The organism is Motiliproteus coralliicola (assembly GCF_003345655.1).
Taxonomy (GTDB): Bacteria; Pseudomonadota; Gammaproteobacteria; order Pseudomonadales; family Balneatricaceae; genus Motiliproteus; species Motiliproteus coralliicola.
Window position 1 is genome coordinate 458,103 of the sequence record NZ_QQOH01000003.1, and the last position, 57,671, is coordinate 515,773.

Genomic DNA, 57,671 nt, shown 5'->3' on the forward strand with positions numbered 1-57,671 from the left:
CAAGGGTCTGGGATATCTCCCCCAGGAAGCATCGATCTTCCGCAAGCTCAGCGTCCATGACAACCTGATGGCGATCTTGGAAACCCGCAAAGACCTGGACAAGACGACGCGTCGCCAGGCACTGGAGCAGCTGCTGAGCGAATTCAATATCCAGCATATTCGCGACAGCCTGGGCATGAGCCTGTCCGGTGGTGAACGGCGCCGGGTCGAGATCGCCCGGGCCCTGGCCACCGATCCGGCCTTCATTCTGCTGGACGAACCCTTTGCCGGGGTTGACCCCATCTCGGTCAACGATATCAAGCAGATCGTCACTCATCTGAAAGACCGTGGTATCGGCGTGTTGATCACCGATCACAATGTGCGCGAGACGCTGGATATCTGCGAGCACGCCTATATCGTCAACGACGGTTATCTGCTCGCCGAAGGTACGCCGGAAGAGATTCTGGCCAACGAGCAGGTCAAAGCGGTCTATCTGGGCGATCAGTTCCAACTGTGATCCCCATCAAGACGGATCATAAGTTTCGGTTGTCACCCGCCAATCGCTTTTTTATCATGCCAGAAACATGCCCAGCTAGACGGGCTGTTACCAACCCTGGTCGCCCGATTGTATTTCTAGGCGCGGATTAAGGCCTTTAACCGTTTAATGAAACCCTCGCTTCAGTTAAAAATCAGCCAACAGCTGACAATGACGCCGCAACTTCAGCAGGCGATTCGGCTGTTGCAGCTCTCTACTCTGGATCTGCAGCAAGAGATTCAGGAGACCCTCGAGTCCAATCCCATGCTCGAGAACGTGGAGGAGTCGACCCCTGCCGCCGATGCTGGCAATGAGGCTGCTCCCGAACCGAAGAGCAGCGAGACGGTCAGCAACGCTGACGAAGCCCAGACCCCGGATCAGACCGAACTCAATCACGACGAGTGGTACGAACATATCCCGGTGGAGCTGGCCACCGACAGCAACTGGGATGACACCTATCAATCGGCAACCCTGAGCAGCGGTGCCGGTAGCAACGATTTTGAAGGGATGGAGTTCGAGTCCGCCGACCGCTCCAATGAAACCCTCAACGACCACCTGCTGTGGCAACTCAACCTGACCCCGATGACCGACCTGGACCGCCTGATCGCTGAAGCGCTGATCGACGGTGTCGCGCCGGACGGCTACCTCAAGGTCAGTGTTGAAGATGTACTTGCCAGCCTGGAGCTGGAGTCATTGGAACTCGACGAGGAGCAGCAGCCGGAGATCGAGGAGGTCGAGGCTGTACTGCGCCGGATCCAGCAGTTCGACCCCCCCGGCGTCGCAGCCCGCGACCTGCGCGAGTGCCTGCTGGTGCAACTCGACCAGCTGCCCGAAGCCGAGGACCTGCTGGGACGCACCCGCCAGAAGCAGGCGCGCCAACTGGTCAACCAACACCTGGCGCTACTCGGCAACCGCGACTTCAAACAGTTGATGCGCCGGATGAAACTCAAGGAGGGCGACCTGCTTGAGGTGGTGCAGTTGATCCAATCGCTGACGCCCCGCCCCGGCAGCCTGATCGATTTCGGCGATCCGGAATACGTGATCCCCGATGTCAGCGTGAAGAAAGAACACGGTAGCTGGGTCGTCAGCCTCAACAACGACGCCATGCCCAAGGTGCGGATCAACGACAACTATGCTGGCCTGGTCAAACGGGCCGACAACAGTGCCGACAACGCTTATCTGCGTAACCACCTGCAGGAGGCACGCTGGTTTATCAAGAGCCTGCAGAGCCGGAACGAAACCCTGCTCAAGGTGGCCTGCAAGATCGTTGAGCACCAACAGGACTTTCTCGACCATGGTGACGAGGCAATGAAGCCTCTGGTGCTGGCCGATATTGCCGAAGCGGTCGAAATGCACGAATCCACCATCTCGCGGGTCACGACCCAAAAATATATGCACACCCCCCGCGGGATTTTTGAACTGAAATACTTTTTCTCCAGCCACGTCAGTACCGTCAGCGGCGGCGAATGTTCCTCCACGGCGATCCGAGCGATCATCAAAAAGCTGGTGGCGGCCGAAAATCCGGCCAAGCCCCTCAGCGATAGCAAGATCGCCGCTCTGCTCGAAGAGCAAGGCATCAAGGTCGCCCGCCGAACCATCGCTAAATATCGCGAAGCGCTGCAGATACCGCCGTCAAATGAGAGAAAACGTCTGGTATGATGCCGTTAAACAGGGTCTAATCCCTTAGTAGATGCATCTTTTTCCCAAGTCGCATTAAGGAGACAGATAATGCAACTGAACATCACTGGTCATCATGTCGATCTAACCGACGCAATCCGCGACTACGTTAACGAAAAATTCGAAAAGCTCGAGCGTCACTTCGACCACATCACCAACGTTCAGGTAACCCTGACGGTTCAAAACCAACGCCAGGAAGCCGAAGCCACCGTCAAAGTATCCGGCGGAGAACTGTTCGCTAAAGACGAACATGCCGATATGTACGCCGCCATCGACGGCCTGATCGACAAGCTCGATCGCCAGGTCATCAAGCACAAAGAAAAACTGCAAAGCCACAAGTAAGCTTTTCCACCCACCACTTGGACCGGCCTTATGTTGATCCATGAGACCCTGGTACGGGAACGCTGCTTCCACGGCGTTCCCGGTAACAGCAAAAAGCGCGTTCTGGAGCGGGTCAGCGAGATGATCGCTGAACAGACCCCCGACCTGGACGCCGAGGATATCTTCAGCGGACTGATAGGCCGTGAGCGCCTGGGCAGCACCGGTATCGGTGAAGGCATCGCCATCCCCCACTGCCGACTGGAAAACTGTCGCGACAGCGTCGGCGCTCTGGTTCGACTGCAGGAAGCGGTGGATTTCGATGCGATCGACGGCCAAGCGGTCGATATGCTGTTCGTGCTGCTGGTACCCGAAGAAGCCACCGAGGCCCACCTTCAGATATTGGCAGCCCTGGCTGAAATGTTCAGCCAGGCCGATGTCCGTGAACGCCTGCGCCTAACCGAGTCTGCCGACCAGCTCTACCAGGCGGCGATCGATTACGATATGGAGCAGATTTGATGCAGCCTGGCGTGGTTGGAACTCGCCACCATCCCAACGGGAGCAACCTGTGCGACTGGTGATTCTCAGCGGTCGCTCCGGATCGGGCAAATCCACCGCGCTCCAGGCCCTCGAAGACCTGGGCTTCTACTGCATCGACAATCTCCCGGTTGGACTGTTGCCGTCGCTGACCGAGCAACTGCAACAGCAGCCGATTGAAGATAAAAGTGGCGTCGCCATCAGTATCGATGCCCGCAATACCATCCGGGGACTGGAACAGTTCCCCAGTATGTATCAACAACAGATCAAAGACCGGATCGACTGTGACATCCTCTACCTGGATGCCACTCCGACCACTCTACTCAAACGCTTCAGCTCCACCCGCCGACGTCACCCGCTGTCCGATGGCGAGAAAGGGCTTAAGCAGGCGATTGAGCTGGAAAAACAGCTACTCGAACCGATCGCTGATCTGGCCGACCTGACCATCGATACGACCCGTCTGAGCCTCTACGAGCTGCGCGATCAGATCAAGATACGGGTCGTCGGAAGAGCCAGTCAGGAGCTGTCGCTGCTGTTCCAGTCATTCGGTTTCAAACACGGTGTACCGATGGATGCCGACCTGGTGTTCGATGCCCGCTGCCTGCCCAATCCCTACTGGGACCCGCAGCTGCGCCAGTACACCGGCCGCGATCAGGCGGTCTGCGACTACCTCGACAACCAACCGATGGTCGCCGAAATGCAGGCCGATATCGCCCGCTTTATCGAGCGATGGCTGCCAGAGTTTCAACACAACAACCGGAGCTACCTGACGGTCTGTATCGGCTGCACCGGCGGACAGCACCGCTCGGTATTTCTAGCCGAGCGTCTGGCTGGCCATTTCCAACGAACCATGCATAATGTACTGGTTCAGCATCGGGAACTTCCAACAACGGGGTAAATGGATGATCGAAAAGCAGTTAACCATCATCAATAAGTTGGGACTGCACGCCCGAGCAACTGCAAAACTGATCGGTGTTACCAGCAACTATTCCAGTCGTATTCAATTGATTCGTGACGGCCGCGCGGTCGACGGTAAGAGCATCATGTCGGTAATGATGCTAGCCGCTTCCCAAGGCACGGTCTTGACCGTCACCACCGAGGGTGAGGACGAGAACGAGGCCATGAACGCTATCGAAGCGCTGATCAACGACTATTTCGGTGAAGGCGAATAAGCCCTTCCCGTCTGTCCTATAATTCCGCCAAACCCCGAGCCCACTCCAGCAAAACTGCGGTGATCATCTAGCTGATCGTCGTGGCGATCCATGAACAAGAGGCCAGCATGAGCAACAGCTTCGACGACATCGAACAGTTTGACGAAGACTTTAAGAGTAAGACCCAACTCAAGCGAGAGATGGAAGCGCTGCAGAAACTCGGCGCCAAACTGCTCGACCAGAAGCCGGATTTCCTGGCCAAGCTGCCGTTGAGCGACAAATTGCTAGCCGCGCTGGAGGAATCCAAACGGATCAAACAGCGCGAAGCCAAGCGTCGGCATCTACAGTTTATCGGCAAGCTGATGCGCGATGTCGATGCCGAACAGATCCAGCAAGCCCTAGACCGTCAAGAGGCGGGAACCCAGGCCTATATCCAGCACTTCCATAAGCTCGAACGCTGGCGTGACCAGTTGATCGACGATGAGGCCCAGATCACCCCCTTTATGGCGGAGTACCCCGAAGCCGACCGTCAGCACCTGCGCCAACTGATCCGTAATGCTCGCAGAGAAGCCACCCAAAACAAACCGCCGGCCAGCTCACGCAAACTGTTTAAATACATTCGCGATCTGGACGAGAACGGCTGAGCCTGCGAGCCTTAACTTGAGTGTTTCGGATGCCATCAGCAACCACCAGCAAGGACGGTTGCTGTTCAGTGGTTCCGATCTCGGGATGCCGATCCAGGTCCGCCAATGGCAGCAGTTGCGCTGGCTACATTTCGATCAGCATTCGATCGAAGCCTGTATCGATCTTGATAGCCCTGCCAGCCTAACCATTCCTTATACAGAGGCGATGGTGCTGGCAGCAGCACTCAAACCCGACGCCCAGCAAATGCTCAACTTAGGTTGCGGAGTTGGCTCATTTGAGCGTTATTTCAATCACCAGCTCCCACAGCTATCCATCACCTCCGTTGAAGCCAGCGCCTTGATCATTGATCTGGCCAAGCGTTGGTTTTTATTGCCTGAGAACCTCCGGCTGTATAACTGTGCTGCCGAGGAATTCCTTAAGCAGGAGCGGCAGCGCTATGACTTGATCTTTTGCGATATCCATATTGCGGATGGCCACCCCAACTGCCTGGATACGCTGCAGTTCTATCGTCATCTGAAACAGGCGCTACAGCCCTCTGGGCTGTTGGTCATCAACGTACTGCCCCGAGATAACGATCAACTGTTGCGCTGGCTTCTGTTGATTCGCGACCCTTTTACTCACTTGATGCTACTGCCCATCGACAATAAGCAAAACTGCCTGATCTTCTGTTTTGACCAGTCCCCGCCCGATGATCTTGAAATCATTGAGCGCGCAAGTCAGTGGGATAGCCGCTACGGCAGCAACCTGCTTCACCACTGTGATTCACTCGTGCGCTTGCCGGTACCGCCTTAGTTGAACCGTTTTCCGAACCGTTTAGCCACAGCGATGAGGGGCCGTATGGATCAGTTGGTCCTCAACGCTACCACGCCAATCGCTCAATTGACCGCCCACACCACGCTTTAGGATCACCCTATGTGCATTCATGCACAGTGAGTTTGCACAGATATGCTTTATCTTCAGATTTGAATTGGTAAAACTGGCCCCAACTTCCACGGCACCCGCAAGCTATCGCCAAGGCTCAAGCAATACCTTGGGGTTAACTGTGCTCCAGTAGCTACCCTTGGAAGTGTCAAGGTTTGTAAAGATGGGAACCTTTTAAATCTCAATCGCTCACAAACCGAGACTCGGCACCCTTTGGGTGGCAGAACTATACTTCAAATCCGAATATCAGCCCCTTAACCAACCAGGGAAGACAACATGAAAAAAATCCTGATTGCAGCCGCACTGACAGCCAGCACCGGTTTAGTCCAAGCCGCCGACTATAAACTTGACCCGACCCACAGCTTTATCAACTTCAAGACTGGCCACCTTGGTGTGAGCTGGCTCCAGGGTCGCTTTAACGATATCAGCGGTAATTTCAGCTGGGATGCCGACAAGCCAAACGATGCGATGATCGATATCACCATCAACACCGCCAGTGTCGACAGTAATCACGCCGAGCGTGACAAGCACCTGCGCAGTGATGACTTCCTTGATGTAGAAAAATACCCGACCGCCAGCTTCAAGAGTACCGGCTTTGACGGTAAGACCCTGAGCGGTGATCTGACCCTGCATGGTGTTACCAAGCCTATCAGCTTCGAAGTCAGCAAGGTCGGCGAAGGCAAAGATCCCTGGGGCGGTTACCGTGCCGGTTTTGTTGGCACCTATGACCTCAAACGTTCCGAGTTCGGTATCGACAAAAACCTGGGCCCAGCCGCTGAAGTGATTAAGCTGGAACTGAATGTCGAAGGTATCCGCAAGTAAGCACTAGCGGTAAGTCTGTTTAATAACAAGGATCGACCATGGGCTGGAAAAACAGCACAAACCAATTCGGCTGGATAACGCGACTGCTTCACTGGCTGGTCGCCGCCCACATCCTCGGTCTGATAGGGCTGGGTTGGTACATGGTCGATCTGAGTTATTACGACCCCAACTACCACGACGCGCTGGAATACCATAAAGCGTTCGGGGTAGTGGCTCTATTTCTGGGCGGCCTGAAGGTGCTCTGGTACCTGCTCAATCAGCAACCGCTACCTCCCGCCCCTCTCCCCGCCTGGCAGCATTGGGCGGCCAACACCGTTCATTACCTATTGTTGCTGCTGATGGTGGCCATCCCCGTTTCCGGCTACCTGATCTCCACCTCTGCCGGCGATGGAATCAATCTGTTCGATCTATTCGAGCTTCCGGCCTTGCTAACCATCAGCGATGACACCCGCGATCTGGCGACACTGATTCACGAGTGGCTGGCCTACGGCAGCCTCGGCTTGGTCGGCCTGCATGCTGCGGCCGCGTTTAAGCACCAGTTTATCGACCGTGACGGCACCCTGAAACGGATGCTTTGGTAACTGACACTCGAGGCTTAGACACTCCCTCTGCCCCTGCTCAAGGGGGTATACCCCTCTCCATACCGCCTGCGCTTCATTCGGTGTAGCCAGCTTGCACCAATTCGACCACTGTCTGCAGTACAGCCCCTCTATATCGGCATCAAGCTATTGTTTTGTCAGTAAAATTTACAACCAAGTCCACCACTTACAACACCTAATACATAAGCAACTGATAATAAACAACTATTCCTCCAAGGCCTAAATATTGCACAGCAGCAAACCGTCTAATTGTTTGATAAATAGAAGGATCTATACAAATGAGCAAGAGAGCGCCTCGATCGACACAATTGGCCCAAGTCGGCTTGATGATGACGCTGGCTGCCGGCAGTGCCCAAGCGGTCGTGTTTCAGCAGTATAACGACCTGGATCCTGCCGGTTTTCTCGGTGATGGTTCAGAACTCGCAACAGCCTTAGTTACACCGGATAGCGGGATTAGCATCGTCGGTGGCTCCTCCCAATATCAGGGTAACTTCGACAACGCCGGCGGCTTTGATGGCGAATTTGATGGCGAATTTGTCGTAGAACCGCTACCCGTCACACCCAGCTACGGTTCCGCCTCCTTCTTTCAGGATCTCAATTTCGGCACCATTGATGGAGTCGAATTCAGCCTACCCGACGGTATTTTGCTGACCAGTGGCAACGCTGCCCCGGCAGAAATGAACACCGAGTCCGGCTTTACCGGCCTGGCCAGTGGGATGGGAGATTCAGGCCTGGATCAGCTGCTGGCCAGCCAGGGCATCAACGAGTTCAGCGCTGATGCCACCGTGCTGTCATTCGACTTTACCGTCGATAGCGGCGTTAATGCGGTCAGCCTGGACTTTATCTTCGGTTCGGAAGAGTTCCCGGAATTTGTCGACTCCTTTCCGGAGATCGCCGCCGTCTTTGTGGACGGGGTGAATTACGCGGGCTTTGCCGATGGCGGGCTCTTGACCGTCACCAGCGATGCCGTCGGAGGCGGCAACTTTTTCGACAATAACATTCATGATGACGGTACCCTGACTCCAAGTGACTCTCCGCTGGCGATCGAATATGACGGCGTTAGCCGACCGTTAAACCTGCTGGGGCTGCTGGACAGTACACGCGACACCCACACCATCAAGATTGCGGTGTCAGACACCAGTGACACCGCACTGGATACTGGCATCTTTGTCGGCAACCTGCAGGGTTTGATGCTGGATGAAGGCGGAATAACCGCAGACGATCCGATTCTGCCAGATCCGGATGGTCCGACCCCAGGCTTTGACTTTGTCGTTGACGTCGGCGATACCGGCTTTGGTATCGACCCGACACTGCCGATCTTCTTCGATCCTTTTGTTGCCACCGGTTACACCTACGAGGCTAACGGTTCCAACTTTGCCACCGTGATCATCCCGAACAGCTACGGTGACGGCCAATACAATCTCTACTACTGGGATGGAACCAGTTTTGTCTTTGCCGACGTGATCGGCGTCAACGATCAATTCGACTTCCTGTCGATCGATCCTAACGGCGTCTCGATGTTTATGATCGATGGAATCGAAATCGGTGCAGCCCTTGACCCCGACGATCCCAATGCCTTCGTCACCGGTCTGACCTTCACCAACGGCGGTACCATCCAGGTAACCCAGACCGCCATCCAAACCTGCGACGGCAGTGCTGACTGTGCCTCAGCTCAGATTCCCGAGCCCGGTACCCTGGTGCTGCTACTGGGAGGGCTGCTGGGCATGAGCCGGATCACGCGACGTCGCTAGCGATAGCAGCCTTCGCACCCTGAACACCTTGGGGACAGCCCGTCTCCAAGGTGTACTTATGATCGGCTTTAGCTACCATGGACGGACGATTTCCAATGATGGAGACGCCACCGATAAGAAAGGAATCCAGACTTGAACCTTAGAAACAGAGCCTCAACCCTGCTGTTGCTGCTTGGCTTTTTTAGCTCAACCCTCGCGACTGCCGCCGACTCCCAAGGGCGCTTTGCGGTCAGAAATGCCGGGATGGTCAGCTGCGAGAAGTTTATCGAGGAAAAGAGCAAAAACTCCCCAACCTTCAACCTCTACATGGGCTGGATCGACGGTTACCTGTCGGCCGCCAACCAGTTCACAGACGAGACCTTCGACCTGGTGCCTTGGGGCAACACCCCCTTCCTGGCTGCCCTGCTGGAGAATCACTGCAACAAGAATCTGAATCAGCGATTTTATATCGCCGTCAATATGCTGGCCGGAACGCTGCTGGAACAGCGCCTGACCGAGCACTCCGACCTTGTCGTTGCGGCTAATGAGAATCAGAAGACCTATATCTACAAACAGGTGCTGAAACAGGTCCAACAACAGCTCAAGCAGAGCCAACTGTACAGGGGATCGATTGATGGGATATTCGGCAACACCACCGTTGCCGCGCTGGAGGATTATCAGCGAGCCCAAGGAATCAAGGTAACCGGCCTTCCCGATCAGGTCACGCTGTACAAACTGCTCCGATCCCGCTCAGCAAAATAAGCCGAGTCAGCGACACTGGCCCGGCGCACCCGACCGATCAGCCACGCTCGTCTCGAAACAGTTCCGGACGCTGGTGGCTGATCACCGGCATCTGTTGGCGTAACTGTCGCTGGCGCTCTAAATCCAGCTCGGCCAGTACCATGCCCTCACCTTTTTCCAGGCAGTCGAGCCGCGTTCCCCAAGGATCGATGATCATCGAGTGACCATAGGTTTCGCGTTTGGCGTTATGCACACCGCCCTGGTTGGAGGCGATCACGAAACACTGGTTTTCGATCGCCCGGGCACGCAACAGCACCTCCCAGTGGGCCTCACCGGTCACCTGGGTAAAGGCTGCCGGCACACTGACTAGGTCGGCGCCCGCGGCGCGTAACGCCTGGTAGAGTTCGGGAAAGCGCAGATCGTAGCAGATCGTCAGCCCCAGGCGGCCAACCGGGGTATCCACCAGCACCAGCTTATCACCGGGTTCAATCTCATCGGACTCGCGGTAACTGCCCTGGTTATCGCTGACATCCACATCGAACAGATGCAGTTTGTCATATCGAGCTCGCTCCTGGCCCTGGTCATCGACCACCAGGCAGGCGGCTCGGACCCGGTCACCGGATCGGTTCAAGATCGGCAACGAACCGGCCACCAACCAGATGCCGTGCTGCTTGGCCTGCTGGCTTAAGAACTGCCGAATCGGCCCCTCTGGGCTGAGTTCCTCTGCACCGCGCTCGATCAGCATCGAGGTGTTGAATACGGCAAAGTTCTCCGGCAGTAACACCAGCTCGGCCCCCTGGGCCGCGGCTTCGGCGATCCAGTGGGCCGCCCGCTCCAGGTTGTGGCGCCAGTCGGCACCGCTGATCAGTTGAACCGCGGCAACCGTCGCCGGCCGTTGGCGACGCTCAGGGGTTTGAGTATCAAGCACGGATCACCATATTCTGTTCACGCTCCTCACCGATGGTCGTGTCCGGCCCATGGCCTGTGACTACCACCGCCTGCTCATCCAGGGTGTAGAGCCGCTCTTTAATCGATTTTTCGATCTGGCCGTAATCCCCGCCCCATAGGTCGGTACGACCGATCGAGCGACGGAACAACGTATCACCGGCGATCAGCAACTTGGCCTCTTCGAACCAGAAACTGGTCGAGCCCGGCGTGTGACCGGGCGTATGGATCGCAACGCCACCACAACACCCCAGGTCCTGGTCATCCTTAATGACCTCGTCCGGATCCGGCTGCGGAACGTAGGGTACCCCGAACATCTGGCACTGCTGCTCGATCATGTCCCACAAGAAATTATCCTGATCATGGAGATAGATCGGGGCCCCGGTCTTCTCTTTCAGCGCTCCGGCTGCCAGCACGTGATCCAGATGCGCATGGGTATGAAAGATCGCCACCAGCTGCAAGCCATTGGCGTTCAATTCATTGAGAATCTTGTCGGCATCACCGCCGGGATCGACCACGATGGCTCGACCGCTCTCAGTATCCCCGATCAGGGTACAGTTGCACTGCAACGGCCCCACCGGGAAGGTACGGCGAAACAGCTTGGTGGACTTATCCGGTTCGGTCGACACGGCCTACTCCTCATTCTCATCGTTACACTAGTGCGGCAATCAGCGGGAATCATTTTTCCGTTACGGGGATTGCGCTCTTTTGATGCTGCTGGATCAGCTCCATCTTCGGATTATTCCAGCCACCCTCGATACGGTACTTCACCGACGTGAACTTACTCAACTTCTTGCCGAAGAGTTTCTGAAACAGGAACACGGCACCGGCGACCTGCGGTGTTGCCATAAAGGCTGCCGCTACCGGCAGGTTCTCGCTTACCGGCAGGGTCACCTGCATGGTCTTATTGACCGTTTCCCGATACAGATCGAGCGACCCCTCCAAGGTCAGGTCGAAGGTCGGGCCGATCAGCTCCAATGGCTTCAAGTTCATAGCGTTACCGTCGGTGATACGGTAGCGACCGGTAATGTGATCGAAGCTGATCCCCTTCTTGGTCAGATCGGAGAAGTCCAGCGTCAGGCGTCGGAAGATCGTCTTGCTGTTAAACAGACTGAACAGTTTCAGCACCTGGGCACCTTCGCCGGTATCCAGTATCCGCCCCTGACCCGCACCGATCTCGGCTTCACCGTCCAAGGTCTGCCAGTTGAACGCCAGCGGCGAACCATCCCATGCCAACTGGCTCTCGATCACCGCCGACTTGGTTTCGATCCCCGGATCCGACCCCCAGGCCTGCATCACCTTGCCCAGATCGCTGGTGGTAAACATCAGCTGGACATCGGTGTTATGGACCCCGGCCTGATAGCGCCAGTCGATAGCTCCGGTCAGGGTCAAGGTTCCCATCCGGGCATTCAGGTCTCGCACCTTCAGACCATCGGCATACGGCTCAAACTGGAAGCGCCAACGTCCCAACTCCTGCTCGCCACGGCGAAGTTGCGCCAATTTCACTTTCAACGCCGGTAAGGTTGACGGATTCAGCCCGAACAGCGGGTCCTGCTCGGCAACAAAGGGTTTCGGCGGTGTCGGCTTATCCGCACTTCTGTTGGCATCATCGGCGGCGGGCAACTGCAGATAATCCAGCTCCAACTGCGGTACCCCGGTTTTCGGTAACAGCAACTGGCCGCGCACCAATGGGCTGTCCAACGCCAGCTGCCAATGCCCGGTCGCGGGACGTAAGCGAGCGTAAAGCTGATCCAAGCTGAAGTCGCCAATCTTGAACTGATCGACCCGAAGCTCGACCTGCCGCAACAGCGTTTCAAGCGCGTTGACTTCATAGGTGGTCGTGTTTTTCGTAGTCCGATTCGAGGGAGTAGTTTCGGCGAAGGTCCGTTCGAAGAACGCCTGCCAGGGCTCCAGCTCCACCGTCGGCAGATGCCCCCGGATCCAGAGACCGTCACGGCGCCTGCTGGGGGCTGTCTGATCCCTGCCCAGCACCAGTTCCGCACCACTGAACTCTTTGCTCAGCGGCAGCAACAGATCAAACTGACGATCATAGCGTACGCGCATCCAGGGGGTATCATCCAGGCTGACATCCAGCCCCAGCTCCCGCTCGCTGCCGGCCTGCTTGCCAAAGGGTGGCGGTAGTTCGATGGCGACCCCTTTGAGCTGCGAGTCGATCCGCAAATTGGAGCAAGGACTGGCACCTGCACAGATCTCCAACCTCGCGGCGTATTGGGTGGTGCCGCTCAACGGCTCCAGCAACGGTTGTTTAAGCCAGTCCTGCAGTACCTGCATGCTGGTGGTTCCGCGACCGCTGATAATGGTACGGTCGCCGTCCGCACGCTTACGGGTCTGGATACTGGCCTGTAGCGGGAAGCCGAACAACTGGGCCTCCAGGTTCGGCGACGACAAACCCTTGTGCTCGTGATAGCTCAGCTCTCCCCCAAGCTGATCAAAGCGCAATCCCAGTTCGGTATTTTCCAGCACCGCGTTCTCAAGTCGGCTGCTGACCCGGATCAATGAGCGCTCCGGTTCATTCAGATCGACACCCAGATTCAGGTGCGATGCGCTGTTACCCTCAAGCGCCCAGGGCGTCAGGGGCTTGGCCAGCACCTTGGCTGTCGGCCCTTCGATCAGAGTCTGGCGGATATCAGCCGCCGGGCCGTTGAGCTGGCCGTCGATCTGCAACACCGGACTGTGCGGCGGTAGATAGATCCGTCCGCCCGTCAGCTCGGTCTGCAGCAGCTGCCCGGCCGGCAAGTCGATCAACAGCTCGGTCCCCTTGATCAGCACAAAGGGGTTGGCGTGACGGATAGCGGGCCAGTCGGGCTGATACTGCACCTCGGCCTCGGCCACATCGTAGAACATCTGCAGGGTAGCGGCTTGCTGCAGTTCATTAGGACGATCGATCGGCAGGTCGTAGATCAATCCACCTTTGTGTAATTGCCCCGCGTTGATCGCGCCCTGCAACCAGTTGAACAGATTCGGATCGATCACCTTATCCGGGACAAACAATGGCGTCAGCCCGGCGTCGGCGTCGTGCATCCCGATCATCAGGACCAGCCGTCCATCCTGCTGCCGGTCTTTGGGAAGGTCGAGACTGAAGCGCCCATCGGCATTAACCGTGTCGCTGCGCAACTGCAGGTGCTCGCTGTCGACCCTTACCCCCTGATCCGAAATCTGCCAGCTGACCACTCCCTGGGCCTGATCAAAGCGCCAGCCCTGGCTGAAGATCTGGGGGAATTCCATCTCGAACCCGTCGGAATGAAAGTCGACCCGGCCACCCTCGCCGGTCGCCACCAGTAGACCATCGACCCCTTTCAATGCGGGTGCGCCCTCTGCCCACGCAAAAGTGCCAACCCCGACCTGATTCAGATCGGCACTGAAACGAAACTGCGGAGATTGCTGCGGTTCAGCGCTGAACCACTCAAAGCGGGGGTTATCCAGTACCCCCTCCGGGTTCAAGCCTTGCAGCTTCTGTTTGGTGGTCGGATCGATCCAGGGCAGGGTTTCAACCAGCCGCCATAACGGCTCCAATGCCAAGCGCTGCGCCGAAAGCTCCCAATCCGAACCCTGCTTACGACCAGACAATCGTTGCAACGGCAGTTCGATACCATCGATGCTGCCCTGAATGTCGGTCAGCGCCAGCTCGCCCTGGTCCAGCCCCTGCAGCGCCAGCTGCAGCTGCCATCTCAGATCCTGCACCTGAAGCTGTTGCTCATTGCGGCTCAGGGTTAATGCAGGCACCTCAAACTGCCCCTGCAACTGGTGCTGACCATCGGCGCTCCAGCGTCCCCAGAGCTGCGCCCCGAGCTGATAATGCGGCAGTTCCTCGGGCGGGTTGGCGATAAACTGATTCCAAAATTTCTCCGCCAGCACCGGCGCATTAAACGCAAACCGCGCCTTGAACTCGCTGTCACCGGGCCAGCCCTCGGTCACGGCCTTCAGTTCAATCGCCTGTTCAGCCCCCAGCACCAGATCGGCCAGCAGTGCATGGTGATCCCCCTGATTGCGCAGCTGCAGATTAACCAGCTGTGGCGGCAGCGGTGCCTGACCTTCAAACTGGACCCGCACCAGGCCATTGCGTATCTCAATCTGATCGTGCAGAAACAGTGAACGTCCCAGCGCCCGCATATTGCCCTGGCCGTCGCCCGGCAAGCTGTCGGGGCTACCGTTCAGATCGCCGGCCAGATCCCAGCCGCCCTGCTGATCACGGAACAGCGACAGATCCACCTGATCGATCAAGATCTGGTTGAACACCGGCTCCAGGTGCCACAGGGATCGCAACGAATCTAGCTGCAGCTCCATGCGGCCGATGTCGACACGGCGGCCACCCGACAGATACAAACTGACCCGGGAGGCTTCAAGCCGGGGAGAAAAGCGTGCCCAGCGGCCGGTAAGCTGATCAAACTCGATCCGATAGGCGGGTTCATCACTGATCAGTTCGGCCAGCTCGACCCGATAGTCGGGCAATACCTGCATCGCCCAGCGACCCAGGCTCAGAACCCCGGCCAGCAGAAAGATAAGCACGACGCAGCTGAAAACGACCCAGCGTCGCAGATGGTGGATATGGCGCCTGACCATTTTCCGTTACCGCAGCACCACGTCGAACTGTTCCGGCGTGTAGAGGGTTTCAACCTGGAATTGGATCGTCTTACCGATAAAGGCTTCCAACTCGGCAACATTATCCGAATCTTCGTCCATCAGTCGGTCGACCACTGACTGCGACGCGATCACCAGGTAGGTATCGGTATCGTAGGCCCGGGCTTCGCGAAGAATCTCGCGGAAAATCTCGTAGCAGACTGTCTCCGGCGTCTTGATCGAGCCGCGACCCTGGCACTGGCTGCAGGGTTCACACAACAGCTGCTCCAGGCTCTCACGGGTACGCTTGCGGGTCATCTCAACCAGCCCCAACTCCGAGACGCCGGTCAGTTTGCTCTTGACGTGGTCCTTCTCCAGCACCCGTTCAAGCGTGCGCAACACCTGCCGCCGATGCTCAGGCTCTTCCATATCGATAAAGTCGATAATGATGATGCCACCCAGGTTTCGCAGCCGTAGCTGGCGACCGATGGCCGTAGCAGCTTCCAGGTTGGTCTTGAAGATGGTCTCTTCGAGATTCCGGTGACCGACATAGGCGCCGGTGTTAACGTCGACGGTGGTCATCGCTTCGGTCTGATCGAAGATCAGGTAACCGCCGGATTTGAGTTCCACCTTGCGCCCCAGCGCTTTCTGGATCTCCTCCTCGACATTGTAGAGATCGAAGATCGGACGCTCGCCGGGATAGTACTCTAAGCGGTCGCTGATCTCCGGAACCAGCGACGAGACAAATTCGTTGGCCTTCTGGAAGGTTTCACGGGAATCGATCCGAATCCGCTCCACCATCGGTATCGCCACATCGCGCAGGGTCCGCATATGCAGCGGCAGATCTTCGTAGACCACCCTGGGAACATCTTTATCGGCCATCCGCTCGCGAACCTTACGCCACAGACGACGCAGATAGGCCACATCGGTCTGGATGTCCTCGTCGCGGGCGCCTTCGGCTGCGGTGCGCAGGATAAACCCACCGCTCTCACCATCACTGTCCTCGGCCAGGGCCTCGGTGATCAGCTGCTTGAGGCGGCTGCGCTCCTCTTCGTTCTCGATCCGCTGGGATACCCCGATATGCTCGCGCCCCGGCATAAAGACCAGATAGCGGGACGGCACCGATAGCCGCGTTGTCAGTCGGGCGCCCTTGGTACCGATCGGATCCTTAGTCACTTGAACCACCAGCGACTGCCCCTCGCGTAACAGCGAACTGATCGGCGGTTCGGGTTGCTTCTCCTCCTGATGACCATTGTTCGGGGTCAATTCGGCCACATGGATAAAGGCGGCCCGCTCCAGCCCGATATCGACAAAGGCGGCCTGCATGCCCGGTAGTACCCGTACCACCTTACCCTTGTAGATATTACCGACGATCCCCTTCCGCTCGGCCCGTTCGATATAGACCTCCTGCAGCATGCCGTTTTCGATCACGGCAACCCGGGTTTCCATCGGTGTGAAATTGATCAGTATCTCTTCGCCCATGCCCTGCGTTTCTCCTTCATCAGGTACTGCCCGGATCAGATAACGCCTCCGGCTGGTGAATCTGTCGCGTCCAAACAGTGTTTAACCTAACACTGCGGGTCTGAATTGTGGCAGCGCTAGCTGCTATCTTAAGTGCTAACTGCTGTCTTAATAGTGGCTGAGATTGATCCGATTTGCGTATCGCCCAACCCGATTCGAGCCAGATTCGATCAGCTCTCGGGCCGTTGCCAGGCCGGGATCCCAAACTCCGCCAGCAGCGCCGCCGTTTCGCTCAGAGGCAGCCCGACCACAGCGGAATAACTCCCTTCGATACGCTCGACAAACACCGCTCCCATCCCCTGGATACCATAGCCGCCGGCCTTATCGGCGGGCTCGCCGGTTTGCCAGTATCGACGGCACTCCTCAGCACTCAGCGATCTGAACCGCACATCGGTTGTGACCCGGATCACCCGCTGGCGTTCCCCTGCCACCAACGCAACGGCGGTAATCACCTGATGGCTGCGACCGGAAAGCCGCAATAACATCTCGACACCCTGCTGCTGGTCAGCGGGTTTACCGAGAATTACACCGTCGCAGATAACCGACGTATCGCTGCCCAGCACCACGATCCCGGGGTGACGGACGGCGACGGCCTGCGCCTTCTGCAGCGCCAACCGTTCGACGTAATCAGCAGCCTGCTCGTCGGCCAACGGGGTTTCATCGATATCGGCACTATCGGTGCCAAACCGCACCCCGATCTGGGTCAACAGCTCACGCCGGCGGGGCGAGCCTGAAGCCAGGATCAAGCGGGGCTTGGAATTCATCTTAACTGACCTTCAGTGCCCGACGGATACTGCGTAACAGAACAAAGATCCAGGGCCAGAAAAAGGCACTGACCAGAGACGGCAGCAGGAATAACAGCGAGTCAGACTTGGCACCGCCCAGTGCCTGTCCCCAGTTGAGCAGGAGCTGGTACAGCCCCACCAGCACCATGACCAACAGCGCCTGCTGCCAGACCGGATACATCCGGAAACGCTGATGCAACGACTTCATCAGTGCCGCCACCAGTGCCAACGACAGCGCATGGATGCCTAACAGGCTGCCCTGCAGAATATCCAGCAGCAGCCCCACGATCCAGGCATACCAAGGGCCGACCCGGTGCGGCAGAGCCGCCACCCAGTAAATCAGTACCAACACCGTCCATTGGGGTCGCCCCCACTCCATCGGCTCCGGCATCGGAATCTCGGTCAGCATCAGGGCCAGCATAAAGCTGAGCAGAATCACCCAACTGCCACGGGCAGGAGGTGCAACCATCAGGAATCCTCCTCGGAAACGGCCGGAACTTCAGCCTCGGGATCTGGTGTCGTTGAAGACGGGGCTTGGGACGCTGTCGGCTTGGGCACCACGGCTTCCTCAACCGGCGGCACCGGTTGCTGCTGCGGCGTAAAGACCAGCAACAGATGGCGACTGGTATCCAGCCGCGCCGCAGGCTCGGCCCGCACGGTGGCGAAGGCCTGGCCGGGATCGTGAATCACTTCGGTGACGGTGGCAACCGGATAGCCGAACGGGAAGCGGGATCCCAGCGACGAGCTGATCAGCAGATCGCCAGCCTGGATATCGGCGGTATCGGGCACATGGTTGAGCAGCAGCTCACGTCCCTTACCACGTCCGATCAACAACGAACGAAAGCCGCTACGGTTATCCTGCACCGGAATCGCATGCTGAACATCGGTGATCAACAGAACCCTTGATGTGTAGGGCCCCACTTCGACCACCTGCCCCATCACCCCGTTCTCATCCAGCACCGGTTGACCCAGGTAAACCTGATCGTTAAGACCTTTATTGATCACCAACTGATTGGAGAAGGGGTCGGCACTGACCCCGATCAGCTCGGCCAACAGCACCCGCTGATCCAGTCGCTCACTGGAATTGAGCAGCTCGCGCAGATGGGCATTCTCGGTGGTCAGCGAATCCAGCCGCTGCAGCTTACGGGCCATCAACAGCAGGTCGGAGCGAAGCTTTTCGTTGTCGAGCTGGAGTTGATCCCGGTCACTGAGAGACTGGTCCAGCCCGGTCAACATCCGGGTCGGAACATCCATCAGCCAGCGTAGCGGTGTCACCGCCAGGGTCAGGTAGCCACGGTAATAGGCCATCGGCGACCACAGCAGATCGGTCGCCATCAACGAAAACGACAGCACTACGATCAGCGACAGTCGGGTACGGGAGGACTGGCCTTTGAAGATCGGTTTAATGACCCACCTCCAACGACGACAACGCCCACAAGCGGTTCAGCCTGTGGGCGGTGGTATATGCAAGCGGGGTTGGCATCGGGCACGCCATCACAGCGCCCCTCTTATTCGGCAGCCAGCAGCTCGAATGCGTGCTTGTCGATCATCTCCAACGCCTTTCCGCCTCCGCGAGCTACACAGGTCAGCGGATCTTCGGCGACGATTACCGACAGGCCGGTTTCTTCGGCCAGCAACTGGTCCAGATCACGCAATAGCGCGCCACCGCCGGTCAACACGATGCCACTCTCGGCGATATCGGAAGCCAGCTCGGGCGGGCACTGTTCCAGCGCGCTCTTAACTGCCTGCACGATCGACTTCAACGGTTCTTCCAGGGCTTCCTGGATTTCACGGCTGTTGAGGGTGAAGCTGCGTGGAATACCTTCGGCCAGGTTACGACCGCGAACATCGATCTCGCGCATCTCACCGCCGGGATAGGCGGTACCGATCTCCTGTTTGATCCGCTCAGCGGTCGCATCACCGATCAGCGAGCCGTAGTTGCGGCGTACGTAGGAGGTGATCGATTCATCAAAGCGGTCACCACCGACCCGGACCGATTCGGCATAGACGATACCGTTGAGCGAGATGATCGCGATCTCGGTAGTACCACCACCGATATCGACCACCATCGAACCACTGGCCTCTTCGACCGGCAGTCCGGCACCGATCGCCGCCGCCATCGGCTCGTCGATCAGATAGACTTCGCGCGCTCCGGCACCCATGGCCGATTCTTTGATCGCCCGGCGTTCGACCTGCGTCGATTTGCAGGGTACGCAGACCAGCACCCGAGGACTGGGGGTCAGGAAAGAATTTTCGTGCACTTTGTTAATAAAGTGCTGCAGCATTTTCTCAGTCACATGGAAGTCGGCGATCACACCGTCCTTCAGCGGCCGGATCGCGGAGATGTTGCTGGGGGTACGACCCAGCATCCGCTTGGCGTCTGTACCGACCGCTACCACCGACTTGTGGTTACCGAGTTGACGGATCGCCACCACCGACGGTTCATTCAATACCACGTCCTTGTCACGGACATAGATCAGGGTATTGGCCGTGCCCAGGTCGATGGACAGGTCGCTGGAAAAAACTCCACGTAATTTTTTAAACATTGACCGACTTCGCTAGAAAAATGATTGTGGCCAGAGCACCTATATCGATGACACAGAAGGGTGCGGGTGGCGGCTCTATCAAATAAACGGCTAACTCTAGCAATGGCGCACCCGTTGAGCAAGGTTCAAGCCAGTTATTACGGCGTTATCGGATTGCCCTGACCGGGTCGGCCCATTATCATTGGCGATCATCTTTTAGAACATCTTTCGAACCCCATTACCCAGTCAGGAAAACGCCATGTCTCTGGACCGCTCCGAAGTGGAGAAAATCGCCCATCTGGCCCGCTTGCAGATCAACGAATCCGACATTCCTGAATACGCCGACAACCTCAATAACATCCTCGCACTGGTCGACCAGATGCAGCAGGTCGACACCAGCGCCGTCGAACCGATGGCCAACCCGCTGGATGCGGTTCAGCGCCTGCGCCCCGACGCAGTGACCGAAACCGATCAACGTGAGAATCTGCAAGCCAACGCACCGGCCACCGAAGACGGTCTGTTCCTAGTACCGAAGGTAATTGAATAGCACCGAAGGCCATTGAATAACGATCGACTGTGATTGAGTGATCGTCGCTGGATTCAGGTTATCGACGATCAAGCCAACTTACGCAGCCCAATTTTCGCATCGAGTCACTGGAAAGAATCCATGCATAACAAAACTCTCGCCGAACTCGCCCAAGGCCTGGCCAACGGCGCTTTCTCCAGCGTCGAGCTGACCCAGAGCCTGCTCGACCGGATCACAACCGAAGACAGCCGTTACAACAGCTTTATCAGCATCACCCATGCCCAGGCACTGGCCCAGGCCGAAGCTGCCGATGTCCGTATCAAGGCCGGCGATGCCGCACCGCTGACCGGGGTTCCGATCGCCCACAAGGATATTTTCTGCACCGACGGGGTTCGCACCAGCTGCGGCTCGAAGATGCTCGACAACTTTATCGCGCCCTACAACGCCACCGTGATCGAAGCCTTTAACCGGGCCGGTGCGGTTAACCTGGGCAAGACCAACATGGACGAGTTCGCCATGGGCTCCTCCAACGAATCCAGCTTTTACGGCCCGGCCCTGAACCCCTGGGATACCGATCGGGTACCCGGCGGCTCCTCCGGTGGTTCGGCCGCTGCGGTTGCCGCGCGTCTGGTTCCGGCGGCGACCGGTACCGACACCGGCGGTTCGATCCGTCAGCCCGCCGCGCTGACCGGCATCACCGGCCTAAAGCCGACCTACGGCCGGGTCTCGCGCTACGGCATGATCGCGTTTGCCAGCTCCCTCGATCAGGGCGGCCCGATGGCCCGCACCGCCGAAGACTGTGCACTGATGCTCAACGTCATGGCCGGTTTCGATCCGAAGGACTCCACCAGCATCGAGCGGGATGTGCCCGATTACAGCGCCGATCTGGACAAACCGCTGGATGGCCTCAAGATCGGTCTGCCGAAGGAGTACTTTAGCGGCGACATCGATCCCGAGATCCAGTCCGCGGTACAGGATGCGATCAAGCAGTACGAAGCGCTGGGTGCCACGGTCAAGGAGATCAGCCTGCCGAACACCCAGCTGTGTATTCCGGCCTACTACATCATCGCCCCGGCCGAAGCCTCATCGAACCTGTCCCGTTTCGACGGTGTTCGCTACGGCTACCGCTGCGAAGATCCCCAAGACCTGGAAGACCTGTACAAGCGCACCCGCGGTGAAGGCTTCGGTGATGAGGTCAAACGCCGGATCATGATCGGCACCTACGCGCTGTCGGCCGGTTACTACGACGCCTACTACCTTAAAGCCCAGCGCATCCGCCGCCTGATTCAGCAGGACTTTGTCGCTGCCTTCAACGATGTTGACGTGATCATGGGACCGACCACGCCGCACCCGGCGTTCAAGATCGGTGAAAAGACCAACGACCCGGTGGCGATGTACTTGGAAGATATCTTCACCATCTCGGTCAACCTCGCCGGTCTGCCCGGCATGTCGATCCCGGTCGGCTTTGCCAACGGTCTACCGGTCGGACTGCAACTGATCGGCAAGCACTTCGACGAAGCGCGACTGCTCAATATCGCGCATAAATTCCAGCAGGCCACCGACTGGCACACCAAAGCTCCCAGCGACGTATAAGAGAGGACTGATCAGATGGAATGGGAAACAGTTATCGGTCTTGAGATCCACTGCCAGCTGGCGACCGACTCGAAAATTTTCTCCGGCGCCAGCACCGCCTTCGGTGCCGAGCCCAACACCCAGGCCTGCGCGGTTGACCTGGCGCTGCCGGGTACCCTGCCGGTGTTCAACGACAACGCGCTGAAGATGGCGGTCAAATTCGGCCTGGCGATCGATGCCCAGATCGGCAAGAAGTCGGTGTTCGCCCGCAAGAACTACTTCTATCCGGATCTACCCAAGGGGTATCAGACCAGCCAGATGGATGACCCGATCGTCGGCATCGGCCACGTCGATATCCAGTTGAAAGACGGCACCACCAAGCGTGTCGGTGTCACCCGCGCCCACCTGGAAGAAGACGCCGGTAAGTCATTGCACGAAGACTACCACGGCATGACCGGTATCGACCTGAACCGCGCCGGAACCCCGCTGCTGGAGATCGTCTCCGAGCCGGATATGCGCAGCGCCGAAGAAGCGGTTGCCTACGCCAAGAAGATCCACTCGATTGTCACCAATCTGGGAATCTCCGACGGCGACATGTCGCAGGGCTCGTTCCGCTGCGACGTCAACGTCTCACTACGCTACAAGGGCGAAGAGGAGTTCGGCACCCGTACCGAAACCAAGAACCTGAACTCGTTCAAGTTCATGGAAGATGCGATCAAGCTCGAGGTTGAGCGCCAGATGGACATCCTCGAGGATGGCGGCGAAATCACCCAGGAAACCCGGCTATACAATGGCGATACCAAGGTGGCCCGTTCGATGCGCTCGAAAGAGGAAGCCAACGATTACCGTTACTTCCCCTGCCCCGACCTGCTGCCGGTGATGATCGACGACGACTTTATCGACGCGATCCGCGCCACCCTGCCGGAGCTGCCGGATGCCCGTCACCAGCGCTTTATGGAGCAGTACGGTCTGTCCGACTACGATGCCGGGGTACTGTCCGGTTACAGTGACACGGCTGCCTACTTCGAGACTGCCACCGAGCAGTGCGACGACGCCAAGCTGGCGGCCAACTGGGTCATGGGCGAGCTGTCCAAGCACCTCAACAGCAACTCGCTGGAGATCGCTGACAGCCCGGTTTCTGCCGAGCAACTGGGCCAACTGCTGGCCCGAATTAAGGACGACACCATCAACGGCAAAGCCGCCAAGCAGGTGTTCGAAGCCCTCTGGAAAGGTGAAGGGGGGAACGGTGAAGGTGCTGCCGATGCAATCATCGAAGCTAAAGGGCTGAAGCAGGTCACCGACTCTGGCGCAATCGAAGCGATGATCGACGAAGTGATCGCCGCTGCGACCCCGCAGGTGGAACAGTACAAGGCTGCCGAACCGGAGAAGCGCGGCAAGATGCTGGGCTTCTTTATGGGCAAGGTGATGCAGGCCAGCAAGGGCACCGCCAACCCAGGCCAGGTCAACAAGCTGCTGAAGACCAAGCTGGACGCCCTCTGTGATTAAGACATAACACGGCTTGTTAGGTCTCCCTAAAGGCAGCTCCGGCTGCCTTTTTTATGCCTAAGCGGATCCGACGAATCCCTGGTTGCGCAACAGGGGCAATCTGATACATTCAGACCCATCGCCAATGATCAAGGATGAGTCTTATGGATCGTTCAGCAACAGTCTGCACCGGAGCCGTACCAGTACTAAGTCGTCGTTTACTCCGCTTTGGTCCGTTAGTGCTCCTTCTCTCCACCCTGACAATCTCGGCCCTGCTAGCAGGTCAGAGCGCACACGCCCAGATCTACAAATACCAGGATGCCAATGGGCAATGGCACTTCAGCGATAAGCCGTTCAAGCATCAGCAGCAACAGCCAACAAATCCGGCTCCAGCCGATATAGCGGACGATGCTGACCAACCGACCGAGCCCAGCACCGATATCTCCCCCACCAGCGACACTGGCATCGACTCCGTCACCAGCATCGACGATAAAACCAATCTGGCCGCACGTTTCGAACAGCGTTTCCATGCCCAAACCGAAATCGAGCGCGCCACCCAGGCGGTGGTGTCGATCGACTCTGCGATGAGCATCGGCTCAGGATTCTTTGTCAGCGACGACGGTCTGCTGCTAACCAACAAGCACGTCGTGCGCCCCACCGAAACGAGTCATTGGCAGGAACGCAAAGAACGTATTGCCGAGGAAGCCGATCAACTCAATTCGCTTAATGGCTGGCTCAGCAACGAAAAACACCGTCTAAGCCAGATGAGGCAGGAGCTGAACGAATACGAGGAACGTATTCGCAAGGCCGGGCGCAACAGCATGAAAGGGGCTGCCAACTCAGACTATCAAATCCTTTCCGAACGCTACCAGCTCTGGAAACAGGAATACGACGACACCTACGCCAACTATCAAACCCGCAGTAAAACCCTCCGCAAAGCTCAATCCGAGTTCAACTTCCAAAGCAGCTCATCCCGTGTGAAGCAGCACTTTACCGTTATTCTGAAGGACAACAGCAAACTCAAAGCTCGCTTGCTGGCCCTGAGCACCGAGCACGACCTTGCTCTGCTGAAGGTCGACGGCTACCGGACCCCGAAACTACAGGCGCTGGCGCAACCCAAGCTATTCCAGGGGCAGCCGGTCTACGCCATCGGCAGCCCGCTGGGGATGCGCGACCACGTTACCTCCGGCATCATCACCCGGATCGGTAAGCAGGGCGTTGTTACCGATACCCAGATCCTTCCGGGCAACAGTGGCGGGCCGCTGGTGAATGAGCAGGGGGAGGTGATCGGAATCAACACCCTGAAGGTTCTGAACCGCTCGATCAGCACTGAGGGCTTCGGCATCGCAATACCGCTTGCAACCATCCGAGCCGAGTTCGGCACCAAGCTGGGGAGTTTCTAACCGAAGATAGCGGGGCGGTTCTGATAATCAGGATCGTCCCTTTTATTCCCGCCCTCAGACTCTTAACTCCAAGCTACCGACTATAGTTCCTGCTATCCCGTCCGACTTTGAGCAGGAGCTAAAGCATGAAAACACGCGCCGCCGTGGCTTTCGGAGCCGCCAAGCCCTTAGAAATTGTCGACGTCGATCTCGAAGGCCCGAAGGCCGGCGAGGTCCTGGTGGAGATCATGGCCACCGGTGTCTGTCACACCGATGCGTTCACCCTGTCCGGTGATGATCCGGAAGGGGCCTTCCCCGCCATTCTGGGTCATGAAGGTGCCGGGGTGGTGGTGGATATCGGCCCGGGCGTCAGCAGTGTCAAACCGGGCGACCATGTCATTCCGCTCTACACCCCCGAGTGTCGCCAATGCGATTTCTGTCTGCACCCGAAAACCAACCTTTGCCAGGCGATTCGCGAAACCCAGGGCCGCGGCGTGATGCCCGACGGCAGCTCAAGGTTTTCGATCGACGGTGAGCCAATCCTGCATTACATGGGCTGTTCGACCTTCTCCAACTACACCGTGCTACCGGAGATTGCGCTGGCCAAGGTGCGTGACGACGCACCGTTCGACAAGATCTGCTATATCGGTTGCGGCGTTACCACCGGTATCGGTGCTGTGGCCTTTACGATGAAGGTGGAACCGGGCTCAACCGTGGCGGTGTTCGGACTCGGTGGGATCGGATTGAATGTGATCCAGGGCGCCAAGATGGTCGGCGCCGCGAAGATCATCGGCGTCGATATCAATCCATCCAAGGTGCCACTGGCCAAACAGTTCGGCATGACCGACTTCGTCAACGCCAATGAGGTGGAGGACGTGGTGGATCATCTGATCCAACTGACCGGCGGCGGGGTGGATTACAGTTTCGAATGCATCGGCAACGTCACCACCATGCGCCAAGCGCTGGAATGTTGCCATAAAGGCTGGGGCGAGAGCTGCATTATCGGGGTTGCCGGTGCCGGTCAGGAGATCAGCACCCGGCCGTTCCAGTTGGTTACCGGCCGCTCCTGGCGAGGCACCGCCTTTGGTGGCGCCAGAGGGCGAACCGATGTCCCCAAGATTGTCGACTGGTATATGGAGGGGCGGATCAATATCGATGATCTGATCACCCATACGATGCCGCTGGACAAGATCAACAACGCCTTTGACCTGATGCATCAAGGCAAAAGTATCCGTTCGGTCGTGCTCTACTAGGCGACCGTTCGCAACTGGCTCTGCTCAGCAGGGCCAGTATGAGCGCAAGCAGACAGGCAAGAGCTGTCGCCTTCCATACCGCGGTAGACCTCGATATCGGTCTCGATCAGTTCACTGATGCCGATCGAAGAGCCTAGGACCTGAACCGTCTTCTCGAGCGCGGCATAGAGCACCGCCGTCGGTATCGGATTATGTCGATGGCGAACAAAGGGCGGCGCTTCCGCTTCCCGGCTGCGTCCGATCACCGTTAAGTCGTGATGATCCAGCAAGCCCCAACTATGGGCATCGATCGCAGCCAGGTCGGCACGCCCCTCGCGCAGGTACTGCAAACTCTGCTGGTGTGAACCACTGATCAGCGGTGGCTCCGCCTCTACATCGATCCCCTGCTCGTCTAACCATTCCAACAGGGCCAGGCAACCCGAACGCGAACTCGGCGCGTTGACCACCAAGCGCGGATGCTTGATCACCGGAGCCGAGCGGGTCGTAACGATATGGCTAAAATAGCTTCCCGGCGTGCAAGCCAGATCCCGGAACACCGGTCGAGCGATCGGCTCCAGCCCAGCGGCTTGTTCGGTAAACAGGTCTGGACCACAGCACTGGCTCAATAGCAGCTCGGGCCGCTGCCAAAGCTGTTGTGGGGTCAGTTCCCGATTCAACTGCTGCGGCAATCCGGACACAGACTGCCGTTCCAGCTCCGCGCGCAAGCGGTGCCAGAACAGATCCAGTGCATTTTGACTGGCGGGCAGGTCGTACCAGGGTAGACTGGCGATCAGGTTCAACAGCGGTATCCAGCGAAGGTGGTCGTTTAAAAGCTGGCCACCTTAGCCGATCCACATTTTGTTGTGAAGCGGTTAGATCAATTCTTGTACATTGATCGACAAGGGTCCAATGGTTGGATCAGGCGCGTTGATGACCGGCCCTGATACCCAATTCCAACACCGTTCGAACCGGTCCCGCCAACCAGCCGCCTAACAACAGCATCATCAGGAAAGGGACCACCTGCCAGTTGCCATAACCGAGCACGGCGATCGACGGGCCGGGACAGTAGCCCACCAGCCCCCAACCGATACCGAACAGCGCGGCCCCCAACACTAGCGGGGCATCGAGAGACGTTTTGGCCGGCATATCGAAACGCGTCGCACAGGCTGGTCTAGGTTGCTGCAGAATCCAGTAATAGCCCGGCACGGTTACCAGCAGCGCACCGATCATGACCAGAGCCAGGGTCAGGTCCCATCCCCCGGAAACATCCAGAAAGCCGATCACCTTGGTGGTATCGGTCATGCCAGACATCGCCAAACCCGCTCCAAAGAGCCCGCCTGCCAGTAACGCCAAAAGATTCTTCATCCGGTCACTCCTACTTTTATTCCTGTACCCGTCAGCCCAATACCTATCAACCGAGAATAAACACCGTCAGCATGCCGCTGCCGATAAAGGTCAAGGTAGCCGTTAGAGATCGAACCGAAAAACGGGCCAGGCCACAGACACCATGGCCACTGGTACAACCGCTGCCCAGCCGGGTACCCAGTCCGACCAATAGCCCAGCCAGCATCAGTAACCCTATCGACGCCTGGGGAGGGGATGGCTGGGGTTGGCCGGTCAAGGCGTGAAACAACAGCCCACCGAGCACCAGGCCGAGTAGAAACATCCAACGCCAACCGCTATCGGGCTTGCCCTGTACGGACGCAAACAGAATACCGCTGATTCCAGCGATGCGACCGTTACTCCAGAGCAGCACAATCGCTGACAGACCGATCAATCCGCCGCCGGCAAGCGCCAGTAAAACTCCACTCGGGGTCAACGATACCAACATCTGAACCTCTCCTCTTTGCGACCGGACGGCCCACTCTTCGTCGCCATCCTCGAAGATCATCAAGATTAATTCAGACTTATCTAATATTCAATACAGCTAATTTAGCCGGCTTGGCATTAGATCCCATGCAACTAGATGAAGATCAACTACAGCCCCAATCCCTGCATGACATACTCAAGCCCATCGGCCATCGCGCCACAACGAGCTAAGGAGCGCTCAGATGAAAAAATTATTTCCAGCCGCCGCAATAGGCGTAGCTGCCGCCCTCAGCTGGGGAGCAGCCTCAGCAGAACCCTTGAAAGTACAGATTCACGGCGTTGAGCGGGCGAGTTTTACCGATAGCAGCGGCCAGTTGCGGGGCAAACATCATGGTGGACAACGAGCCATGCTGGTGGAATTGACCCGTGAACTGATGATGCAGCTGGAACTGGAGCCCAGCATCGAGCAGGTGGCGCAGCAGCAAGGTATCAAGGCACTGGACGGCTCAACGGCCGTCGCGCTGGTCGATGTGAGCCAACAACAAACCCAATCACCGCGGCAATGGGTCGGCCCGTTGCAAGACAATAATGTCTACCTGTTTGAGAGCAAAGATCACCCCAGCAGTATCCAACAGCTGGAACAGGCCAAATCGGTCGATTCGATCTGCGTTCGCAGCGGCAACGGCCATCAGCAACTGCTCGAGTCCCTTAGCTTTAACAACATCCGCGCCGAAGGTTCCTACAAGGTCTGCTGGGATCTGCTCGCCGCCGGCGAGGTCAGTCTGGCCACCTTGAATCAGACCCTGGTTCCCAGCGTACTGGAGTCCGATTCGGTGGCTTCGAAGCAGCTGCGCAACACCGGCGTCGCGGTGCAAAAACAGCCGGTCTACATCGGTTTCTCGGCCGCCATCCCGGCAACCGAAATCCAACGTTGGCAGCAGCAACTGGAGCAGTTCAAAGCCTCGTTGGATTACCAGGGGCTGGTGCACCATTATTACTGCCAGCAGGACTGTTTCTGATCCAACCGGCAGAGCCATAGCTCCTCGATGTCGTACCCCGATGTAGTTCCTCTATGTAGTACCTCGAAGTAGCACCTCAACATCGGTCAGGCCCCTTGCGGGCCTGATCGGTTTCAGGCTTGCTGACGTACCCGGCGATGGGGTGCCAGATAGGGCGGTGTCCGCGCCTTGGATAGCTTGTAGACGAAGTGGTAGCGGGCCACATGGTAGCTGGGGTCAAAGCCGTAGAAGTTGAGCTTCATCCGCTCCAACTCCTCGGCCCGGTACTCGGCCAACGGTTTTTCCCGCTCGTCGGCCTGACGCTGTAACTGTTTTTGCTCCAGCTGCTGAGCTGACTGCTGCTCCAGCGCCAGCAACTGCTGCTCCAGCGCCGCATCGAACTGCTCGGCAGCCAACGTCTGGTCGATCAGGCCCAGCTGCTTGGCCTCCGCTACCCCCATCGGCAACCTAAGCCCGGTGATCTGTTCGGCCCGCTCAGTGCCGACACGACGCGGTAGCAGATAAGTCCAATACTCGGAACCATACAGATTCCCCATCCCCTTGTAGTGCGGATTCAGAATCACCCCGTCCCGAGCCAGCACCCAGTCGGCTGCCAGCGCCATAAAAACACCGCCGGCCCCGGCATTGCCCCGCATCACCGCCACGGTCAGCTTATCGGTGGTTTCGATAATCGCCTGGGTCAGGTCGTCGATCGCATTGATATTGGCCCAAGACTCGTCCGCCGGACTGTCTGCCGCTTCGATCAAATTCAGGTGGATGCCGTTGGACCAGAAATCCTCGCCCCCCATCAGCACGATCAATTCAATCTCAGGATCATCGGCCAGCTGCCGATAGGCCCGACACAGCTGCTGGCAGTCGTCGGTGCCCATGGCGCCGTTGTAGAAGTCGAAGTACAGGTAGGCTCGCTTGCCGTCGATCTGGGCCCGAATCGGTTGATAACCCTCGACCACGGCTAACCCAACCGCCAGCTCCGGAAGCCCCGATAGCAACTCGGTATCCAATACCCGAGTCGCGGGCAGCTTCAGGGTTCGCGGTTGGGTCTCGGTCGGTTTCAAGCGCAGATGGGAGACCCAGACCACCGCATCACGGCTGGCCAGTGCGATAGCACCATCGCGCTGAGCCACCGGCGTGCCTGGTGAAATCCCATCAATCAGATGATTCAGGCTGAAGTCGGCACAGGCGTTGAACAGGTAGTACTCGCGACCCGCGACCCGGCTCAGCAGGCCGGGATTACCATCGGCGCTACGGATTTTTGTGACGATGGTCGCCGCATCGTCCCGAGCCCAGTCGATCGCCCGATCCGTCTGGGTCATCAGGCAGCGCCACTGGCCGGTCACGTCGTCACGGTTGTAGTCCAGCGGTTCTGGGGCGAAGTCCGGCTGCGGCAACTGCTCCAACACCTGCTCCATCGCCCGCCAGGCCGCCTCGGTGACTTCACCTCGGTACAGGCTGGACTTGCTGTCCGGACGCATGGGGAAACGCTGGCTGGCCCAGATATCACCTCCATCCATCACCTCGTTGGCCTGCAGCAGGGTCACCCCCCACTCGGTCTCTCCGTTGAGAATCGCCCAGTCGATCGAGCTGGGTCCCCGATCACCCTTGATTCCCGGATGGACGATCAGACACAGATGATTGCGCCAGATCGGCTCCGGTATCGCACGTTTGAGAAAGGGTGCCACGATCAGGTCCGGCTCAAACCGCTCGACCGCGTCGATACTCATCGCATCGTTGATATCGAACTCCACGGTGACCTGATGGCCGAGCCGTCGCAGCTCCAATTGGAAGCGCTGGGTCAGGCAGTTAAAGCTGTGGGTCAGTAACAGTATTTTCATCGATCTCTCTAACCTCTCTGACCTCAACAGATTCGTGGCAGCTGTTCGCCACTGATCCAATCGACCATCCGTACACCGCCAAAGCTGGTGCGCAACTGGACAAAGGCATTCGGATCTTCGATCACCTCGCCGACGATCGCCGCCTCCTGCCCTTGGGGATGTTCGCGCATCAGCGCCAGCAACTGATCAGCCTGCTGCGGCGGACAGAACGCCACCAGCTTGCCCTCGTTGGCCACATAGAGCGGATCCAGGCCTAGAAATTCGCAGGCCGCCGCCACCTGGGGACGCACCGGAATCTGCTCCTCATCGAGCTCGATCCCAACCCCGGCCTGGCCGGCGATCTCGTTCAGCGTTGCCGCCAGACCGCCACGGGTCGGATCACGCATACAGCGGATCTCGGGGACCTGTTCGACCATCATCGCGGTCAATGAATGCAAGCTTTGGGAGTCCGACTCGATGGTGGTTTCAAAGGTCAGGTTCTCCCGCAACGACATGATCGCCACGCCGTGATCCCCGAGCGTGCCGCTGACCAGCACCTTGTCGCCGACGCGTACCTGGTCTGCCGACAACGACAACCCGCTCGGTAGCACCCCAACCCCAGTGGTGTTGATAAAGACGCCGTCGCCACTGCCCTTCTCCACCACCTTGGTATCGCCGGTCACGATCGCCACCTCAGCCTCACGGGCGGCAGCGGCCATCGACTCGACGATCCGTTTCAGATCGGCCAGCGGGTAGCCCTCCTCGAGGATGAAACCGGCCGACAGGTAGAGCGCCTTGGCACCGGACAGCACCACATCATTGACGGTGCCGTGAACCGACAGCGCACCGATATCACCACCGGGGAAGAAGATCGGACTGATCACATGGCTGTCGGTAGCCATCACGATCCGCTCGAACGGCACACCCGCCAACGACAGATCCAACGACGCCTGGTCATTCTGGGCCCGCAGCATCGGATTATCGAACGCCTCGACAAACAGTTGCTCGATCAACTGCGCCATCGCCTTGCCGCCGGCCCCATGGGCCATTTCGACCTTGCCGTGTTTTAGATCCAGCGACTGCGGATAACGGGAGCTGGTTTTGGAGTTAGCTTTAGACATGGAGATACCTCAGAAAATCTTAACCAGCGCTGCGCTGTTGATGACGACCGTAGCTGTAGTAAGCCGCACAGGCCCCTTCGGATGACACCATGCAGGAGCCGACCGGGTTCTCCGGGGTACAGCCCTTGCCGAACAGTTTGCAGTCCTTCGGCGTCTTGACCCCGCGCAGAATGGCCGGGCATTCGCAGGCCTTATGATCCCGCCCCAACGATGGCGCCAGAGCAAAGCGCTTCTCGGCGTCAAACTCGGCGTAGGGGGCTTTGATCCGCAAGCCCGAATACGGCACCAGTCCCAGACCGCGCCACTCAAACTCCGGTCGCATTTCGAAGATCTCCGCCACCAGCGCCTTGGCTTTCATATTGCCGTGTTCGGTTACGGCGCGGACAAACTCATTCTCGACCTCGGCTCGGCCTTCGTTGACCTGGCGGATCAGCATCAGGATCGCCTGCAACACATCCAGCGGCTCGAATCCGGCGATCACCACCGGTTTCTGATACTCCTCGGCGAAGTACTCATAGGGCTGCGAACCGATCACCGTGCTGACGTGGGCCGGCCCAATAAATCCGTTCAGCGGCACCACGCCCATATCCCGCACTTCGGGGGACTCGAGGATGGTACTGATCGCCGACGGCGTCAGCACGTGGTTGCAGAACACGCTGAAATTGGCGATGCCGAGCTTTTTGGCCTGCTGGATCACCAATGCCGTCGGCGGCGTGGTGGTCTCGAAGCCGATGGCGAAGAACACCACCTGACGCTGTGGATTATCCCGGGCGATCGCCAGGGCATCGGCGCAGGAGTAGACCATCCGAATATCGGCGCCGTCGGCCTTGGCCTTGAGCAGACTGCGACGGTTGGAACCCGGCACCCGCATCATGTCGCCGTAGCTGCACAGAATCACATCATGATCGACCGCCAATTCGATCGCCGCATCGATTCGGGGCACCGGCAGTACGCAGACCGGACAGCCCGGGCCATGGATCATCCGGACATTGTCGGGCAGCAGATCCGGAATGCCGTAACGGAAGATCGCATGGGTATGGCCGCCGCAGAACTCCATAAAGGCGTAACTACGATCCGGCTCCACTTCGGCGCGGATCTTGGCCGCGATATGGCGGGCGGTTTTGCCGTCACGGTACTCGTCGACGTACTTCATGCCTGAACCTCCGACGAGCTGTCAGAAGACGCTTCGGTTTCGGCTAAGGCTTCGGCATTGTCGGCCAGCGCCTGCTCCAGCACCCCCATCTCGGCAAACAGTGCCAGGGTTTTCTCGGCCTCATCCGGATCAACCTTATTCAGCGCGAAGCCCACGTGCATAATCACGTAGTCACCGACCTGGACATCTTCCACCAGCGCCACCGACACCTGCTTCTTGACCCCGCCGATATCAACCAACGCGTTGTTGTCTTCGCACAGTTGCTCGACCCGAACCGGAATCGCCAGACACATAAACTCTACCTCGTTAAAGCACCGCCAGCGCATGGCTGTTCGGTCTGTTGATCGGCACCAGCTCTCAGCCGTGCCTGTTCAATCGCCACCCAGGCCTGTCCCAACGCCAGGCCACTGTCGTTGGGAGGCAGTTGCTCGGCGCCATAGCATTGAAGCCCTTCCACGGACGCCAACGCCTGCTGCAAGCCACTAGACAGAATCCGGTTCAGCAGGCAACCGCCGCTAAGTACCACGGTATCGATACCGCTCTGTGCTCGAGCCCGAGTCACCCATTGGCTCAGCGCCTGAATCAATACCCGGTGGAATAGATCTGCTGCCTCGGCTTGTTTCCGCTGCGGTAGCGCCAACAGCAACGGGCTGAAATCGAGCCGGTTGTCGGCATCGATCTGGAAATAGTTCTGCAGCTTCAAGGACGCTCTATCCTCAGGCGTTGCTTGCGCTTCACGGGCGGCCGACTCCAACCGCATCGCTGCTTCCGCTTCGTAGGAGCTCAGATCGCAGAGTCCGCTCAGCGAGGCCGCTGCATCGAACAGCCGCCCGGCACTGCTGGTTTGTGGGCAATGGCTGCGGTTTCGAATCATCTGCGTCAGCACCTCATAGCCGGGCCGATCGCCGTAACGCTGGCGAGCCAGCTGATCCTGGCCCTGCTCGATCAAAAAGCCCAAACCGATGCGCCAGGGTTCGCGGGCAGCACGATCGCCACCGGGCAGTGACAACGGTTTAAACGCGCCCAAGCGCGTCATCTTGCCCTGTTCAATCTTGAGCAGCTCACCGCCCCACAGGGTGCCGTCGTCCCCCAGCCCCAAGCCATCCAGCGTCAACGCCAGATAGGGTTGGTTTAGATGGTGTTCGGCGGCTACCGCTGCCGCGTGGGCATGGTGGTGCTGCACCTCAATCAGCGGCAGCTGTCGCTCGTTCGCCAATCGATGGGCAAACTGGCTGCTGTAGAAATCCGGATGCCGATCGCAAACCACCTGCTCGGGCTTGATCTGAAACAGCGCGCACAGATGATCCAAGGTCTGCTCCAGGTAGCGGCAGTTGTCCGGGTTATCCAGATCGCCGATATATTGCGACAGGTAGGCCTTGTCGCCCTGGGTGACACAGATGCTGTTCTTGAAGAAACCACCCAGCGCCAGGGTCGAAGGCCCCGAGCACGGTAACCGAACGACTTTCGGTGCCATCCCCCGGCCGCGCCGCACCACCGTCGACTGGCTGCCGGCGACGGAGTCGAGTCCCGGAAGCCCATTGACTACCGCATCGTCGCAGCGCATTTGAATATCTCGATCATGCAACAGCAAGCAATCGGCAATCCCGCGCAGCTGGCTGACCGCCTCGTCGTTGCGGTACACCAGTGGACGCCCGCTGGCATTGGCGCTGGTCATCACCAGACGCAGCGATTGCGGTTGCTCGAGCCAGTCGGTTCCCGCCGGACAGCCGGCCGCCTGATGAAACAGCAGATGCTGAATCGGGGTATAGGGCAACATGACCCCGAGCTGATTCAGTCCCGGCGCAATCGCATCCGGCAGGCCGTTATCGGGCTTTTGAGCCAGCAGTAGGATCGGCGCCTGGGCACTGCGAAGCGGAGCCAACTGTTCGGGTTCAAAGGAGACCAAGGATTCCAGCGATGCCGGACTGGCCACCATCACCGCCAGCGGCTTACTCAGGCGGTGCTTGCGTTGGCGCAATCGTTCGACCGCCGCCGGGTTATCTGCATCGCAGGCCAGATGAAAACCACCAATCCCCTTGATCGCCACTATCTGTCCCTGCTGCAGCCGTTCAACCGCCGCTTCGATCGGATCGCTCACGCTTAACCGTTGACCCTCGCTGTCCGCCAGCCAAAGCTGCGGCCCGCAATCCGGGCAGGCGTTGGGCTGAGCGTGAAAACGGCGGTGCTGGGGGTTGGCGTACTCGTCGGCACAGCACGAACAGAGTTCAAACTTAGCCATGCTGGTGGCAGGTCGATCGTAGGGCAGTTGCCGGATGATGCTGTATCGCGGACCGCAGTGGGTGCAGTTGATAAAGGGATAGCGGTAGCGCCGATCGTTCGGCTCGAACAGCTCGCTCAAGCAGTCCGGGCAGGTGGCCGCGTCCGGTGCCACCTGGGTCTGAACCGGTCCGGCACCGCTGTGATCGATATAGAACGGGTGCTGCTGAAACAACGGCTTAATCTGATTATCGGGGTCCGGCAACGGTTGCTGCTCGAACTGATCGATCGAGGCCAGCGGCGGAATCTCGTCCTTCAACTGCCGGGAAAACTGCTCCAGCTGCTCGGCGCTGCAGAGCAGATCGACCAGCACCCCGGCACCGTCGTTGAGCACCCGGCCCGGCAGCTTCAGCCGGGTCGCCAGCTGATAAACATGGGGGCGAAAGCCCACCCCCTGGACTTCACCGCCAATACGCAGTCGATGAAGGCCCACCATGACTTACAGGTAGCCGCTCAACAGGTGAGCGCCAAAACCTACCGCACTCAACGCCACCAAGGCCCGAGCGGCATCGACAATACGCTGACCCAGTCGGCTCAGGGTCTGGTATGCACCGCCCATCAGACCACCGAATACCAGCATCGAAATCACCACCCCAACACTGAACAACAACACGTAAGCCAACGCGTGGCCCACCGAGTCGAATCGGCTCAGAGGGATCAACACCAGCAGCGGCGCACTTCCGGCCACGCCATGCAGCATCCCCACCAGCACCGGTGAGTGACGCTCGCTAAGCTGTTTCAGTCGGCTCTTATCGTCTTGAGCTGTCTCGCCACCCTGTTGCGCGACGGTCTCGGATGGGTGCTCGATATGATCGTGCCGATGCCAGTGGGCATGTTCGATACGCGATCCGTGGCGGTGGAAACTGAAGGTGAAACGCTGACGCATCAGACTCCAGATCGCCCAGCCACCGATCACCACCAGCATCAAGCCGACCAGCGACTCGGCCGTGTGGCTCAGGGTTTCCGGGATCGCCAGGCTGAACAGATAGACCAGCGATGCGATAAACAGCAGGGTCAAGCCATGCCCGATCGCCCAGCGGCGGCAAAACGCGACACAGCTACGCCAACCCGGACGACCGGACGCCAGCCCGGATACCGCCATCACATGGTCGGCGTCGAGCGCGTGTAGCAGCCCCAGACCGAACGCCAGCGTCAGCGTCGCCTCAGTGGTCGAAACTTCCATCATCTATCTCCTCGAAGGGGTCTACTTGGTAGCGTTTGAGTTTGTTGGCCAGCCCGACTCGGGACAGCCCCAACGACTGAGCTGCTTTACTTTTGTTGCCCTGGAAGTAATCCAGCGCCCGCAGAATCATCTGCCGTTCCAGCGCCTCGACCTGGGTTTTCAGATTCAGACGCGGACCGTCCTCGAAGGCATCGGCGACATAATCGTCCAGATCGACAGGATCGAGACTGCTCGCATCCTCAGAGCGTAATTGCGGTGACAGATGCTCGAGCTGTAACTGCTCCCGGTCTGGATCCGATTGGCTGAATACCAGCAGCCGCTGGATCTCGTTCTGCATCTCCCGGACGTTGCCCGGCCAGCTGTATGCCTGCAGGCTGGCTTTGACCGCCTCGCTGAAGCTAATCCCGGCACAATCGAACGCCGGGCTGTATTCGCGCAGCAGGCTGTCGGCGATCGGCAGAATATCCATCGGTCGTTGCCGCAACGGCAATACCGGCAGCTCCACCGTGGTCAGGCGGTAGTAAAGATCCGCCCGGAACCGCTTGGCTTTCACCTCGGCCAGCAGGTCTCGATTGGTGGCGGCGACCACGCGAACATTGACCCGCTTGCTCTGATTGGAGCCCAGGGGCCGGATCTCGCCCTCCTGCAGTACCCGCAGCAGCTTGACCTGAAACGCCGGCGAGACCTCGCCGATCTCGTCCAGAAAGATGGTGCCGCCATTGGCCTTCTCGAACAGGCCGACATGGTCGGTGGTGGCGCCGGTAAAGGCGCCCTTCTTGTGGCCAAACAACTCGCTCGACAGCAGCTCATCGTGCAACGCACCGCAGTTTTCGATCACGAAAGGTTTGTCGGCTCTGGGGCTGTTGTAGTGGATCGCCCGTGCCAGCAGCTCCTTGCCGGTACCGGATTCGCCACTGATCATCACGCTGACATCGTAACGGGCCACCTGCTGCAGCCGTTCGATCAGCCCGTTCATCGGACTGTCGTCGGCCCGTACGATACGGTCGAGCCGGTACTCGCGCTTCAGCTCGCTACGCTGGCCCCGCAGCCGGGTTTCCAGGGTGCTGGCACTGAAGTTCAGCTCGTTGGCCAGCAACTGATTCTGTTGCTGTAGATGGAACAGTTGGGCCGCGTTCTTGACCACATTGAGCAGTTGCTCGGGATGCCAGGGCTTGGTCAGGTAGTGGAAAATACCGGCCTGGTTGATGGCGCGGATAATATTCTCCGAATCGGTATAACCGGAGATGATAATCCGCGGTATCTGAGACCAGCGCTCGCGGGTATCGGCCAGGAATTCGACCCCGGTGCGCTCGGGCATCCGCTGGTCGCACAGAATCACCTGCACCGGTTGCTGCTCCAGCACCGCTTCGGCCTCTGCGGCACTGTTGGCGCAGATCACCTCGAAGTCATCGTCCAGCGCCCGAGTGATGGTCTCCAGCGAACGGACCTCGTCATCGACGACCAGGACCCGATCCAATTCGTTGGCGTAGCCGCCCATATTAACCTACGCCCTGCCCGGTCAGGCCCTGGGCCAGGTTGGCTTCAATGGCGCTGATCCGTTGTCGCAGCGGCTCCAGCTGTTGCTCGAGCAAGGCTCGGCGACGCTGTTCCAGCCACTGATACCACTCGGCCATGCCCTCGCCACTGGTGGCCGAGCAGCGGATCACCTCGATCTCGGGGTTCACCTTGCGGGCGTTTTCGATACAGCGTTCGACGTCGAAGTTCAGGTGCGGCAACAGGTCGACCTTGTTCAACAGCAACAGGTCGGATGCATGGAACATATCCGGGTACTTGAGCGGTTTGTCTTCGCCCTCGGTGACCGACAGGATCGCCACCTTGTGGGCCTCACCCAGATCAAACTCGGCCGGACAAACCAGGTTGCCGACATTCTCGATAAACAGCAGTCCCTGATCGCCAAACTCAAGCTGTTCCAGCGCATGACCGACCATATGGGCGTCCAGATGGCAGCCCTTGCCGGTATTGACCTGAATCGCCTGCACCCCGGTGCTGCGGATCCGCTCGGCATCGTTGGCGGTCTCCTGATCGCCTTCGATCACCGCCAGATCGATCTGCCCCTGGATATCCTCCAGCGTCCGGGTTAACAGTGTGGTCTTGCCCGAACCCGGGCTGGAAACCAGATTCAACGCCAGAATCGAGCGCGCCGCAAAACGGCTGCGATTGACGGCGGCGTACTGATCGTTCTTCGACAGGATGCTCTGTTCGATCTGAATCATCCGGGTCTGACTCAGTCCCGGCGCATGGGAGCGGGCGGGCCCGGCACCGAAGTGAAGGTTATCGCCGTCACGACTCAGCGCCGCTTCGGCACTACCGCCATGTTCATGGTTATGATCGTGATGGTGGTGATGGCCGCAGCTATGGCCATGATCGTGAGCATGGCTGTGATCGTGGCTATGGTCCTCGGAGTGGCTGTGATCTCGCGACAGCGCAGCACCTTCAATCCGGGTCTGGCCATGGCTGCATCCGCAACTGGTACACATAGGGCTCACTCCTCTTATTCTGTCCGAATCCGCTGCCCTACTAAGCCTCTGCAGCGGATTCTATTTCTGCTTACTCGACGCCCGATTTACGCGCCCTTTAACCTATCCAGCCAGTCTGCGCTCAGCTGACTTCCAGTTCCTTGATCAACATCTGATTTCCCCCGGTTACCTGGATTTTGTAGCCGCCGCACAGCGGGCAGGGGTCGTACAGCGCCTGATGCTCAACACTCTGGGAGCAGTCCATGCACCAGCCGATACCGGGGGTTTCGGTGATGGTCAAACTGGCCCCCTCGGCCAGGGTGCCGCGAATCACCGCGTCAAAGCAGAATCGCATCGACTCGACCTCAACATTGGACAACCGACCGATCTCCAGATGGACCGCCGTGACCAGCTCAAACTGCTGGCTCTGGGCCTGCTCTTCAATCAGCTGAATCATCCCTTCAGCCAGCGACATTTCATGCATTTAAGCTACCTCTGAATAATGCACCGACGGGTGACGTCAAGGTTTAACCTCGCCCCCAACGCTCGATTTACGCCTGGATCCTGACTTCGAAAGGCACGCAGGGATCCAATGCCAGGGCGATCTGTTCCAGTGCCAGCTTTCGCTGCGGATGGTCGATACCGACCTGACTGGCCAAGCGGCTGAACTGACCTTGCGGATGAAAATTCCACTCGGTCGGGGCGCAGATCCGGTACTCGGCGATCTCTGTCTCGCTCGCGTCCAGCTTGACCCAGTGCAGCAGTAATCCCCGTACGCTGTTGACCCACCCCAGTCGCCCCTCATCCAGCGCAACCGAACCGCAGATGCCCTGCGGCTGCAGCAGGGCGTCACGACTGATCAAACTGGCCAGATAGAGCAGTTTGGCGGCGTAACGCAGCAGCAGCGGGCTGGCCGATGCTTGCTGCAACTGTTTGATCAGCGGCCACGACTGCATGTAGGCCAAGGGACCGGTTTCTCGGGGCTGCTGATCCAGACTCGGCTGTTGGCAAAACTTCTCACCGATGTCCGGATCCGCCAGTTGTTGATCCAGTCCCAGGGTTTCGACTGGCTGCTTGGGCAGCAACCCGACCGGTCCGTGCCCCCTCCCTTCCGGAGCGGGTGCAATCGAGACCCGCGCGACCTGACGCAAGCACAGCGGTACCAAGCCATTGTAGATCTCCAGCCAGGATTCGAATTGAGCCCGATCAAAAGCCAGAAATTCGCTGCAGGAAACCCCGCTCAGCGAGGCAAAAAAACCTTCCAGAGTCTGAATCAGTTCATCGCCATGGGCATCGAGCGATTCGGCCGCCAGCTGCTGGCTGATATAGCGCCGGATCACCGCGAACGGCTCCATTCCGGCCCCCAGCGCCAACGAGTGGGGCAGATCGATCGATAGACGCCAGAGCAGCTGCTCGATACTTTCCAACAGCACCTTCTGCTGCAACAATCGCGGATCGCGCGGCAGCCCAAGTGCTTCCATTGCCGCCGCCCGCTGGGACTGCCGGCAGACCACAAAGACCTGTTCCACCCGGCTCAGGGCCTGCGACGGCTCGACACCGGCGAGCAGACGCTGGGCCAGCTGCGGCCGCTGCAGATCGACCTTCAGCGTCGCCCCGCCCCGCCCATCCTGACCGGCGTCGATACAAACCTTGCCTTCAAAACCCATCGTTATGCCGTCGCCAAGTCAGCGCAACAATTACAGCTTCAACGCCGCGTTGACCGCATCCAACCCCTCACGGGCGTTACGGATCGGCACCTGTTCGGGCTCACGCTCGGTCTCCGGTCGCTTACCGCGCAGGAAGTCACGACGCGATAGCGGCTCCTGGTCAGAGATCGGCTCATGCTGCTGCACCGTATCTGGCTGCTGCGCGGTGGTATCGAGCAGCGGAATGGCGGTGAGTTGGCGTACTGCATCGATGGCAGCCTGCACAGCCTGGGCGTGGTTGTCGTAATCACCCATCGGCGACACCAGCGAGCAGCATAGGTAGTAACCCAGTTCCGGTTCAAACCGCGGCGTGAACTTGATCACCCCGGCCGGAAACTCGATCGCTATCTCGTTGCCCTTACCCAGCTTCAGCTCCGGCCAGCTCTCGCCTTGGCGATGCAGGATATAGAGATTGATAAACCATGGGGTGACGACCGCCCCGACCCACTGACCTTCCCAGACTTTGAATTCGACCGCCTCAACCCGTACCTGCGGATTACAGATCGACAACTCCTTCATCTCCTGCTCGTAGACCCGTTCGTACAGCGCTTCAAGCACCGCTGCCGGGTTGTCGGAAAAACCGTCAAACGGTTGGAAATCTTTCATCAATACCACTCCTTAAGATTTCGTCTCGGGCTCATTTACATGCCGGTTAGGCCGGTTGCAGCCCGGCCTGTTCTGCGACCTCACGCAGGTACTCCAGTGCTTCTCGAGCCCGCTCCGGTTCGATCTTTTCTACCGCAAAATTACCCACTTGGATCAGCAGATAGTCTCCCAGTTCGACGGCTTCTGGCATCAAGATCAGACTGACATCTCGTTGCTCGCCCATCGCTTCGACCGTCGCCATCTGATCGTTCAGCGCAATCACCCTGGACGGAATTCCGATACACATGGGAGCGCCCTCAGACCAGCGACACGGTCGGATTTTCTGCGAATACCGGGGGCCGATCCTGAGCCTGGGCGAAGGGTTCGTCCGGACCACGTTCGATCAATGGCAGCCCCATCGCTTCAAGCTTGTCGAACACCAGCTCGACCATCTGCTCCAGCTTCGGCACCATCGGCTCGCTCAATTCGGTACCGGTCTCCATCGAGTAGGGCACCACACCGAACAGGGTAAAATGGTTGGGCAACTCGCCGGTCAGACTCATCACCCCGAGCAGATCGGAGATACCCAGCTGATGCGGCGAAATACGGCTGCGAAATAGTGCCGGTACCTCGTCCTCTTCCAGCGTCACCACCGTGCCCGGCTCGGCGCCGGTGTTGACCGCGTCGAGCAGAATCACATGCTCGCGCCGGGCCATCACTTCCATCAGCTCCATTCCGGCGGTGCCGCCATCGAGCAGCTCGACGCCGGCCGGAACATGGTAGCGCTCCAGCAGCGCCTCAATGGTGCGTACTCCGATGCCTTCATCGGTTAACAGAATATTGCCAACGCCTAATACCAATACGCTCATTCTGTCGCCTCCGGCTGTTTCCTAAACGTATCCGACCCGCTGGATTCACCAAGCTGGCAACCTGGCCGATCGGATGGAATAAAAAAGGCCGGCCACGGTGGATCAACCAAGGCCGGCCAACCTCACTACAGTGCTTTCACCTTGACGATCTCGTTGTGCTCGGTATCCATCAAGTGGATCGCACACGCGATGCAGGGATCAAAGGAATGCACGGTACGTAGCACCTCCAAGGGGCGATCGGGGTCGGCAATAGGATTCCCCATCAGTGATGCTTCGTAGGGTCCAGGAACATCGTCCTGATTACGCGGGCCGGCGTTCCAGGTGCTGGGCACCACCGCCTGGTAGTTCTTGATCTTGCCGTCTTCGATAACGATCCAGTGCGACAACACACCGCGGGGCGCTTCGTGGTAGCCGACACCGCGGACCTCCCCTTTCGGGAATACCGGCCGGTTAAAGGTATCGGTATCGCCCTTGCCGATGTTGTCCACCAGCAGCTCCCACTGGTGTTGCATCTCGTCCAGTACCACCGCGGCACGCACCGCACGAGCGGCGTGACGACCGATAGTGGAGTGCAGCGCCGGCACGCCGATCTTGGTCTGGGCCACAGTGCTGGCGGTATCGAGCACGAAGTTCAGGTGCTTCAGGGTCGGCTCGTGACCGTTGGCGGCCAGGCAGAGCACGTTGGCCAACGGACCGACCTGAGCAGGTTTGCCGTTGAAGGTCGGCGACTTGATCCAGGAGTACTGGCCCTCGTCGTTGAAGTCGTCGTAGTTCGGCTCGGTTTCACCTTCCCACGGGTGCAGGGCTTCGTCGCCGTGGTACCAGGAGTGCTTGGAGCTCTCTTTGACGCCGTCGATGAAGTACTTGTCGTTGTAGCCGGTGATCGGCTTGTAGGTGGACAGGTCGCCGCCCTTGATAAAGCCGCCCGGCAGCGAGAATTTCTCACCCTTGGTATCCAGCGGCATCTCCGGCACCGCCAGGTAGTCGGTGACACCGGCACCGTAGCCGGCCCAATCGGTGTAGAACCCGCCGACGATGGCGACATCGACCAGGTAGGCGTTCTTGACGAAGTCGTCCATCTTGTCGATCAGCGACTTGATGAAGTGCAGTCGCTCCATGTTGGTCACCGCCTGACTGTCGAGGTTGATCGAGTTGGTCACCCCGCCGACGGTCAGGTTCTGCACGTGGGGCGACTTGCCGCCGATCACGGTGACAACCCGGTTGGCTTCACGCTGGATCTCCAGCGCCTGCAGGTAGTGGGCCGCAGCGATCAGGTTGACCTCCGGCGGCAGCTTCATCGCCTTGTGGCCCCAATAGCCATTGGCGAAGATGCCCAACTGGCCGCTGGAGACGAAGCCCTTGAGCTTCTGCTGTACCGCGGTCAGCTCGTGGACGTTGTTGAGCTTCCAGCTCGACAGGCTTTCGGCCAGCTGCGCGGCAGCCTTCGGATCGGCATCCAGCGCCGATACAATATCGACCCAATCCAGCGCCGACAGATGGTAGAAGTGGACGATGTGATCATGCAGTGCGTGGGCGCCCAACATGATGTTACGGATGTACTGGGCGTTGAGCGGAACTTCCAGCTGCAACGCGTTTTCCACCGCCCGGACCGACGCCAGCGCGTGGACCGTGGTGCAGACGCCGCAGATCCGCTGGGTAAAGGCCCAGGCATCACGCGGGTCACGTCCCTTCAGAATATTCTCGATACCGCGCCACATCTGGCCGGAGGACCAGGCCTTGCTGACCAGACCGTTCTCCACTTCGACATCGATACGTAGATGTCCCTCAATTCGGGTAACAGGGTCGACGATAATGCGTTTGGCCACTGTTCTTCTCCTATTAACTTGTTCTTATCCGGTTACGGTCAGGCTTGTTCAGGTTGGCTGGCCGGCTTTCCATGCGGCTCGGCATGGTCGGCGGCGTGATCTACAGGCAGAATCGGCAGCCACTTGACGATGATCAGGTAGCCGAGAATCTCCATCGCGATAATGCCGATCGACACCAGGAACTCCTCGGTCGACGGGAAGTAGACGAAGCTGTTGCTGGCGTCCGGGGTCCAACCGATCAGGAAGGCGTTGAAGCGATACAGCGCCCCGGCGAACAGCATCGACACCGCCGCGATCAGCAGCATGCTGCCGCGGTTGCGGCGCTGCGGTGACGACAAAATCACCAGCGGCACCACAAACAGCACCGTCTCGACCATAAACATGAACGAGCGGAAACTGCCGTCGAAGATGTTGGGCAGCACCCCGCGCATCGCCAGATCGCCAAAGCGGATCACCAGGTAGACGCTCAGCATCACCTGGATCATCTTGCCCAAGCCCTTGAGGATGTGGGTCTCGGATGAGCGCTTGAAGCCGACCGTCACGAACGAAGCCTCGAAGATTACGATCGAGAAGCCCAAGGTAATCGCGGTCAGGATCGCAAACAGCGGTTGCAGCTGCAGCGATTGCCACAGCGGGTCAACCTTGTAGCCCATCGCGATCAGCAGCGAACCCAGCGAGCTCTGGTGCATGGTCGGCAGCAGCACGCCGATGGCGATAAAGACAAACAGCACCTTCTCGAGGATCGCCTTGAGCTTCTGCATCTTGTAGTGCTCGGCCACGGCCGGCATAAACTCAATAAACAACACGGTGCAGTAAGCGGTCACACACAGGCCCACCTCCAGCATCACCGAGTTCAGGTTCATCTGATCGGGCAGGAACATGTTGTAGAAGTTCCAGTACCGTCCCATGTCGATAAAGGCCGAGATACCGCCAAGGGTGTAGCCGAATAGACTGGCCAGCAGCGCCGGCCGAACCAACGGGTGGTACTTGCCCTTGTTGGCGATATAGACCACCAACGCCAGCGCATAACCGCCACAGGCAAAGCCGGTGCCGACTACCACGTCGTAGACCACCCATAGTCCCCAGGGGTAACCATCATTGAGATTGGTGACCGAGCCCAGCCCGAACGCGAAGCGCTTGGCCAGCAGCACCAGCGCGATAAACGCCAGCACCGCCAGGATCAGCGACGGCAGCGTGATCAGCTTGCGATTGCTCAGCGGTTGATGATGTCCGCTCATGACCGATCCTCCCCACTCTTATCCTGATTCGGATCCTGCTCCTCGTCCTGCGAGCCCTTGATGTTGCGGCGGGCCATGTAGAGCAGGCCGCCCAGCACGGTCGCCGGAGCCAGGAAGTTGCTGTAGATCGAGTGCTGCACGGTCTCGGAAACCGCCGCGTAGGACAGTTCCGGAATATCCGGCATACCCAGATCTTCGAAGCGGTTGCCGGCCAGCATCAGCACTTGGGTACCGCCACCCTCTTTCTCGCCGTAGATATGATCCTGGTAGTTGGGCACTTCGCCTTCCTGACCGTAGGGCGAGTCGATCGAGCCGAGCTTGTAGACATACTTGTCGCCGGGTTTGAGCGCCATCCGACGCTTGGCCTCTTCCAACAGATCGCTGCGTTTGCCGTAGATGTTGGCGCCGGTGGGGCAGACCTCGGCACAGCCGGGCAGCTCACCATTGTCGATCCGCTCAACCCCTTTCTGGTTGCACAGCTGACACTTCTGGATCTGTCCCATCGCCTCGTCGTACTCGTACTTGGGAATGTTGTACGGGCAGGCTGCGACGCAGTAGCGACAACCGATACAGGCATCCGGATCGTGGCTGACGATGCCGGTCTTGGGATCCTTCTTCATCGCCGTGACCGGGCATACCGATACGCAGCCGGCATCGACACAGTGCATGCAGTTGCGCTTGATAAATTCGAACCCATCATCGCCCTGCGGCGGCTCATAGGCCTTGATGATATTGAGGGTGTCGGCCGACAGATCCATCGCCAGATCCCAGGGTTCTTCCGGGGTCGACTGCTCCGGCGGCATGCCGTTGATGTCCTTACAGGCCACCACGCAGGCGCGACAGCCGATACAGCGGGTCGCATCGAACAGCATCCCTACCGCTTCATCGGGCACCTCCAGGTTACCCCTGGCTTGAGCGTTACCGGAGCTGGTCGCGATGACCGCTCCGGCGCTAGCCAGTTTGAGAAAATTTCGCCTATCCATCTTGCTTCTCCAACCGGCTATTGTTGTTCTTCTGCGGCAGCGTGCTCTGCCCCTTTCTCGGCCTCTTTCTCAGCCTTGCCGAGCTGGCGGACGGTCATCGCCGTGGCGCCGACGGCGGCACCGATCACCGCGCCAAGCAGACCGGCGGAAGTGGCTGTGGCCCCTTCACCCGACTGGGCATTAATCGGTGGGAAAATATCGGGCGGCGCGTGGGTGGTGACTTCAGATTTCTCGTGCAGCGCCTTGGTAAAGCCGACCCCTTGTTCGGTACAGCCGAAACAGGGAGCTCCGACACCGACCGGCCAGGCTCCACCGCCGACATCACCGAACTCCTGGGTCGAGCAGTTGGCGTAGGTTTCCGGCCCTTTACAGCCGAGCTTGTAGAGGCAGTAACCCAAGCGGTGCCCTTCGTCGCCAAATTCTTTGGCAAAACGGCCGGCGTCGAAATGCGCCCGACGCTCGCAGTGCTCGTGAATGATTCGACCGTAGGCAAATTTCGGACGTCCCTTGTCATCCAACTCCGGTAATGTGCCGAAGGTAACGTACTGCAGCACCGTGGCCAGGAAGTTGTAGGGATTGGGCGGGCAACCCGGAATATTGATGATGGTCTTGTCCGGCAGGATCTCGTGAACCGGCGTGGCACCGGTGGGGTTGATACCGGCCGACGGCACCCCGCCCCAGGAGGCGCAGGAACCGATCGCAATGATCGCCGCCGCATCGTCGGCGGCTTCTTTGACATGCTCGAGCATGGTCTTGCCGGCAATCTTGCAGTAGATACCGCCATCTTTGGTCGGAATCGAACCCTCGACCACCAACACGTACTTGCCTTTGTTCTCTTCCATCGCCGCGTGCTTGGCGGCTTCGGCCTGATGGCCGGCGGCGGCACAGAGGGCCTCGCTGTAATCGAGCGAGATCATGTCGAGAATCAGGGTTTCCAGTGTCGGGTGGGTGGTCCGCAACAGTGACTCGGTACAACCGGTACACTCCTGCCCGCTCAACCAGATCACCGACGGACGACGCGCCTGGGTAACGGCGTGGGCCATCTGTATACCGGCGGTCGATGACAAGCCCAGCGTTGCTGCCACGCCGGTGCAGAATTTAAGGAAGCCACGGCGGTTCAACCCCAACCGAGATGCGACCTCCTCAAGCTGCTGCTCTGTGATAGTGCTCATTCACTCCTCCTTCACACCCATCCCACCGGATCGAACGCCACTTTGGGTTAGCGTTTACCAAACCGACCGGCTTCGTTTTTGTTGTATGAGGAGGGCTATCGCAATAAACGCGCCAGAATGAACAACCTGTTTGAAAAGAACCTAAGCTATACGTATCAATAACTTAGAAAGCTGTTATTAAGAACCATTCCGGAAAGTGATTAGCTTGCTTACTTGCTTTACACCTCAAAGCAAGCAGTGATTACAACATTGACAAATCGCAGCCGCTTACCGAACCGGCTCAGCGCGGGTAATCTTAAGATGAGTGCCAGAGGCGTCAGGAAAAGACCGAAACGGGGACAATAAATAGTCGAAGGAAGCGCTAATCTTCACGCTCGTCGAATTCGACGCAGTTACGACCGGCGTGCTTAGCCCGGTACAGGGCGGTATCGGCACGCGATAGCAGATCATCCAGACTGCTGTGTGAGTTCGACAGCGCCACCCCGAAGCTGGAGCTCAAAAAGACATCATCGCCGGCCTCACTCTGAATCGAGACGTTGGCGATTTGGTGGCGTAGACGCTCGCACACGGCCAGGGCGATCTCGAGATCCACTTCGGGCAGCACGATGACGAACTCATCGCCGCCCAGGCGACCAAACAGATCCACCTGACGCAGTTGCGACTGGCAGGCCTGCACCAATCGGATCAGAGCCTGGTCGCCGACCGCGTGGCCATAAAGGTCGTTGATCAGTTTGAACCGGTCGATATCCAGGATGATCACCGCCAGGGTGCGCTGGTAGCGTTTCATCCGCTCCAGCTCCTGTCGGGCACCCTGCAACAGGTGGCGGCGGTTGGAGATACCGGTCATCTCGTCGATATGGGCCAACTGCTCGAGCTTCTCCTTCAGTTCGATCACCTCGGTGATGTCACTCGAAACGCCGACCATCCCTTTGATCTCGCCCTGCTCACGGATCGGGATTTTCACGGTCCAGAATTGGCGAGTGGTGCCCAGGGGATCAGTAAAGGCTTCTTCACCGCAGATCCTACGCCCCTCCTCCAGCACCGCCCGATCGGTCGGCTGTAGCCGCTCCAGGTTTTCGTTCGACAACAGCTCCTGATTGCTTTTGCCCAGGGCCTGATGGGGATCGCAGCCCAGCATCCGAGCGGTGTAGGGGTTCAGATAGCGGAATCGCTGGTCGCGGTCTTTCATGTAGACGGCGGATTCGATGTTATCCAGCACATTATCGAGCAGTTCCTTCTGCTGCCGCAGTTGCTGATCCATCCGGGTCCGTTCGGTGATATCGGTGGAAATACCACAGAGCCCGACCACCTTCTTATCGGCATCGAACAGCGGCATTTTATGGGTTTGGTAGACACGCACTTCGCCGCTGGAAGCAACCCGGTTATGTTCCTCGGTATCCAACGGGCGGGCATGCTCCAGCACCCACTGATCGTTGGCTCTAAGGTCATTGAATACGGAGAGGTCGAAAAAGGCTTCGTCGGTTTGCCCGATAATCTCGTCACGGGATAGGCCAAACAGCTCGCAGACCTTCTGATTGACATAGGTGTAGCGCCCAGAAAGGTCCTTGGTGAAGACATAGGCACCAACATGGTCCAACAGCATTTTCAGCTGCGATACCTGAACCGCGCTTATCTCTTCAACCCCAGCCATTTCCGCTCCCAGCTGTATCCCGACAGGCTCATCCTTGAAAGGTAACGCCACACTAAAACATCATCGCCAGCAAAGCTCAATTGAATATTTTCTTGCAATAGAGCAGACCTACCACGGCCCACCAAAAAATCAAAAAAGCCAGTCAAATCAACGCGTGTGACAAATATCAAACGACGGTTTTAAATTACCGTTTTCGAATATAACCTCAACAACCGGATGGATACTTTTGAACCCATGCCCAACTATAGCCATAGAGTGATAAAGCTGCCTAATCGACCTCGCGATAGCCGACCCCAAGGGTCCCGTTATGCGAGATCGAGCAGCCACTGCTGGAGCTTCAGGGCAGCGGGATTGGCTGTCGCACTACGGGGCAGCAACAGATAATGATTGCAGCCGCTCGGTTGAGCCTCGAAGGGGGCCAGCAGACGCCCCTGGGCCAGCTCTTGCTGCACCAGCGAACTGCGCGCCATGGCCACCCCCAAACCGGCCTCGGCTGCAGCGATCGCCATATCGGAACGGTTGAAGAAGTGGCCACGATCGCTGGAAACCGACGCCAGCCCGGACCGATCCAGCCAGTAACGCCACTCGGCATCGCGCGGCGCTCCCGTCCAGGGAAGTGCATCGTGGAGCAACGTTAATGCGGACCAATCATCCTCCCGCTGCTCTCCAATCCGGTGCGGGTAGTCGGGACTGACAACTGGTAACAGTTGCTCGGCGAACAATAACGAAACCTCAAAGCCGTCCACCTCGGCATCCTGGCGGTAGTCGATCGCCAGATCAAAATCAGCCCGCTGCAGATCCAGCAATGCCGCTTCAGCATAGGTCTCCACTTTGATGGCCGGAAACGCCTGATGGAAGGCATTCAGCTTCGGGATCAGCCATTTAAACGCAAAAGAGGGGGTTGAGCGGATCCGCACCACCGCGCCGTCCGAAACTGACTGAAAGCGGGCGATCGTGCTCTGTATCGCCGCCACCGAGTCACGGGTAACCGCCAGCAGCTCACGCCCCTGATCCGTCAGGGCGATACCGCCGGGGCTGCGGACAAACAGCGGAAAGCCCAGATGCTGTTCCAGCTTTCGTATTTGCTGGCTGACCGCGCCGGTCGTGACGCACAGTTCCCGCGCCGCCGACGAGAAACTTCCCAGCCGTCCGCAGTACTCGAAGTAGATCAGTGAGGAATAGAGTCTAGGGTGCATCGGCGATATCACTCCTGATGGGGTACGAACAATGCAGGCAAGATCCACAGTATCGAAGCACTATAGACCCCAGCCTGTTTAGAATAACTAAACAGCCATGTAATAACTATCGTTTGCCTACACCACTCAGCATGGTCAAAATCCCCTCAAATACCTGTCAAAATCCGATACAACAGACGCTCAGAGGCCGAAACATGCCACATCTTGCCATCTCCCCCCAACAACAAGAACAAATGAAGGCGGCAACTCCTTTACTCTGGTTAAACGATCGCTACCAGAACAGCGAGGCCGCTCCGGCACGTCCGAGCACGAAACTGCTCTACCGCGCCAGCGCCCGGCTGGAGCGTTGCGCACCACTGTTGCAACAGCTGTTTCCTGAACTCGAACCCAGCCAGGGATTGATCGAATCGCCCCTTTTAAGCGCCGCTGCTCTGAATCAGCAGATCAATCCCTTAGGCGGTCAGTTGCTGCTCAAGGCCGATCACGCGTTACCGATTGCCGGCTCGATCAAAGCCCGTGGCGGCATCCACGAAGTGCTCTGTTTTGCCGAAAAGCTGGCGCTCGAGCAGGGACTGTTGAGCAGCATCGAGGATGATTACGCCAAGCTGGCCGGTGACGAGGCCCGTGAACTTTTTGGACGCTACACGTTGGCGGTCGGCAGTACCGGCAACCTGGGGCTGAGTATCGGGGTAACCGGCGCTGCCCTGGGTTTCCGCACCCAGGTGCATATGTCCGCCGATGCCAAGGAGTGGAAGAAAGAGCGGCTGCGTCGGCGTGGCGTCGACGTGGTCGAACACCAGGCCGATTACGGCGTCGCGGTAGCCGCGGGCCGCCGTAACGCGCAAGCCGATCCACACTGTTACTTTGTCGACGACGAGCGCTCGCCGGAGCTGTTTTTCGGTTACGCCACCGCCGCGCTGCGACTGCAGCAACAACTGCAACAGCAAGGCATCATCGTTGATGCCGATCACCCGCTGTTCGTGTACCTGCCCTCTGGAGTCGGTGGTGCGCCTGGGGGAATTACCTTTGGTCTGAAGCAGCTGTTCGGCGACCATGTGCACTGTTTTCTGGCCGAGCCGGTACAGGCCCCCTGCACCCTGCTGGGTCTTGCCGGAGAGCCCGGCTCCGAGCCCCTGCCCTGCTACGATTTCGGCCTCAACGTCGACACCGACGCCGACGGCCTGGCGGTCGGTACCGCTTCGGCCTGGGTCTGCGAAGCGATCCGGGATCTCTGCTCCGGGGTCTATACCGCCACCGACCGGCAGCTGTATCAGCAGCTGTATCAGCTGAAGAGCCTGGAAAATATCGAGGTTGAGCCCTCGGCAGCGATCGGTTGTCTCGGTCCGGCGATGCTCAACAGTGAGTCCGGCCAACAGTATCTGCAGCAACACCAACTCTGTGGGCGGCTTGACCAGTCCACCCATATCGCCTGGCTGACTGGTGGATCACTGGTACCCGCACAGGAATACCAGCGCTATCTGGCGCAGGCCAAAAGCTGCCTGGAGAGTTAATAGGCATTCAGGGTAGGTCTAGGTTCGGCATCGCCCGCCGCCACTGCTCCAGCAGGGCCCGGCGGCTGGCCTGATCGGTCTGGATCAGCAGCGACGGCCCCAATGGAATATGGCGCAGCGGACTGCGCCGATCGCGCCGTAGCGCGCTGGCGGTGGTCTCACCAGTAATGTCTTCGCGGATCGGATACAGACTTGAGCGATCTGCCAACAGCTGCTGTCCCTCTCGAGACAGCAGAAAATCCAGCAGCCGCTTGGCGTCGGTGGGATTAGCCGCGTTGTCCGGGATAAATGCGGTACGCATCACCAGGGTGGTGTAATCGCTCGGCAGCACAACCTGGATCTCCGGATGACGCTTGGCCCAGGCGTGGGAGTAGGATCCCAGCAGGTTATAAGCCACCGTGATCTCGCCGTCGGTTAAAGCCTGCAGCATCGCCGCACTGCTGGGGAACAAGCGGGCCTGATGCGAGCCGAATGACTCCAGCATTCGACCGTAGCTGGCCGACTGGCGACTGTCGTAAGACCAGGTCAGGTAGCCGACCCCGACCTGGGCGATATCGAAGGTGCCGATCCGTCCCCGTAATTTATCGCTATGACGACGGATCAGATCCAGCAGTTCGGCCCGATTGCGGGGCAACTGGTCGCCCGGCATTCGCTGCCGATTGATCGCGATCACCGCCGGTTCGTAGGTAAATCCGAAGATCTCATCACGCCAGTTGGCCCAGGCCGGTAACGCCGCGGTTTCCGGTGAGCGATAGGGCTGGGCATAACCGTCGTTGACCAATTTAACCTGCAGATCCATCGCCGAGCTCAACATCAAGTCCGGCGTATCGGGATAGCGTTCCAGAAAACGCTGGTAGAGGTTCCGGGTGCCGAATTCGGAGTAGCGAATCCGCACTCCGGGATAGCGCTCCCGAAAGGCATCGAAGAACGGTTTGATCACCGGAAAATCTGCCGCGCCATAGATTCTCAGCACCGACTGCTCACGCCCGAGCGGTCTCAGCTCGTGCAACACCTCGGCCTGAGCCCGCGTCGAACTGATCATCAGCACTACCGTCAGCAACAAAACCAGCGGCCGCATCGTCACCTCGGTCAGGCTCCGCCGCTGTCGACTAGGGCGCCATCGCCATGCACTCATCAGGCTTCCCCCTGCAACACCGAACCGACCTCAACAAACAGCACCTCGACCACCAACCCCCGGGGCTGGTTGTCCTTCAGACTCAGCAGAGCACGATGATGCACCGCGATCTCCCTCGCGATCGCCAACCCCAGGCCACTGCCGGGGCGGGGGTTGTCCGGACTACGGTAGAAACGCTCGAACACCTGGGATTTCTCACTGTCGGGAATTCCGGGCCCCTGATCGGCCACCGTCAGGCGGGCTCCACGCTCGACCCTCTGCAGGTCGACCTCGACGGTATCGCCGGTCTCACTGTACTTGATCGCATTCTCGAGCAGATTTCGCAGCATCTGGCGCAGCGCGAAGTCGTCACCGTTCAACGGCACCAACACCTGCCCCAGGTAAGCCACCTCCACCCCCTGATGCAGGGCCGACACCGCAACGTCGCGGCAGACATCGGTGATTAATTTATCCAGCGTCAGAGGTTCCAGCGCCTGACTTTGAAAACGATGCGCCAACGTCGCCTGGCTGAGCAGCTGGCTGACCGTATCGCTGAGTAGATCGCTACTCTGCACCACCCGCTGCAACTGTTCCCGGCGCCGCACCTCATCCTCCTCCACCAGTGCATTCTGGGCCTGGGATTTGAGCCCGGCCAGCGGCGTGCGAATCTGGTGGGCCGCTTCGGCGGTGAACCGTTTGAGCCCGTCCAGGGTTCCGCCGAGCTGCTGCATAAAGCGATTGATGGTGGTCAGCAGCGGTTGAATCTCGCGCGGTACCTCCACCTGCAACGGGCTCAGATCCTGGGGCGAGCGTGCTTCCAGGCCTCGATTGAGGCGGTGCAAAGGCCGCAGCACCAGCCAGATGCCACCCAGGATCAGCACCATCGCCACCACAAAAAACAGCGCCAGCAATTGCAGCGCTCGCCAGCTGATCTCCTCGGCCAGCAGCTGTCGAGCCCGGGTGGTCTGCCCCAGCTGGACCTGCACCTCACGGACTTCATCGGTTTCGGGCAACTGCCGGGTCAGGGTCAGAAACCGGACCGGCTCACCGCTGTACTGTTCGTCATAGAAAACAGGGAGCGTCACGCCGGGGTTATTCAGATCGGCGCCACGGCCCCAGGCCAGCCCCTGAATCGGCAGATCCGGGTAACCGGTAATAAATTGGCCGTTGGTTTCGACGATGGCGTAGAACACCCGATCCTGAGGCGCCAGTGCCAGGGTCTCGAACGCCGAGCGCGGCAGGTCGATCACCACTTCGCCGTTTCGAATCTGGATATTCTCGGCAATCTGCAACGCCGCACCGGTCAGCAGCCGGTCGTAGGACAATCGCGCCGCCCGCTCACCGTAAGCCTGGGCCGCCCAGTAACTGCTCAGCGCCAATGCCAGCAGCAATCCGGCCGCCATCCACAGCAGCTGACGGCGGATCGACACGCCGACCAACCTAGCCATTGGGTTCATCCAGCAGATAGCCAAGTCCGCGCAGGGTGCGGATATTGAGGTCGCTATCCTTGAGTTTCTTGCGCAGGCGGGCAACGTAGGTTTCGATCGCGTTGGGACTGGGCGACTCGTCGAAGCTGTACAGATGATCCAGCAGCTCCTCCTTGCTCAGCACCCGGCCGGTGTGACCCAGAAAGATCTCCAGCAGGCGAAATTCACGCTGCTTCAATTCCACCACCTGGCCGGAGACGCTGACCTGGCAGGTATTGCGATCCAATGTCAGATTGCCGTACTCGACCTGGTCGCTGGCTTGGCCCTGATGGCGGCGCAGCAGGGCCCGGCAGCGGGCTTCCAGCTCGCCGAAATCGAACGGTTTGGTCAGGTAGTCGTCGGCGCCCAGATCCAGCAGTTGGATCCGATCTTCGACCTGGTCGCGGGCGGTCAGAATCAGAACCGGGGTACCGCTCTGACGTTGACGCAACTTGTGCAGCACCCGGTCACCACTCAAGCCCGGCAGGTTCAGATCCAGAATCACCAGATCGTACTGCTGATGGCGCAGGATCTCGTTGGCGGCGCTACCGCTGGTGACGCGATCCGAGCCGTGTCCCTGGCGGCTGATCCGCTGACTGATCGCCTCTCCCAGGATCTCATCGTCTTCAACTATCAGAATCCGCATCGATCTTTTCGCACCTTTGTCGATCTGGCTTCTTATTTTTCATGCCCTTTATCTATCAAGAGCTTAGCAGCCATTCAGTCATTTGGTGAGTTGAATATTTTTCGTCCGTGACAGGCTCCTGACAGCTTTATGTGCATACCGTCCTTCATCACTTGCGTGACAGGTCGGTGACAGCTTCGGCGATTAGTCTGAACACCAATGTATTCATTTGTATTCAGAGCCCATGCCAACCAACAACAATCTCGACAGAGCCTGACAAGGTATGACCATGACCCAGACAAGCAACAACTACGATGTGATAGTGATCGGCGGCGGCAATGCCGCCCTGTGCGCCGCCATCACCGCGGCCGAGCAGGGAGCACAGGTGCTGATCCTCGAAGGTGCCCCCAAGCCCTACCGTGGTGGCAACTCTCGCCATACCCGCAATTTCCGCTGTATGCACAACGCCCCCATGGCGGTGCTGACCGACAGTTACGACGAGCAGGAGTACTTCGACGACCTACTCAAGGTCACCGGCGGCAAAACCGACAAGAAGCTGGCCCGACTGGCGATCCGTAGCACCGAGGAGTGCTACCGCTGGATGGAGCAGCGCGGAGTTCGCTTCCAACCGTCGCTATCGGGCACCCTGTCGCTGTCGCGCACCAACGCCTTCTTTATGGGCGGCGGAAAATCCCTGGTCAACGCCTACTACCGCCACGCCGAAAAGCTCGGTATCGAGGTGCGTTACGAGGCCCAGGTCAGCCACCTGCAGCTCAATGGCGACCGGGTCGACTGGATCGAATTCGAACAGCAGGGCCGGACACAACGCCTCAGCCCCAAGAGCCTGGTGGTCGCCTCCGGCGGCTTTCAGGCCGATACCGACTGGCTGGCCCAGGCTTGGGGACCGGCGGCGAAGAACTTCCTGATCCGCGGCACCCCCTACAACCGGGGTGTGGTGTTAAAGAACCTGCTCGATCAAGGCGCCGAGTCGGTCGGTGATCCGACCCAGTGCCACGCCGTGGCGATCGATGGCCGTGCCCCTAAGTTCGACGGTGGCATCGTGACCCGACTCGACTGCGTGCCCTTCTCGGTGGTGGTCAACAACCAGGCCGAGCGTTTTTACGACGAGGGCGAGGATGTCTGGCCCAAGCGCTACGCTATCTGGGGACGCCTGGTGGCGGCCCAGCCGGATCAGGTCGGCCACGTGATCATCGACGCCAAGTCGATCAACCTGTTTATGCCGTCGGTATTTCCGCCGATCCAGGCCGACTCGATCGAGGAGCTGGCCGACAAGCTCGGCATCCCGGCCGACGGTCTTCGCATCACCATCGACCAGTTCAACGGTGCCTGTCGCAACGGGGATTTCCACCCCACCGAGCTGGACGGTCTGGCCACCGAAGGGATCAATCCGGCCAAAACCAACTGGGCCCGCCCGATTGACACCCCACCCTACTACGGCTACAGCCTGCGAACCGGCGTCACCTTCACCTACCTGGGTCTGAAGGTGGACGAAACCGCCCAGGTTCAGACCCCAACCGGGCCGATCAAGAACCTCTGGGCCGCCGGCGAGACCATGGCCGGCTCGATCCTCGGCCAGGGCTATCTGGCCGGATTTGGAATGACCATCGGAACCGTATTCGGCCGTATCGCCGGCCAGGAGGCAGCCAACTATGCAAGCCATTGAACTCATCAATCTGGAATCCGAATCGAGTCCGTTCCAAGCATTGGACCCACTGCAGGACGCCCGCCGACAACTGGAGATCTGCAACGCCTGCCGCTACTGCGAGGGTTACTGCTCGGTGTTTCCCGCCGTGCACCGCGCCCGCAGCTTCTCGGACGGGGATATCCAGCAACTGGCCAACCTGTGCCACAACTGCCGCGGCTGCTATTACGCCTGCCAGTACACCGAGCCCCATGAGTTCGATCTGAACGTCCCCCGGGTACTGGCCGAGGTGCGCCAGCAGAGCTGGCAAGATCATACGCCCCCCAGCGTTATGGCCCGCGCGTTCCACCGTCACGGCAGTGCCATCGCCGTCCTGAGCATCGTCGCCATGGCACTGCTGCTGTGGCTGATGCAGACAGGGGCCGACCACGCGGAAGGTTTTTACGGCCTGCTGTCCCATAACGCCATGGTGGCGATCTTCCTGCCTGCTTTCGGTCTGCCGCTGGTGGCGATCGGGATCGGGCTGCGACGCTACTGGCGCACCATCGGCGGCGAAAAGCTACGGTTGAGCCACCTGAAAGACGCCTTCGCCTCGGCGGCGCAGATGAAAAACCTGGCCGGAGGCCACGGGGACGGCTGCAATTTCGAGGACAAGGACCGTTTCTCCCACGCCCGACGCCACTTTCACCAGGCGACCATGATCGGTTTCCTGCTCTGCTTTGGCGCCACCGGCATCGCCACGCTGATGCACTACCTGTTAAACCTGCCGGCGCCCTACTCACTGGCCTCACTGCCGAAGCTGTTCGGCATCAGTGGTGGCGTATTGCTAAGCGTCGGCACCTTGGGGCTCGGAGTGCTGAAACTGAAGGCCGAACGGCATCTGGCCGATGCCCGGGTCTGGGGTGGCGAGATGGCCTTTATCGGGTTGCTGTTCGCCGTCAGCAGCACCGGCCTGGCCCTGGTTGCCGCCGCAGGAACCGACTGGCTGACCTTGATGCTGGCGATCCACC

54 protein-coding genes (2 of these 54 cut by a window edge) are annotated in these 57,671 nt (G+C 59.0%); 21 read left to right on the forward strand and 33 right to left on the reverse strand.

The annotated features are described in order from the left end of the window. The 12 genes from lptB to DV711_RS13010 form a co-directional block, all read left to right on the forward strand. Positions 1 to 496, forward strand: the 3' portion of a protein-coding gene (gene lptB / locus DV711_RS12955; protein WP_114696124.1) for an LPS export ABC transporter ATP-binding protein. Its footprint begins 230 nt before the window's first position; the window shows 496 of its 726 coding nt (coding positions 231–726); its start codon lies beyond the left edge, outside the window; it ends in the stop codon at positions 494 to 496. A gap of 147 nt (positions 497 to 643) precedes the next feature. Then, a complete protein-coding gene (locus DV711_RS12960; RefSeq protein ID WP_114696125.1) occupies positions 644 to 2,173 on the forward strand; it encodes an RNA polymerase factor sigma-54 in 1,530 nt (509 codons plus the stop codon). Positions 2,174 to 2,242: 69 nt separating this feature from the next. After that, positions 2,243 to 2,533, forward strand: a complete 291-nt coding sequence (gene hpf / locus DV711_RS12965; protein WP_114696126.1) for a ribosome hibernation-promoting factor, HPF/YfiA family — start codon at positions 2,243 to 2,245, stop codon at positions 2,531 to 2,533. Positions 2,534 to 2,563: 30 nt separating this feature from the next. After that, positions 2,564 to 3,028 (forward strand): PTS IIA-like nitrogen regulatory protein PtsN, encoded by a 465-nt coding sequence (gene ptsN, locus DV711_RS12970; protein ID WP_114696127.1) that lies wholly within the window; start codon positions 2,564 to 2,566, stop codon positions 3,026 to 3,028. Between the two features lie 49 nt (positions 3,029 to 3,077). Next, positions 3,078 to 3,944, forward strand: a complete 867-nt coding sequence (gene rapZ / locus DV711_RS12975) for an RNase adapter RapZ (RefSeq protein WP_114696128.1) — start codon at positions 3,078 to 3,080, stop codon at positions 3,942 to 3,944. Positions 3,945 to 3,948: 4 nt separating this feature from the next. Then, positions 3,949 to 4,218, forward strand: a complete 270-nt coding sequence (locus DV711_RS12980; RefSeq protein WP_114696129.1) for an HPr family phosphocarrier protein — start codon at positions 3,949 to 3,951, stop codon at positions 4,216 to 4,218. 107 nt (positions 4,219 to 4,325) lie between these two features. Beyond that, the gene (gene yjgA, locus DV711_RS12985) at positions 4,326 to 4,841 is read left to right on the forward strand and encodes a ribosome biogenesis factor YjgA (RefSeq protein WP_114696320.1); all 516 of its coding nucleotides are present in this window, start codon (positions 4,326 to 4,328) and stop codon (positions 4,839 to 4,841) included. Between the two features lie 16 nt (positions 4,842 to 4,857). Continuing rightward, entirely contained in the window at positions 4,858 to 5,634 is a 777-nt protein-coding gene (locus tag DV711_RS12990) for a methyltransferase domain-containing protein (protein ID WP_165840112.1), read from the forward strand. Positions 5,635 to 6,039: 405 nt separating this feature from the next. After that, complete coding sequence (locus DV711_RS12995) at positions 6,040 to 6,585, forward strand: YceI family protein (RefSeq protein ID WP_114696131.1); 546 nt, start codon at positions 6,040 to 6,042, stop codon at positions 6,583 to 6,585. A gap of 38 nt (positions 6,586 to 6,623) precedes the next feature. Continuing rightward, positions 6,624 to 7,166 carry a cytochrome b gene (locus tag DV711_RS13000; protein ID WP_114696132.1) on the forward strand — a complete coding sequence of 181 codons (543 nt, stop codon included), beginning with the start codon at positions 6,624 to 6,626 and terminating at the stop codon, positions 7,164 to 7,166. 296 nt (positions 7,167 to 7,462) lie between these two features. Beyond that, positions 7,463 to 8,935, forward strand: coding sequence for a choice-of-anchor L family PEP-CTERM protein (locus DV711_RS13005; RefSeq protein WP_114696133.1), 1,473 nt, complete (start codon positions 7,463 to 7,465; stop codon positions 8,933 to 8,935). A 132-nt stretch (positions 8,936 to 9,067) separates the two neighbouring features. Further along, a complete protein-coding gene (locus DV711_RS13010) occupies positions 9,068 to 9,676 on the forward strand; it encodes a peptidoglycan-binding domain-containing protein (RefSeq protein ID WP_114696134.1) in 609 nt (202 codons plus the stop codon). 37 nt (positions 9,677 to 9,713) lie between these two features. On the opposite strand, the gene DV711_RS13015 is transcribed toward DV711_RS13010, so the two are convergent. The 8 genes from DV711_RS13015 to DV711_RS13050 all read right to left on the reverse strand — a co-directional run bounded on the left by DV711_RS13015 (position 9,714) and on the right by DV711_RS13050 (position 20,030). Next, on the reverse strand, positions 9,714 to 10,583 hold the full coding sequence (locus DV711_RS13015; RefSeq protein WP_114696135.1) for a carbon-nitrogen hydrolase family protein: 870 nt from the start codon (positions 10,581 to 10,583) through the stop codon (positions 9,714 to 9,716). After that, the gene (locus DV711_RS13020) at positions 10,576 to 11,229 is read right to left on the reverse strand and encodes an MBL fold metallo-hydrolase (protein WP_114696136.1); all 654 of its coding nucleotides are present in this window, start codon (positions 11,227 to 11,229) and stop codon (positions 10,576 to 10,578) included. Before DV711_RS13020 ends, DV711_RS13015 begins: the two co-directional genes overlap by 8 nt. Before the next feature lie 49 nt (positions 11,230 to 11,278). After that, positions 11,279 to 15,181 (reverse strand): YhdP family protein, encoded by a 3,903-nt coding sequence (locus tag DV711_RS13025; RefSeq protein ID WP_114696137.1) that lies wholly within the window; start codon positions 15,179 to 15,181, stop codon positions 11,279 to 11,281. A 6-nt stretch (positions 15,182 to 15,187) separates the two neighbouring features. Continuing rightward, the gene (gene rng, locus DV711_RS13030) at positions 15,188 to 16,660 is read right to left on the reverse strand and encodes a ribonuclease G (RefSeq protein ID WP_114696138.1); all 1,473 of its coding nucleotides are present in this window, start codon (positions 16,658 to 16,660) and stop codon (positions 15,188 to 15,190) included. Between the two features lie 209 nt (positions 16,661 to 16,869). Beyond that, positions 16,870 to 17,463, reverse strand: coding sequence for a Maf family protein (locus DV711_RS13035; protein ID WP_114696139.1), 594 nt, complete (start codon positions 17,461 to 17,463; stop codon positions 16,870 to 16,872). 1 nt (position 17,464) lies between these two features. Next, on the reverse strand, positions 17,465 to 17,953 hold the full coding sequence (gene mreD, locus DV711_RS13040; protein ID WP_114696140.1) for a rod shape-determining protein MreD: 489 nt from the start codon (positions 17,951 to 17,953) through the stop codon (positions 17,465 to 17,467). Beyond that, on the reverse strand, positions 17,953 to 18,891 hold the full coding sequence (mreC, locus tag DV711_RS13045; RefSeq protein WP_114696141.1) for a rod shape-determining protein MreC: 939 nt from the start codon (positions 18,889 to 18,891) through the stop codon (positions 17,953 to 17,955). Before mreC ends, mreD begins: the two co-directional genes overlap by 1 nt. A gap of 101 nt (positions 18,892 to 18,992) precedes the next feature. After that, entirely contained in the window at positions 18,993 to 20,030 is a 1,038-nt protein-coding gene (locus DV711_RS13050; RefSeq protein WP_114696142.1) for a rod shape-determining protein, read from the reverse strand. A gap of 238 nt (positions 20,031 to 20,268) precedes the next feature. Here DV711_RS13050 and gatC point away from each other — a divergent pair, with 238 nt between their 5' ends. From gatC to DV711_RS13075, 5 genes are all read left to right on the forward strand, one after another. Next, entirely contained in the window at positions 20,269 to 20,556 is a 288-nt protein-coding gene (gene gatC, locus DV711_RS13055) for an Asp-tRNA(Asn)/Glu-tRNA(Gln) amidotransferase subunit GatC (protein ID WP_114696143.1), read from the forward strand. 120 nt (positions 20,557 to 20,676) lie between these two features. After that, positions 20,677 to 22,128 carry an Asp-tRNA(Asn)/Glu-tRNA(Gln) amidotransferase subunit GatA gene (gatA, locus tag DV711_RS13060; protein WP_114696144.1) on the forward strand — a complete coding sequence of 484 codons (1,452 nt, stop codon included), beginning with the start codon at positions 20,677 to 20,679 and terminating at the stop codon, positions 22,126 to 22,128. A 15-nt stretch (positions 22,129 to 22,143) separates the two neighbouring features. Beyond that, entirely contained in the window at positions 22,144 to 23,613 is a 1,470-nt protein-coding gene (gatB, locus tag DV711_RS13065; protein ID WP_114696145.1) for an Asp-tRNA(Asn)/Glu-tRNA(Gln) amidotransferase subunit GatB, read from the forward strand. Positions 23,614 to 23,756: 143 nt separating this feature from the next. Then, a complete protein-coding gene (locus DV711_RS13070; RefSeq protein ID WP_165840113.1) occupies positions 23,757 to 24,995 on the forward strand; it encodes a trypsin-like peptidase domain-containing protein in 1,239 nt (412 codons plus the stop codon). 125 nt (positions 24,996 to 25,120) lie between these two features. Continuing rightward, the gene (locus DV711_RS13075; RefSeq protein ID WP_114696147.1) at positions 25,121 to 26,227 is read left to right on the forward strand and encodes an S-(hydroxymethyl)glutathione dehydrogenase/class III alcohol dehydrogenase; all 1,107 of its coding nucleotides are present in this window, start codon (positions 25,121 to 25,123) and stop codon (positions 26,225 to 26,227) included. Here DV711_RS13075 and DV711_RS13080 read toward each other — a convergent pair. The 3 genes from DV711_RS13080 to DV711_RS13090 all read right to left on the reverse strand — a co-directional run bounded on the left by DV711_RS13080 (position 26,224) and on the right by DV711_RS13090 (position 28,037). After that, entirely contained in the window at positions 26,224 to 27,006 is a 783-nt protein-coding gene (locus DV711_RS13080) for a phosphate/phosphite/phosphonate ABC transporter substrate-binding protein (RefSeq protein WP_165840114.1), read from the reverse strand. The genes DV711_RS13075 and DV711_RS13080 overlap by 4 nt on opposite strands. Positions 27,007 to 27,124: 118 nt before the next feature. Then, a complete protein-coding gene (locus DV711_RS13085) occupies positions 27,125 to 27,571 on the reverse strand; it encodes a DUF6691 family protein (RefSeq protein ID WP_114696149.1) in 447 nt (148 codons plus the stop codon). Positions 27,572 to 27,617: 46 nt separating this feature from the next. After that, positions 27,618 to 28,037, reverse strand: a complete 420-nt coding sequence (locus DV711_RS13090) for a YeeE/YedE family protein (RefSeq protein ID WP_114696321.1) — start codon at positions 28,035 to 28,037, stop codon at positions 27,618 to 27,620. A gap of 220 nt (positions 28,038 to 28,257) precedes the next feature. Between DV711_RS13090 and DV711_RS13095 the strand changes: the two genes are divergently transcribed. Further along, positions 28,258 to 29,034, forward strand: a complete 777-nt coding sequence (locus DV711_RS13095; protein ID WP_133297459.1) for a hypothetical protein — start codon at positions 28,258 to 28,260, stop codon at positions 29,032 to 29,034. 113 nt (positions 29,035 to 29,147) lie between these two features. On the opposite strand, the gene DV711_RS13100 is transcribed toward DV711_RS13095, so the two are convergent. From DV711_RS13100 to DV711_RS13190, 19 genes are all read right to left on the reverse strand, one after another. Then, a complete protein-coding gene (locus DV711_RS13100; RefSeq protein WP_114696151.1) occupies positions 29,148 to 30,866 on the reverse strand; it encodes a hydrogenase maturation protein in 1,719 nt (572 codons plus the stop codon). A gap of 23 nt (positions 30,867 to 30,889) precedes the next feature. Beyond that, the gene (hypE, locus tag DV711_RS13105) at positions 30,890 to 31,966 is read right to left on the reverse strand and encodes a hydrogenase expression/formation protein HypE (RefSeq protein WP_114696152.1); all 1,077 of its coding nucleotides are present in this window, start codon (positions 31,964 to 31,966) and stop codon (positions 30,890 to 30,892) included. A gap of 19 nt (positions 31,967 to 31,985) precedes the next feature. Next, entirely contained in the window at positions 31,986 to 33,119 is a 1,134-nt protein-coding gene (gene hypD / locus DV711_RS13110) for a hydrogenase formation protein HypD (protein WP_114696153.1), read from the reverse strand. Further along, complete coding sequence (locus DV711_RS13115; protein ID WP_114696154.1) at positions 33,116 to 33,412, reverse strand: HypC/HybG/HupF family hydrogenase formation chaperone; 297 nt, start codon at positions 33,410 to 33,412, stop codon at positions 33,116 to 33,118. Before DV711_RS13115 ends, hypD begins: the two co-directional genes overlap by 4 nt. Before the next feature lie 5 nt (positions 33,413 to 33,417). Next, complete coding sequence (gene hypF, locus DV711_RS13120; RefSeq protein WP_114696155.1) at positions 33,418 to 35,832, reverse strand: carbamoyltransferase HypF; 2,415 nt, start codon at positions 35,830 to 35,832, stop codon at positions 33,418 to 33,420. 3 nt (positions 35,833 to 35,835) lie between these two features. Beyond that, positions 35,836 to 36,579 carry a hypothetical protein gene (locus DV711_RS13125; RefSeq protein WP_114696156.1) on the reverse strand — a complete coding sequence of 248 codons (744 nt, stop codon included), beginning with the start codon at positions 36,577 to 36,579 and terminating at the stop codon, positions 35,836 to 35,838. Beyond that, positions 36,560 to 38,077, reverse strand: coding sequence for a sigma-54-dependent transcriptional regulator (locus DV711_RS13130; RefSeq protein ID WP_114696157.1), 1,518 nt, complete (start codon positions 38,075 to 38,077; stop codon positions 36,560 to 36,562). Before DV711_RS13130 ends, DV711_RS13125 begins: the two co-directional genes overlap by 20 nt. Before the next feature lies 1 nt (position 38,078). Continuing rightward, positions 38,079 to 39,077, reverse strand: a complete 999-nt coding sequence (gene hypB, locus DV711_RS13135) for a hydrogenase nickel incorporation protein HypB (protein WP_114696158.1) — start codon at positions 39,075 to 39,077, stop codon at positions 38,079 to 38,081. 121 nt (positions 39,078 to 39,198) lie between these two features. Then, positions 39,199 to 39,540 (reverse strand): hydrogenase maturation nickel metallochaperone HypA, encoded by a 342-nt coding sequence (hypA, locus tag DV711_RS13140; RefSeq protein ID WP_114696159.1) that lies wholly within the window; start codon positions 39,538 to 39,540, stop codon positions 39,199 to 39,201. Positions 39,541 to 39,607: 67 nt separating this feature from the next. Beyond that, positions 39,608 to 40,723 (reverse strand): hypothetical protein, encoded by a 1,116-nt coding sequence (locus DV711_RS13145; RefSeq protein WP_114696160.1) that lies wholly within the window; start codon positions 40,721 to 40,723, stop codon positions 39,608 to 39,610. Positions 40,724 to 40,753: 30 nt separating this feature from the next. Beyond that, positions 40,754 to 41,368 carry a [NiFe]-hydrogenase assembly chaperone HybE gene (gene hybE, locus DV711_RS13150; RefSeq protein WP_114696161.1) on the reverse strand — a complete coding sequence of 205 codons (615 nt, stop codon included), beginning with the start codon at positions 41,366 to 41,368 and terminating at the stop codon, positions 40,754 to 40,756. A 46-nt stretch (positions 41,369 to 41,414) separates the two neighbouring features. After that, entirely contained in the window at positions 41,415 to 41,654 is a 240-nt protein-coding gene (locus DV711_RS13155; protein WP_114696162.1) for a HypC/HybG/HupF family hydrogenase formation chaperone, read from the reverse strand. Positions 41,655 to 41,664: 10 nt separating this feature from the next. Further along, positions 41,665 to 42,216, reverse strand: coding sequence for a HyaD/HybD family hydrogenase maturation endopeptidase (locus DV711_RS13160; protein WP_114696163.1), 552 nt, complete (start codon positions 42,214 to 42,216; stop codon positions 41,665 to 41,667). A gap of 125 nt (positions 42,217 to 42,341) precedes the next feature. Further along, entirely contained in the window at positions 42,342 to 44,042 is a 1,701-nt protein-coding gene (locus tag DV711_RS13165) for a nickel-dependent hydrogenase large subunit (protein WP_114696164.1), read from the reverse strand. Between the two features lie 38 nt (positions 44,043 to 44,080). After that, positions 44,081 to 45,280, reverse strand: coding sequence for a Ni/Fe-hydrogenase cytochrome b subunit (gene hybB / locus DV711_RS13170; RefSeq protein ID WP_114696165.1), 1,200 nt, complete (start codon positions 45,278 to 45,280; stop codon positions 44,081 to 44,083). After that, entirely contained in the window at positions 45,277 to 46,263 is a 987-nt protein-coding gene (gene hybA, locus DV711_RS13175; RefSeq protein WP_114696166.1) for a hydrogenase 2 operon protein HybA, read from the reverse strand. The genes hybB and hybA overlap by 4 nt, the downstream gene beginning before the upstream one ends. A 17-nt stretch (positions 46,264 to 46,280) precedes the next feature. After that, positions 46,281 to 47,435: a hydrogenase small subunit gene (locus DV711_RS13180; RefSeq protein WP_114696167.1), complete on the reverse strand. Its 1,155-nt coding sequence runs from the start codon at positions 47,433 to 47,435 to the stop codon at positions 46,281 to 46,283. Positions 47,436 to 47,796: 361 nt separating this feature from the next. After that, positions 47,797 to 49,086 (reverse strand): sensor domain-containing diguanylate cyclase, encoded by a 1,290-nt coding sequence (locus DV711_RS13185; RefSeq protein WP_114696168.1) that lies wholly within the window; start codon positions 49,084 to 49,086, stop codon positions 47,797 to 47,799. Positions 49,087 to 49,391: 305 nt separating this feature from the next. Next, positions 49,392 to 50,282, reverse strand: coding sequence for a LysR substrate-binding domain-containing protein (locus DV711_RS13190; protein ID WP_243633817.1), 891 nt, complete (start codon positions 50,280 to 50,282; stop codon positions 49,392 to 49,394). Positions 50,283 to 50,476: 194 nt separating this feature from the next. On the opposite strand from DV711_RS13190, the gene DV711_RS13195 reads away from it, so the two are divergent. After that, on the forward strand, positions 50,477 to 51,793 hold the full coding sequence (locus DV711_RS13195) for a D-serine ammonia-lyase (protein WP_114696169.1): 1,317 nt from the start codon (positions 50,477 to 50,479) through the stop codon (positions 51,791 to 51,793). 7 nt (positions 51,794 to 51,800) lie between these two features. Here the strand turns inward: DV711_RS13195 and DV711_RS13200 are convergent, their stop codons facing one another. Genes DV711_RS13200 through DV711_RS13210 form a run of 3 tightly spaced genes read right to left on the reverse strand, consistent with a single transcriptional unit; the run spans position 51,801 to position 55,019 of the window. Further along, positions 51,801 to 52,928, reverse strand: a complete 1,128-nt coding sequence (locus tag DV711_RS13200; RefSeq protein WP_243633818.1) for an ABC transporter substrate-binding protein — start codon at positions 52,926 to 52,928, stop codon at positions 51,801 to 51,803. Continuing rightward, entirely contained in the window at positions 52,928 to 54,355 is a 1,428-nt protein-coding gene (locus DV711_RS13205; protein WP_165840115.1) for a sensor histidine kinase, read from the reverse strand. Before DV711_RS13205 ends, DV711_RS13200 begins: the two co-directional genes overlap by 1 nt. After that, positions 54,348 to 55,019 carry a response regulator transcription factor gene (locus DV711_RS13210; RefSeq protein ID WP_114696172.1) on the reverse strand — a complete coding sequence of 224 codons (672 nt, stop codon included), beginning with the start codon at positions 55,017 to 55,019 and terminating at the stop codon, positions 54,348 to 54,350. Before DV711_RS13210 ends, DV711_RS13205 begins: the two co-directional genes overlap by 8 nt. Before the next feature lie 268 nt (positions 55,020 to 55,287). On the opposite strand from DV711_RS13210, the gene tcuA reads away from it, so the two are divergent. Further along, complete coding sequence (tcuA, locus tag DV711_RS13215; RefSeq protein ID WP_114696323.1) at positions 55,288 to 56,682, forward strand: FAD-dependent tricarballylate dehydrogenase TcuA; 1,395 nt, start codon at positions 55,288 to 55,290, stop codon at positions 56,680 to 56,682. After that, positions 56,669 to 57,671, forward strand: the 5' portion of a protein-coding gene (gene tcuB, locus DV711_RS13220; RefSeq protein WP_114696173.1) for a tricarballylate utilization 4Fe-4S protein TcuB. 107 nt of this gene lie beyond the right edge of the window; 1,003 of the gene's 1,110 nt are visible here — the first part of the coding sequence; the start codon lies at positions 56,669 to 56,671; its stop codon lies off the right edge, out of view. The genes tcuA and tcuB overlap by 14 nt, the downstream gene beginning before the upstream one ends.

What these genes read in the sequence shown, in the direction of transcription:
- DV711_RS12960 (WP_114696125.1), top strand. Translation starts at nt 644, where the DNA reads ATGAAACCCTCGCTTCAGTTAAAAATCAGCCAACAGCTGACAATGACG.
- hpf (WP_114696126.1), top strand. Translation starts at nt 2,243, where the DNA reads ATGCAACTGAACATCACTGGTCATCATGTCGATCTAACCGACGCAATC.
- ptsN (WP_114696127.1), top strand. Translation starts at nt 2,564, where the DNA reads ATGTTGATCCATGAGACCCTGGTACGGGAACGCTGCTTCCACGGCGTT.
- DV711_RS12980 (WP_114696129.1), top strand. Translation starts at nt 3,949, where the DNA reads ATGATCGAAAAGCAGTTAACCATCATCAATAAGTTGGGACTGCACGCC.
- yjgA (WP_114696320.1), top strand. Translation starts at nt 4,326, where the DNA reads ATGAGCAACAGCTTCGACGACATCGAACAGTTTGACGAAGACTTTAAG.
- DV711_RS12995 (WP_114696131.1), top strand. Translation starts at nt 6,040, where the DNA reads ATGAAAAAAATCCTGATTGCAGCCGCACTGACAGCCAGCACCGGTTTA.
- DV711_RS13000 (WP_114696132.1), top strand. Translation starts at nt 6,624, where the DNA reads ATGGGCTGGAAAAACAGCACAAACCAATTCGGCTGGATAACGCGACTG.
- DV711_RS13005 (WP_114696133.1), top strand. Translation starts at nt 7,463, where the DNA reads ATGAGCAAGAGAGCGCCTCGATCGACACAATTGGCCCAAGTCGGCTTG.
- DV711_RS13025 (WP_114696137.1), bottom strand. Translation starts at nt 15,181, where the DNA reads ATGGTCAGGCGCCATATCCACCATCTGCGACGCTGGGTCGTTTTCAGC.
- rng (WP_114696138.1), bottom strand. Translation starts at nt 16,660, where the DNA reads ATGGGCGAAGAGATACTGATCAATTTCACACCGATGGAAACCCGGGTT.
- DV711_RS13035 (WP_114696139.1), bottom strand. Translation starts at nt 17,463, where the DNA reads ATGAATTCCAAGCCCCGCTTGATCCTGGCTTCAGGCTCGCCCCGCCGG.
- mreD (WP_114696140.1), bottom strand. Translation starts at nt 17,953, where the DNA reads ATGGTTGCACCTCCTGCCCGTGGCAGTTGGGTGATTCTGCTCAGCTTT.
- DV711_RS13050 (WP_114696142.1), bottom strand. Translation starts at nt 20,030, where the DNA reads ATGTTTAAAAAATTACGTGGAGTTTTTTCCAGCGACCTGTCCATCGAC.
- gatC (WP_114696143.1), top strand. Translation starts at nt 20,269, where the DNA reads ATGTCTCTGGACCGCTCCGAAGTGGAGAAAATCGCCCATCTGGCCCGC.
- gatA (WP_114696144.1), top strand. Translation starts at nt 20,677, where the DNA reads ATGCATAACAAAACTCTCGCCGAACTCGCCCAAGGCCTGGCCAACGGC.
- gatB (WP_114696145.1), top strand. Translation starts at nt 22,144, where the DNA reads ATGGAATGGGAAACAGTTATCGGTCTTGAGATCCACTGCCAGCTGGCG.
- DV711_RS13070 (WP_165840113.1), top strand. Translation starts at nt 23,757, where the DNA reads ATGGATCGTTCAGCAACAGTCTGCACCGGAGCCGTACCAGTACTAAGT.
- DV711_RS13075 (WP_114696147.1), top strand. Translation starts at nt 25,121, where the DNA reads ATGAAAACACGCGCCGCCGTGGCTTTCGGAGCCGCCAAGCCCTTAGAA.
- DV711_RS13085 (WP_114696149.1), bottom strand. Translation starts at nt 27,571, where the DNA reads ATGAAGAATCTTTTGGCGTTACTGGCAGGCGGGCTCTTTGGAGCGGGT.
- DV711_RS13090 (WP_114696321.1), bottom strand. Translation starts at nt 28,037, where the DNA reads ATGTTGGTATCGTTGACCCCGAGTGGAGTTTTACTGGCGCTTGCCGGC.
- DV711_RS13095 (WP_133297459.1), top strand. Translation starts at nt 28,258, where the DNA reads ATGAAAAAATTATTTCCAGCCGCCGCAATAGGCGTAGCTGCCGCCCTC.
- DV711_RS13100 (WP_114696151.1), bottom strand. Translation starts at nt 30,866, where the DNA reads ATGAAAATACTGTTACTGACCCACAGCTTTAACTGCCTGACCCAGCGC.
- hypE (WP_114696152.1), bottom strand. Translation starts at nt 31,966, where the DNA reads ATGTCTAAAGCTAACTCCAAAACCAGCTCCCGTTATCCGCAGTCGCTG.
- hypD (WP_114696153.1), bottom strand. Translation starts at nt 33,119, where the DNA reads ATGAAGTACGTCGACGAGTACCGTGACGGCAAAACCGCCCGCCATATC.
- DV711_RS13115 (WP_114696154.1), bottom strand. Translation starts at nt 33,412, where the DNA reads ATGTGTCTGGCGATTCCGGTTCGGGTCGAGCAACTGTGCGAAGACAAC.
- hypF (WP_114696155.1), bottom strand. Translation starts at nt 35,832, where the DNA reads ATGGTGGGCCTTCATCGACTGCGTATTGGCGGTGAAGTCCAGGGGGTG.
- DV711_RS13125 (WP_114696156.1), bottom strand. Translation starts at nt 36,579, where the DNA reads ATGGAAGTTTCGACCACTGAGGCGACGCTGACGCTGGCGTTCGGTCTG.
- DV711_RS13130 (WP_114696157.1), bottom strand. Translation starts at nt 38,077, where the DNA reads ATGGGCGGCTACGCCAACGAATTGGATCGGGTCCTGGTCGTCGATGAC.
- hypB (WP_114696158.1), bottom strand. Translation starts at nt 39,077, where the DNA reads ATGTGTACCAGTTGCGGATGCAGCCATGGCCAGACCCGGATTGAAGGT.
- hypA (WP_114696159.1), bottom strand. Translation starts at nt 39,540, where the DNA reads ATGCATGAAATGTCGCTGGCTGAAGGGATGATTCAGCTGATTGAAGAG.
- DV711_RS13145 (WP_114696160.1), bottom strand. Translation starts at nt 40,723, where the DNA reads ATGGGTTTTGAAGGCAAGGTTTGTATCGACGCCGGTCAGGATGGGCGG.
- hybE (WP_114696161.1), bottom strand. Translation starts at nt 41,368, where the DNA reads ATGAAAGATTTCCAACCGTTTGACGGTTTTTCCGACAACCCGGCAGCG.
- DV711_RS13155 (WP_114696162.1), bottom strand. Translation starts at nt 41,654, where the DNA reads ATGTGTATCGGAATTCCGTCCAGGGTGATTGCGCTGAACGATCAGATG.
- DV711_RS13160 (WP_114696163.1), bottom strand. Translation starts at nt 42,216, where the DNA reads ATGAGCGTATTGGTATTAGGCGTTGGCAATATTCTGTTAACCGATGAA.
- hybB (WP_114696165.1), bottom strand. Translation starts at nt 45,280, where the DNA reads ATGAGCGGACATCATCAACCGCTGAGCAATCGCAAGCTGATCACGCTG.
- hybA (WP_114696166.1), bottom strand. Translation starts at nt 46,263, where the DNA reads ATGGATAGGCGAAATTTTCTCAAACTGGCTAGCGCCGGAGCGGTCATC.
- DV711_RS13180 (WP_114696167.1), bottom strand. Translation starts at nt 47,435, where the DNA reads ATGAGCACTATCACAGAGCAGCAGCTTGAGGAGGTCGCATCTCGGTTG.
- DV711_RS13185 (WP_114696168.1), bottom strand. Translation starts at nt 49,086, where the DNA reads ATGGCTGGGGTTGAAGAGATAAGCGCGGTTCAGGTATCGCAGCTGAAA.
- DV711_RS13190 (WP_243633817.1), bottom strand. Translation starts at nt 50,282, where the DNA reads ATGCACCCTAGACTCTATTCCTCACTGATCTACTTCGAGTACTGCGGA.
- DV711_RS13195 (WP_114696169.1), top strand. Translation starts at nt 50,477, where the DNA reads ATGCCACATCTTGCCATCTCCCCCCAACAACAAGAACAAATGAAGGCG.
- DV711_RS13200 (WP_243633818.1), bottom strand. Translation starts at nt 52,928, where the DNA reads ATGAGTGCATGGCGATGGCGCCCTAGTCGACAGCGGCGGAGCCTGACC.
- DV711_RS13205 (WP_165840115.1), bottom strand. Translation starts at nt 54,355, where the DNA reads ATGGCTAGGTTGGTCGGCGTGTCGATCCGCCGTCAGCTGCTGTGGATG.
- DV711_RS13210 (WP_114696172.1), bottom strand. Translation starts at nt 55,019, where the DNA reads ATGCGGATTCTGATAGTTGAAGACGATGAGATCCTGGGAGAGGCGATC.
- tcuA (WP_114696323.1), top strand. Translation starts at nt 55,288, where the DNA reads ATGACCCAGACAAGCAACAACTACGATGTGATAGTGATCGGCGGCGGC.